The following is a 57,671-nucleotide window of genomic DNA, read 5'->3' on the forward strand; positions in this document are numbered from 1 at the left end:
CATTGGAAATCAGGTTGCTCAAAATCCGATGTAACATATTAGGATCAAGCTGAACGACGAAAGATTCATCTGGTAGTGACAGGTGTATCGATTTTTCTGAAATTAATAGCTGTAGCGGTGTGATCGTTTCTGCTATGGCTTTTTGAATGTCGACGCGCTGTAACTGTATGGTATTAGGTTGTTGAAGTCGGTTGTAATCCAGTAACTGCTCAATAAGTTGTTGTAAGCTAATACTACTGCTTTGCATGAGAGACACTACGCGCTTTTGTTGTGTATTTAGCGGGCCAGGGACTTCTTCTGCTAACAGGTCTGCCCCTTCACGCAGCGTGGTTAATGGTGTTTTTAATTCATGAGAAATGTGCTGAATAAACTCGTCTTTGAGTTGCTCCAGTTGATGCAAATGTTTATTTAACCAGAGTACCTGATTATTGAGCTGAACGATCTCCATTGGACCATGGATAGGTTCTTCGGGTACTTTTTCCCTACGCCCAATGGCTTTAATACGGCTAATAAGTTCAGCGATTGGACGGGTAATCAGAGATGAAAAAAACAGCATTAATATCAATGTGGTTAACACTAATAAACCTGTTTGCCACCAGAGGGCTTGCCGTGTTTCGCGGGCCTGCTCTTGTAGGTTTGTCAGCTCCAGAGCGACTTGCTGGTGGCTTTGTTCTGCTAAATCTCGAGTGAGTTGAGGGAGCGAATTAATAATCTCATTAAAGGGGTCTGTCTGTACTTCACTAAAAAGTCGCTGAAAACGTTGCTGGTACTGACTTTTTTCAGTCAGGAACATTTGAATGGATAATTGATTATTGAAGCTCTCAATTTGCTCATTGAGTCTTTCTATGAGGGGGGGCGATTTTAAAATTTTATATTGAGTAGCTGAACGCACGATATCTTCAGCTAAGCGTTCAAGTACGTTGTTTTGCTGGCTCAATTCAAGTGCTGTTTGAGTTTGCTGGTAGCTTTGTTGAAGTTGACGCTCTAAAACGTTACTGGTTTTGTACAGCATATAACCGATCGGGGTAATAATCAGGAGAAAGGCAATAAATACCAGTTGTTTTAATGACATTGCCTGCCAGGCTTTTCGCGTCATAATACCTGATTCTCTTTGATTACGATTAGTGGATATTCCTTATTTTTATCGATGGGTTTTAGGATAAGGATGACCAGATATAGATTATCGCATCCATATCCGATCAAAATCCTTTTTTTATCATATTAAATACACTGGAGTGATGCGAAGGTCATTAATACCTTAAATTGATTGGCATTCATTCTTTTAGGCTCTCTCAGCTCCTTTATGCTTAAGAAGCCATTCTTATTCAGATCCATTTGGATAAACTTATCTGATATTTCAGTATCACTCATGGCTTCCATGTAATTCAGGCGCCCATCAGAGTTTTGATCTAAATCCTGCATGATAGTTTCCGCATCCCAGTGGCTACGAGAGCTGGTGTTTGGTGATGGCGTTTTTTCTACTTGTGCAGAAGCAGGTATTGCTATTGAGATGGATATTAATAAGGTGATGACTAAGCGCATGCTGATCTCCGGCTAGCAGGAAAATGTAATGCTGCTTAATCAATATTTGTGCCGCTTTTTTAAAAACTTAATATTATCAATGAATTGCGAGCATTATATTGCTCAAATAAATTAAAGATAGAGGTTTAATTTATAAAAATGTCTCTTTTTAGAGTCTAATGTTTTTTATATGTGTAAATCTGTTGTAAAACAATGAGTTAGGTTGTCTCTGTTAAGCGACGTCAATAATGTTATTACGCCTCAATAAATTATTTAGCGCTTAACGACAGGAAGTGCTGAAAGTAAGTAGCTGGTAATACCTGAATAGATAGTAATATCTGGGCGGGTGGTACTCATTACCCGCAATCCCCAAATACCCGTCATGAGCATTTTTGCCAGGCTGTCACAGTCTGCATCTGCTTCTATTTCACCCTGCAAGCGAGCCTGCTCTAATCGAAGATAAAAATAATGTTCAATGCTGCTGAGGTATTCGGTTACTTTTGTGCGAATTTCATCGTCTTCAGTGGCCATCTCAAGTAGGGTGTTTACCATCAGGCACCCCTTACCGATCGTATCGCATTCTATGTCCTGGCATAATTGCGAGAAAAAGTGAGTGATGGATTCAACGGCAGAATCGGATTGTTCCATGCATTCGCTGATGCGTGTTAAGCTGCGATTCGCATAATTATCGATAACCTCAAGAAAGAGACTGCGCTTGCTATTGAAGGCGCCGTACAACGATCCCGGTTTAAGGTTAGTCGCACGGACAAGATCAGTGATGGAAGTAGCGGTATATCCTGTACGCCAGAAAACTTCCATAGCTTTATTAAGTACATCGCTTCGATCAAATTCTGCTAGCCTTGCCATCCTTATGCTTCCCTTCGTGATTTGTGGATATACGCCACATTTTTATTCTTACTGTCTAGTTATGGTACATAGAAAAGGTTACGTCAACTATGCAACTAATAAATAAATATATGCTGCTTTGTATAGTTTTTTCTCTTTTCTTAACGGGTTGTGTTAACTCCCTAAGGATCTGGCCTGATACTGCTGAAGAGGCGTTTGTCAGGGGTATTGTTAGCAGAGACGCCGGAAGGTATGTGATAACCCCTTGTTTTAGCCTGGAAAGACGTCGCTTACAGGATACGAATGGGCAGTTAGGTAAGCTATATTACGAACAATCGCCAGATTTTGAATTGCCGGTTTATATGGAAATGAAAGCGGCACAGGGGACTGATCTTGTATGGCATGTGAGTGATGTTACCGTTGCGGGTGGTGGTATGGATGCATGTCAGATCAATCTTGCTAATATCCGCTTTCGCGCCCAGGGGAGTGACCCCCGATGGATGGCAGATGTTTTATCTGACATTATTCGAGTGCAATCGTTTGAGCATTTACGGACATTAAATTTTTCTATTGAGAGACAGGAAAGCGCTCAAAGTGTTTGGAGAGGGACGTTAAAAAATGTGGGGGACCAATCACATATTTTTAGATTAGCTATTCGTGACCAGCCCTGTAGAGACGCTAACAACATCTGGTATCGTTGGACATCCGAGTTGTCATTGGATGGCAATATTTTTCACGGTTGTGCTCGAGAAGGCAATCTAACTAACCGCGCATTATTAGGGCGTTATAGTAATGAACTGAATGATAATGAAGTTTTTGCTGTTCTGGATTTACGTCAGAATAATAGTGCAAAAATGCTGCTGGATTATCGAAACGGGCAGCCACTCATAGTGATGAGTGGGCGCTGGGAATGGAGTGACAATAATAAGTTGGCGCTCTATTTCACGGATCAGGATGGCCGTGAACAAGAATCTATCTTGTTATTAAGGCGTACACGTTCTGGAAGTTTTATACAGGAGGGGTTTTCCGCTGAGTTTGGCCGTACGGGCTTTGAGCTTAAACGTTCTGAATAACAGTTTGTTAAGATGACTTTTTCAAGAGGCACTCTCTTGCTTCATTAACCTGAGCAGCCAAAAAGCTATTACCTCCATGATCGGGGTGTAATTTTTGCATCAGTTGACGGTGTGCCTGAATAATATCCTCCTTAGTACATCCGTCCTCTAACCCGAGGACTTTTAGTGCATCCTGGCGTGTTAACTGATGATGTTTCTGGGAACCCGGTTGTTGATTGCCGCCGACTTGGTTACCGAACATTCTGCGTACAAATGCAGCCACTTTAAATCCAGCGCTGTATTTTTTGTAAAGAAGAATAGCGCCAGCCAGTAATGCCCCTATCCAGGGAAGACGGCCAGTGACTGTCAGAATAACGATGATGGCCACTAACAAAAGAATCAACAGTTTAAAGAGAGCGAACCCTCGCCGATGTGCAGGTATGGCTCTTATCCATAGCATACCTGCCAATAGTAGGGTACCCAGAATGATAATAACAACAGGACTCATAGCAAACTCAACGATTAGAACGTCAATACAGAATATAGCGACTTCCCGTTTTAGGGAAGTGCTAACCGTTTATACTGACTTCTCTTCTAAAGCCTGCTGTTCTAAAATCAGCTATTCCATAATCTATAGCTATAAAATCGATTGATCCAAGGCGCTTACTTTAGGCTGTTCTGTCTAAGATCTGATGCTCTGAGGCCTTTTTCTTCAAGGTCGCGGGTTGTTCTTTAATTCCCACATAGCGCTGATATTTTTTCTCTTTAACAAACTCCATATCTACCATGACCAGCCCATCAACGCAGTAATTAAAATCGGCATCTACGCCAAAATCCATAAAACACACACCACCTGTGGTGCAAAGCTCGCTGTACTGTTTGTAAAGTGTAGGAACGCAGACCCCCAGATAATCCAGCTGCTCTTTTAATATTCTAAAGTCCGACAGGTAGTCGTTTCCGGAGAACAAAAGACCTAGATTATCAGCATCATCGAGAGAAAGGGTGTAAGACAAATTGGCTTTTGCCAGCTGCTTTTCATCACCAAAATAGTGTGTGTAAAACCACACCAGCATATCTTTAGCAGGTTTTGGGTAACTATTGCTCAGGCTAACAGGGCCAAACATATATCTGACCTCAGGATGCTTTTTCAAGTAAGCACCAATACCGTACCAGAGGTAGTCAAGGCTGCGTCTTCCCCAGTAACGCGGTTGAACAAAACTCCTTCCCAGCTCTATACCCTGCTCGAAATACGGTTGCATCGCTTCACTGTATTGGAACAATGTCTGGCTGTAGAGCGGGCTTCTTTCGTCGTGAATAAGCTTGTGTGCTTCTGCCAGTCGGTAAGCGCCTACTATTTCCAGGTCTTCTTCGTCCCAGAGAATAAGGTGGCGGTAATATTGATCATAACGATCCAGATCTTTCTTTTCGCCCGTGCCCTCACCTACGTGTCGGAATGAGATTTCTCGTAACCTGCCGACTTCCTGCATAACGGCGGAGTCTGGCCGGTAGTCAAACAGGTAGATTTTTTTACCATCCCCGGTTTCCCCTAATAGCTCGGCTTCTTTCAGTTCTTGTTTCAGCACACGTCTGTCTTGAGGGTGGGCGATAGTTTTTTCCGTGATAAAGAGCGGGCTTTTTCGTTTGGCGATGCGATATAGGTGTTTACGCAGTAATTTAGTCTTTTCTGCTCTTGAGACAGGCAATGCATCGATATGGCTATAAGGAATGGCTTGGCCAATGTGTATCGGAATGGTCATCGATTTTTTATTAAACATCTCCCGCGCCAATAAAAGAGCCGATAAGGATTTGTTGATATATGACATACCGTAAAATAAAGATGAGTTTTTACCACCGAGATAAACCGGCAAAATTGGCGCATTAGCTTTACGCGCGAAGCGTAAAAATCCGCTGTTCCATTTTCCATCTTTAATGCCAGTCATACCGGCACGTGAAACTTCACCCGCAGGAAAGACGATGACGGCCTCTTCATCTTGTAGTGAGGTTGTTATGCGTTCAATGTCTTGTTTGCGAGTGCTTTTACCCAGATTATCAACAGGTAAAAACAGAGAATTTAATTGTGCAACGTTGCTCAGTACATCATTGGCAATAATTCGGACATCGCGGCGTACTTCGCCAACCAACTTTAAAAGCGCTAATCCATCCAGTGCACCCAGCGGGTGATTAGCCACGATGACAACACGGCCAGACGAAGGAATGTTCATCCGATCATTATGGCTGAGGCTATAACTGAAGTTGAAGTAGTCCAGTACTTTGTCTACAAACTCGAAACCTGTCGCTCCGTGGTTCTCTACTAAAAATTCATTGATCTCATTTTCATGCACCAATCGCCGCAAACAAAAGATAGCGGAGCGACGAAAGGGCGCAGGTTTATCTGAAAAAGCGGGGTACTTGTGGGTTAACACCTGTTCAACATTAATCACGTGGTGATCCTGTAATGCAACTTAGATGGGAATAAAGAATATGGCAGTGATGTGGCAATCAGTTGACGAGAAAGTGACAAAAAGATGACAGCCTGGCTATTCGGGATAACGTTACTGTCAGAAAAAGTATTAATCTAAGTAAGTATTAGGTCAGATGAATATTTGTATATACACTGTGATTACATACAGTTTTTCTGGTTTCTTACGTATGAAAAAAATTATCCATTGTGACTGTGACTGTTTCTTTGCAGCGGTTGAAATGAGGGATAAACCTGAATATAAAAATATTCCATTAGCTATTGGCGGTCGTGCCGATCGTCGTGGTGTTATTGCGACCTGTAACTATCCTGCGCGGCAGTTTGGTGTGCGTTCTGCGATGGCTACCGCCCATGCATTAAAACTTTGCCCGTCATTAACCGTAATACCAGGTGAGATGGAGAAGTATCGCAATGTGTCTGCCCAAATTATGCAGATTTACCGTGAAGTGACCGAGTGCATCGAACCGTTGTCGTTGGATGAGGCCTATCTGGATGTGTCCGGCAGCAATTTGTACAAAGGCAGTGCAACCCGTATAGCTCAAATGCTACGATCCAGGGTATTACAAGAGACGGGTATTACTATTTCCGCAGGTGTTGCGCCCAATAAATTTTTAGCAAAAGTGGCAAGTGACTGGAATAAACCTGATGGACTCTGTGTTATTACGCCAGATCAGGTAGAGAGTTTTGTTGAAAATCTACCGGTAAGAAAACTACATGGTGTGGGCAGTAAAACAGCTGAAAAATTACAATCGATGGGGGTGGATACCTGTGGTGATTTAAAGACGCTGGCACTCAGTCAATTAACGGAAAATTTTGGCCGTTTTGGTCAGCGCTTATATGAGTTAAGTCGAGGTGTTGATGATCGTGATGTCGTTACACATCGGGTGCGGAAATCGATTAGTGTAGAGCATACGTTTGCCGCTGACCTTTTATCACTTGATGAGTGTTTATCTCATATTCCTGAGCTTTATCGGGAGCTGCAGCAGCGATTTAGTCGTTATCAAGATGAACGTTCAATTCAGGGCTTGTTTGTTAAGCTTAAATTTAGTGACTTTACACAAACAACGATCGAACATCGTACGATGGATCATAATGTATTGTTCTTCTCTGATTTAATGACGCGGGGGTATAAACGCGGTAATAAACCGGTGAGATTGTTAGGTTTAGGTTTTAGGTTGAAGGATCTCCCGTTAACTGAGCCGCTTTTACAAGGTCCTTTCTTACCCGGTCCGTTGTTGCAAGGTGCTATGTTACAAAACGGTATGTTACAAAGCGGTATGTTGCAAAGCGCTATGTTAAAAGCCCCTCGGTTAAAAGGTTTCCCATTAAAAAACACCTTTTACAAAAATAAGGAATCAGAAGGGTTTCAGCAACTATCATTTTGGTATTAACTTCTAATTATTGATTTTATTATTGCCTTAGTAGAATCGCAGGCTTAAGTATGTGCTACACGCACTTAAATTGAGTCTCCAGGGTTTATCAGGAGATATATGGAGTTAAGCGAGCTGGTTCAGCGTGTTAATGATTACCCGGTTAATGCTGACTTTCGGGATGATGCAATAGGGCTTCGTTGTTGTGAGCTTGCTCTTGATGCACTTACCTCTGGCAATTACGGCGTTGGTGCGGTTTTGATGGATGGGGCGGGTAATATCCTGATAGAGGAAAAAAATCAGGTTTTTGAAGAAAAGTTTTGCTCTGCAGGCCATGCTGAAATGCGTGTGATTGATCAGTATGAAGAGATATTTCGGTCTCAGTATCCAGCGTATCAGCTTAAATTAGTCGTTTCACTAGAACCTTGTCCCATGTGCCTTTCTCGTTTAATACTGAGTGGCATTGGTGTTGTTAAATATATGGCATCTGATTCTGCTGGTGGTATGGTGCATAACATAAAGGGAATGCCGCCTGCATGGCAGAATCTGGCATTTACGCAATCTTTTTATCATGCTCATATTAGTTCGCAGTTACGTCAGCTAGCCCAGGATTTGTCGCAGCATAATATTGACCAGTTAAGGACTCGTCTGCTGAATCAGCGTATCTGATGTTGAAAATGAAACCTGACAATAATGTATCCGGTTATTTTTTTGTCATAAGTTTTTTAGAGGTTCGTCGCCATCGTATGGTGTGCTAATAGGAGTCTTTCCTGACACTGGTCAGCATATCTGTTAAAATTGGTCACTTTTTTAAGTGCTTTCTCAGCATGAGCCCTCTGCTCATGCTGGACCGGTGCTTTTGCTCAGTGCTTTCTTCCGGGCTTTTTCTGTCAGGTATTGTCTCTCGGACAATATCTCTCGGGTATCGTCATGTGGAGTTTGGCAGAAACTAAAATCGGGGCCATGAATGTTTCAACTGCTCGTTTCTAAATCTCAAAGTATGAAAAATGATGTGCTATCGGGTCTGACGGTGTCGCTTGCGTTAGTACCAGAAGCGGTTGCATTCGCTTTTGTTGCGGGTGTTGAGCCGTTGGTGGGACTCTATGCCGCTTTTATGGTGGGTTTAATAACGGCCGCTATTGGTGGCCGTCCGGGTATGATTTCCGGTGCAACGGGTGCATTAGCCGTCGTTATGGTGAGCTTGGTGGCGCAGCACGGTGTTGAGTATCTGTTTGCTACCGTGGTGTTGATGGGCATATTTCAGGTGTTGGCGGGTGTGTTCCGCCTCGGTAAATTTATCCGCTTGGTACCGCATCCCGTGATGTTAGGCTTCGTCAATGGTTTGGCTATTGTTATATTTTTGGCACAGATGAAGCAATTTCAATTCTCGGATGAGAGTGGCCAGCTGCAATGGCTACAAGGGAATGAGATGGGCATGATGCTGGGGCTAGTTGCCCTGACGATGGCGATAATCCATTTTTTGCCGAAATTTACACGCGCTATACCGTCGCCTTTAGCGGCGATTCTGGTGGTGACTGTGTTGGTTATCTCGTTGAACCTGGATACGCGTACGGTTCAGGATGCGCTGATTAACCTGACGGGTGATGCACAAGCAACGATTGCCGGTGGTTTGCCTGCTTTCAGTATTCCGAGTGTCCCTTTCACATTAGAAACATTTTATATCATTCTTCCTTATGCCATTATTCTGGCCGCCATTGGCCTGATTGAATCGTTATTAACGCTCACCTTGATTGATGAAGTAACCGAAACACGTGGTCGGGGTAACAAAGAGTGCATGGGGCAGGGCGTTGCTAATGTCGTGACCGGTTTCTTTGGTGGGATGGGTGGTTGCGCCATGATTGGCCAGAGTATGATTAATATTAATGCGGGTGGGCGTGGGCGCGCATCCGGTATCTCAGCGGCCTTGTTTCTGTTGACCTTTATTTTGGTGGGTTCAAGCCTGATCGAAATTATTCCTGTGGCGGCGTTGGTGGGTGTGATGTTTATCGTCGTTATTGCCACGTTTGAGTGGGCCAGTTTACGGTTGTGGGGTAAGGTGCCTAAAGCTGACTTGCTGGTCGTGCTAACGGTCACCGTCGTCACTGTGATGACTGATTTAGCGATTGCCGTGGTGGTGGGTGTGATTATGTCTGCACTGATGTTCGCCTGGAAGCACGCTAAGCATGTTGAGTTCGAAACCTGGTCTGAAGACGAAGGCAAAACCAAGGTTTACCTTTCTCATGGTCCGTTGTTCTTCGCATCGGCACAGAGTTTCCGGGATAACTTTACGCCAAAAAGTGATCCTGATGACGTGATCATCGATTTTAAGGGTTCTCGTGTGATGGATCATTCGGGCATTGAAGCTATTGATGCGGTCGCTGAGCGCTACCTTGCTGCCGGTAAATCGTTACATCTGCGTCACTTGAATCAGGAGTGTATCGACTTACTGGAAAAAGCGGGCAGCCTGGTCGAAGTCAATCTGATAGAAGATCCGCACTATAAAATCGCAGATGATCGACTGGCTTAATAGCGAGCCGATCTCTTCTTACCAAAACGCTTGTTAAGCCCTTTTAACAAGCGTTTAACAAGCGTCTAATCAGTGTTACAGGTATTTACTAGAGTAGTTTCGCAGTAAGCGCCTGTCCTTCAAATTCAATACCCTGCCAGCCATCACGCATAAAGTTACGTATATTCGTATGGTCTTCGCCTTGTGGCGTTTTCAGCACATCCTGATAAAACCGACCAAAGCACTCTAATGTTTGTTCTTTACTCAACTGCGTTAGTTGGGCAAAGGCAAAAATCTTACAGGAGCCTTCGTTCTGTCCTGCCGGATTGCTGATGTTAGTGTCCCCTAAGCCATTCGAGAATGGGGTAGGGGTGTAATCAAAAAGAGTATTGATGATAGCCATAGTATCTTCAAATTCTACCTGCCCAGTCGCGTTAAGCTGAGCAATAAAGCTTTCGAGTGTCATAGCGTTTCCAAAAATGTATGAATAAAGTGTGCCGGGTGTTTTAGCATGAATCACGTTGAGGATCATTGCAAAAGTGCATAAAAAAAGCGGCCAAGTGGCCGCTGGAAATCGTATTCTCTCAGTTAGTGCTGGAGAATCTGACTGAGGAAAAGCTGAGTACGTTCGTGTTGTGGATTATTGAAGAATTCGTGAGGTTCATTTTCTTCAATAATTTGCCCCGCATCCATGAATATAACGCGGTCGGCAACGGTTTTGGCAAAGCCCATTTCGTGCGTAACACATAACATGGTCATACCGCCTTCATCTGCCAGTTCGATCATAACGTCGAGTACTTCTTTGATCATCTCCGGATCAAGTGCAGACGTAGGTTCATCGAACAGCATGACATCGGGATTCATACACAGTGAACGGGCAATGGCCACACGTTGCTGTTGTCCACCGGAAAGCTGACCAGGATATTTCAGCGCCTGCTCAGGAATCCTTACGCGTTCCAGGAATTCCATGGCAGTGGCTTCGGCTACCGCGCGAGGCTGTTTCTTTACCCAGATCGGTGCTAAGCAGCAATTTTCCAATATGGTCAGATGCGGAAAGAGATTGAAGTGCTGAAATACCATGCCTACTTCTTTACGAATGGCTTCAATATTTTTCAGGTCGTTCGACAATTCCGTACCATTGACAATGATATCACCCTGTTGGTGCTCTTCTAGTCGGTTAATACAACGAATCATCGTTGATTTTCCTGAACCCGAAGGGCCACAGATAACGATACGTTCGCCTTTTTTTACTTGTAGATTAATGTTTTTCAGAACGTGAAAGTCACCATACCACTTGTTGACGTCACGTAGTTCAACCATTAATTTTTCTGAAATGTTACGTTCTTCTTGTTTGCTCATAAAATAATTCTCCACCTGTCTGGCGCGTGTTAGTAGCCGGTTTTAAGGCGCTTCTCAAGATTTTGGCTATAACGCGACATACCAAAACAGAAAATCCAGAAAACAAAGGCAACAAAAATATAGCCTTCAGTTGAATAGCCGAGCCAATCAGTATCACTATTGGCTGATTGAACAATCGCCAGGATATCGAACAGACCAATGATCAATACCAGACTGGTATCCTTAAACAGCGCGATGAAGGTATTCACTATGCCCGGAATCATTAGCTTAAGTGCTTGCGGCATTATGATCAGTAACATCGATTTCCAGTAGGTCAGACCTAATGCATCAGCCGCTTCGTATTGGCCTTTAGGGATGGCTTGTAAACCACCACGAATTACTTCGGCCATATAAGCAGACTGGAACAGAATGATCCCGATCAATGCACGCAGCAGCTTATCGAATGTGATCTCTTCAGATACAAACAGTGGTAACATCACCGACGCCATGAAGAGCACGGTAATAAGCGGTACACCTCGCCAAAACTCGATGTAAATGACTGAAAAAGCTTTTACGATAGGCATCTCTGAGCGTCGACCGAGTGCTAGCAGAATACCAAATGGCATCGCTGCAACAATACCGATAACGGCAAGCACCAAGGTTAGGCTCAGCCCCCCCCATTTGTGCGTATCAACGACTTCTAACCCAAAACTACCGCCATACAGCAGATAAAATCCGATGATAGGGTAAATAAAGAGTGTAAAGAATGCTACGTAGCCTTTATAAGGTGTTTTTTCAATCACCATCCATGTAACAGCGGCGGCAAATAGGAACAAGGTAGCATTGATTCGCCAGTAACCAGTCTCTGGATAGAAACCGTACATAAACTGGTCCATGCGGTTGGTAATGAACGCCCAGCATGCGCCACCACTGGTGCAAGCGGCCGGTGAGTCACCAAACCAATCAGAGTCGATAAATGCCCACTGCAGCGCAGGACCGAGTAGGGTGATTAGAAAATAGCCGATCAACAGCGTTGCGATAGAGTTTTTCACATTACTGAATAGATTTCTTTTTAGCCAGCCCAGCAATCCTGTCGTACTTGAGGGTGCTGGTAGCATAGGCTGTAATTCATATTTCATAGTTCATCTCCACCTATCGCTCAATCAAGGCTTTACGGCTGTTATACCAGTTCATAAAGATCGAGGTCAGAATGCTCAGGGTCAGGTAAACGGCCATGGTCATAAAGATCACTTCAATCGCCTGACCTGTCTGGTTAAGCGTTGTGCCGGCAAAAACTGACACCAGATCGGGATACCCAATGGCCGTAGCAAGAGATGAGTTTTTAGTCAGATTCAAGTACTGGCTGGTGAGAGGTGGGATGATGACACGCAGTGCTTGGGGAAGAATAATAAAACGTAATGTTTTGCTACGGGGTAGCCCCAGAGCAGTCGCGGCTTCCAGTTGTCCGTGGGGTACAGATAAGATACCGCCACGCACGATTTCGGCAATAAAAGCGGCGGTGTAGATGGTTAGCGCCAGCCAAAGAGCCATGAACTCAGGAATAATGGTAATACCACCTACGAAATTGAAACCTGTTAACACAGGGTGGTCAACGGTCATCGGCATTCCCATCAAAAAGAATGCAATCAGGGGTAAGCCGAAAATCAGACCTAACCCGGCATATAGCATAGGGAAGTCTTGTCCGGTAACTTCTTGTCTTTTATTGGCCCAGCGTTTAAGTAGCCAGGTAGCACCTAATCCAGCGAAAAACATAACCCACACAACATTAAAACCTTCGCCGCCCACAGGTTGCGGTAGATAAAGCCCGCGAACATTGAGGAAGCTACCTAAAAACTCAAGGCTTTGTCTTGGGCTCGGTAGCGTGCGCAGGACGGTGAAATACCAGAAGAAGATTTGTAATAACAGCGGGATATTACGAAATATCTCAATATATACGGTACATACCTTGGATATTAACCAGTTTTTGGATAGACGGCCAACACCCAGAAAAAAGCCAAGCACAGTGGCGGCTATAATACCTAAAACGGATACCAGAACAGTATTTAGTAAGCCTACAAAAAATGTACGACCATAGGTGTCTGTTTCTGTATAGGGAATCAATGACTGCAAAATACCGAAGCCCGCTTCTACGTCAAGGAAAGCAAACCCTGTCGTAATACCGCGTTGTTCAAGGTTACTCAGCGTATTATTGATAATAGATAACAGAAAAGCTGCAAGCCCCAAGACAAGTAAAATCTGGAACATTAAGGCACGTTTGTCAGGATCATTCCAAAAACGACTACTGCCTGATTTTATTGCAGAACTCTCTGAGGTTGGTCGATCAGATAGCGACATCGAACTCTCCACGTAACAATAGTAAGGAGCCTCTGAAAAACAGAGGCTCCCGACTCACATCATATTAAGAAAGGTACAGATCAATGATCCATCCCTTATCGCTATGATTAACGCATAGGCGGAGCGTATTGCAGGCCGCCATCAGACCATAACGCGTTGATACCACGGCTTACTTGTAGAGGGGAGTCTTTACCTACGTTACGATCAAAGACTTCTCCATAGTTACCCACCTGTTTGATGATTTGGTATGCCCAATCATCATTCAGATTCAAGCCCGTACCTTTAGGTCCTTCCAGACCCAGCAAACGTCGGACATTGGGGTTTGCTGACTTCAGCATTTCATCTGTATTAGCGGACGTAACACCCATCTCTTCAGCATTCAACATGGCGTTGTGTGTCCACTTAACGACGTTAAACCATTCGTCATCACCCTGACGAACCACAGGTCCGAGAGGTTCTTTAGAGATAACTTCTGGCAATACCATTGCCGCTTCCGGATCGACTAACTTAATGCGTAAAGCATACAGTTGAGACTGGTCAGATGTGATTGCATCACAGCGGCCTGCTTCAAAACCTTTAACTGTTTGGTCAGATGTATCGAATACAACAGGGGAGTAGCTCATGCCATTCATACGGAAGTAATCGGCTAAATTCAATTCGGTAGTTGTACCGGCCTGAATACAGAAAGCAGCACCGTCGAGTTCTTTTGCGCTTTTAACTCCCAGTTTTTTTGAAACCATAAAACCCTGGCCGTCGTAATAGTTTACACCAGCAAAGTTAAGGCCTAATTGAGTGTCACGTGTTTGAGTCCAGGTAGTGTTGCGCGATAATATGTCAATTTCACCGGACTGAAGCGCTGTAAAACGCTCTTTTGCTGTAAGTGGGATGAATTTAACTTTTGTTGCGTCACCTAGTGTTGCTGCGGCTACGGCACGACATACATCGACATCTAACCCTGCCCACTGACCTTTTTCGTCTGGATTTGAAAAACCGGCAAGTCCAGTCGTTACGCCACACTGAACAACGCCACGTTCTTTGACTATGTTCAAAGTACCTTCAGCCATCGCTTGACCGGAAAAACTGGCAGCTAGGACAGCGGCTGTCATTAGAGTTTTTTTCATCATTGGTGTAATCCTCCTAGGATCAGGGAAGTTATTTTTTTAATGGTCTGATGTGTGTTGCATTTGAATGCAACACGTTGGGGGGAGTAATGCAAAGGTCGTACCTATTTTTATTATTGTAGGTTTCAGTGTAGCTTATTTTTTCAAATTTCCCTTTTTAAAGGGCTTTGTCTTAACCAGTAAACAATATTTCCAAAAATAGACATTGGTTACAACCCTTAAAATACGTAGGGGTTAATACTTATTCTTGGGTATTGCGTATTATATTGGCTATTCAGGTCGTTCGTAGATGAACGATTTCAGTGCATCTGCACCCTATAAGCGCACACTTATTATTATGAAATGTAGTCAAGGAAAGGATATATGTAAACAAAAACAGGTGAAAAAAAAGGCCCGAATGGGCCTTTTTAATGATCAAATCAGGATTGTTTGATTATTACTTGATGCGCATGCCAGGTTGCGCGCCAGTATGAGGTTCGAGAATCCAGATGTCTTCCCCTCCAGGTCCTGCCGCTAGCACCATCCCTTCCGAGACGCCAAATTTCATTTTACGGGGCGCTAAATTAGCCACCATGACAGTTAGCTTTCCTTCCAGATCTTCCGGGGCGTACGCAGACTTTATTCCCGCCAGGACATTACGTTTTTCACCGCCCAGGTCCAGCGTCAGTTGTAACAGCTTTTTAGCGCCATCGACGTGCTCTGCTTTTACGATACGAACGACACGAAGATCAATCTTAGCGAAGTCTTCAAATGAAATGGTCTCAGCGATAGGCTCGCTACTCAAGGGCGTTGTTGCATCAGTAGCTTCAAGAGTGTTTGCAACCGGTTTTTGAGGTGCGGCCGTTGCTTCCATCGTTTGTTTACTTTCTTCGATTAGCGCGGCTATTTTGTCTTCGTCGACACGTTGCATTAACGGTTTGAATTTGTTGACCGTGTGGTTAGTCAGTGGCTGTCTGACTGTGTCCCAGGCTAAGGTGTCGAGATTCAGAAAGACTTTCACATCATCAGCAACCTGAGGTAAAACCGGTGCCAGATACGTGCATATAACCCGGAACAGGTTGATACCCATAGAGCAGCAATCCTGGACTTCCTGTTGTTTACCTTCCTGTTTGGCCAGAACCCAGGGTTCTGCCGTATCAATATATTGGTTGGCTTTATCCGCAATAATCATGATCTCACGCATGGCTCTGCTGAACTCACGTTTCTCGTAAGCATCGGCAATGCTGTCACCCGCAATAACGGCCTCTTGGTAGAGCTCGGGTGCTGACAGTTCAGCAGATAACTTACCGTCGAATAACTTATGAATAAAGCCTGCACAGCGAGAAGCGATGTTGACCACTTTGTTGACCAGATCTGCATTGACTCGCAGACGGAAGTCTTCAAGATTCAGGTCAATATCATCGATACCAGAACTCAGTTTAGCTGCGAAATAATAGCGCAAGTATTCAGGGCGTAAATGATTTAAATAGGTCTCTGCCATGATGAACGTGCCACGAGACTTAGACATTTTCTGGCCGTCAACGGTCAGAAAGCCATGACAGAAAACGCCATTCGGCTTACGGAAGCCCGCACCTTCAAGCATGGCAGGCCAAAACAGGGTATGGAAATAGGCGATGTCTTTACCAATAAAGTGGTAAAGCTCGGTCGTCGATGCTTTATTCCAGTATTCATCGAAGTCCAGATCGCTTTTGTCACACAAGTTTTTAAAGCTGGCCATGTAGCCTATCGGCGCATCTAGCCAGACATAGAAATATTTGCCGGGGGCATCAGGAATTTCAAAACCCCAGTAAGGTGCGTCACGAGAGATATCCCAGTTTTTTAAGCCTGATTCAAACCAGTCGTTGAGTTTGTGAACCATCTGTACTTGGACATGCTTATCGACCCAGGTGCGAAGAAATTGTTCGAAGTCGCCGAGGTTGAAGAAATAGTGTTCGGATTCTTTCTCGATCGGTTTGGCGCCAGAAATAGCGGAGTATGCATTTTTCAGTTCAACCGGACTGTAGGTGGCACCACATTTTTCGCATGAATCGCCATACTGGTCCAGAGCACCGCATTTTGGACAATCACCTTTAACGAAGCGATCCGGCAGAAACATCTGTTTTTCGGGATCATAAGCCTGCGTAATGGTTTTCTTAGATATATGTCCGTTTTCGCGTAAGCGCGTATAGACCAGAGAAGCAAAGTGTTTATTTTCTTCGGAATGGGTCGAGTAGTAGTTGTCGAACCCTACCATAAACCCAGAAAAATCACGTTGATGGTCCTGACTCACCTGTTGAATAAGAGTCTCAGGTGATATGCCCAGCTGGTCGGCTTTGAGCATAATTGGCGTGCCATGCGCATCATCTGCACAGACATAAGTGCAATGATGACCGCGTTGTTTCTGGAATCGTGTCCAGATGTCGGTCTGAATATATTCAACCAAATGGCCAAGATGAATAGGACCATTGGCATACGGAAGTGCGCTTGTGACGAGTATTTTTCGCTGAGTATCTGGCATGGTTTCTAAAGACATTGCTATGTGGGTGAATATAAAAAAGAATAGTCTACGGTGTTAAGTGAGGTTAATGAACCTAATTTATATAAAAAGTGGACACTTTGCAGAAGCTTGGCTAAACCTTATAGCATTAAGTAGTTAATATTCGGTTAATTAAGGTATGTCTATAGATGCAAAAGTGAAGCTTCCTCTGCATGACAGAAACATACTGGTCTGTCGCTCTGCTTATCTCAATGATAAACAGATTGATACTGTCGCTGATCTTAATCATTGGTCGGTTAGTCGTGTCGATTCCGCTGACGAGATGCTTGAGCGAATTCAGGATTGTCATTATGACATTATAATAGTGGGTATTTCTGAGAGCCCGGAGTTAATGTTGGGCGCATTAACTCAGGTTATTCGTAAAAGCCCTGAGGCGGTGCGGATCGCAGTGACGGGTGATTTATCTTCAGCCTTCGCCGCACGGGTTTCTGAGGTTGCACATTCTTCCTTACCCGAAAGTTGCACTGATGTGCAGCTCTCTCTGGCGATTGAGCAAGCATTAAAAGTGACGGGTTTGATTAAAAAACCGGAAATCAAAGCGTTTATTGGGCGTATTGAGCGCCTGCCTTCTTTGCCTGATATTTATGAAGCGCTGAGCAATGCATTGCTTTCCGGTCAATCTAGTGCGCGTGAAATTTCCCAGATTATTGAGCGTGATCCTGTCATGTCAGCTAAAGTGCTGCAATTAGTTAATTCGGCGTTTTTTGGTTTAGAGCGTCAAATTTATCGATTAAATGAGGCCGTAACCATTTTAGGTGTCCGGTCTATAAGGGATCTGACACTGGCTTCGCATATTTTTGAAGCTTTTCCTCAAAGCAATGCGTGGGCTAGTTTTTCATTCTCGCAAATACATAGTCGTTCTATGTTGGTGGCAAGATTAGCTCAGGATATTTGCCGCTCAGTGAAAGTAGATAAACACGTGCAGGGACAGGCTTTTCTGGCGGGTCTGCTGCATGATTTCGGTATGGTTATGCTGGCTTCGCATGACCCGGAAAAATATCGGCATATTATGAATAAAGCCGCAGAGCTATCTCAGCCACTCTATGTTGTTGAAAAAATGAATCTGGGCGTTTCTCATGCTGAAATAGGTGCTTATCTTCTTGGCTTGTGGAATTTGCCCCCAAAGGTGGTAGAAGCTGTATTGTTTCACCATTTTCCAGGAAGTAGCCCTTCCAATAAATTCCAGCCATTAACCGCTGTGCATATTGCGGATGCGTTATTACCGTCGGTAAATAGCATTAATGGTTGTGCTATTTCTAGCCAGTTATCGTTTAAATACATTGAGCGATTAGGTTTTAAGGACCATTTAAGTCAATGGGAAATTATGGCCAGTAAATATGCGGTCAAAATGTCCGATTAGCAGTGAGTGTTTATTTCTAGTGAATCCAAAGAGGCATTACGCCTCTTTTTTGTTTTAGATTGACCTATAAGCAAGGGCTGATAAAATGCGTCGCTCTGTTTTTACTCCCCCTTCCTTTGTTTAGAGTTTAGAGGTTTTTATGGCACTATCTGATATTCAGCCCGAACGCTATGATGGACTACTGGCCGACAAGGTTGCAGGTGTGCGCGATAGTTTTGTTGATTTTGAATTGCCTGAAGTAGAAGTTTTTGCGTCACCGAAGACGCATTACCGGTTACGGGCAGAGTTTCGCGTGTGGCATGACAATGATGATCTTTATTATGTGATGTTCGAACCAGGTGATAACCGCAACCCGATCCGAGTGGATGAGTGTGAGATGGTTGCGCCGCGTATTCGGGAAGTGATGTTCGATCTGCTTGATGTCATTCGGGAAAATCCCCTGCTGCGCTTTAAATTGTTTCAGGTTGATTTTCTCAGCACCCTGTCTGGTGAGTTGCTGGTTAGCTTGCTTTACCATCGTCAGATTGATGAGATTTGGGTGCAAGAAGTACAAAGTTTACGAGAGCGTTTTAATATTGATATTGTGGGTCGCTCACGCAAGAAGAAGATGATTGTAGAACGGGATTTTGTCATCGAGAAGCTCGATATTAATGGCAGGATTTACGAGTACAAACAGGTAGAAAATAGTTTTACCCAGCCTAATGGTAAAGTCTGTCGCGATATGATTCATTGGGTGCTGGATGTGACTCAAAATGCTGGCGGTGATCTTGTCGAGTTTTACTGCGGCAGTGGAACTTTCACAATACCGCTAGCGCAGAATTTTGGTCGTGTGGTCGCTACCGAAATATCCAAAACATCGGTGCGCGCCGCTGAATACAATATCGAAGTGAACGGCATTACTAATCTTGATGTGCTGCGGATGCCTTCTGAAGATTTGACGTTGGTGCTTCAGGGTAAAAAGCAGACCCGTAAAGTAGAGGGGCTGAATCTGGAAGCGTGTCAGTTTTCAACAGTGTTAGTTGATCCGCCACGTTCGGGTTTGGATGACGAAACGGTTACGCAGGTAGCGCAGTATGAGCATATTGTTTACATCAGTTGTAACCCGGTCACGCTACATGAAAATTTAAAATCAATTACTCAGACACATAAGATTGAACGCTTCGCGGTATTTGATCAGTTTCCTTATACTCACCATATCGAATGCGGTGTTTATCTGACACGTATTTAGCACACGATAGCAGCGCGGCATTAGACCGTCATCATTGCTGTATTTTTATGAATCAGGGGCTGTCGATCAGGTATGCAGTGATCTGAATTGTAATTCTAGTAACGGTGACGGCCGCCATCGGAGGTTATATGTTAAGTCTGCTGAAAGTAAAAGGCTTTGTCGCATTTGTTGCGGTTGCTTTCATCAATGCATTCATCGATTTAGGTCATAAAATCATCGTCCAGAATACCTTGTTTAAAGTCTATGATGGACCTGAGCAAGTTGTTTTGACAGCTGTAGTCAATGGGCTGATTTTACTGCCTTTTATTTTGCTTTTATCGCCTGCCGGTTACCTCTCCGATCGTTTTTCCAAGCCGCAGGTGATGCGTTGGTCGGCACGGGTTGCTGTTCTGATTACACTATTAATTACCTTGAGTTATTACCAAGGTTGGTTTGAAGTGGCATTTGCCATGACCCTGCTTCTTGCTCTGCAAAGTGCGCTGTATTCGCCGGCTAAATATGGTTTTATTCGTGACTTAGTAGGCACGGATAAACTGAGTGAAGGCAATGGTTGGGTGCAGTCAGCTACCATGATAGCGATTTTATCGGGCATCGTGGTTTTTTCATTATTATTCGAAACTCTGCTTTCAGGCATAGATATTTCCAGATACGGCCCTGCTGAAATTCTTCAGTCGATTGCTCCACTGGGTTGGGTTTTAGTGATCGCGTCAGTGATAGAAGCACTGCTAACACAGCAGCTCCCGAATCAGCATAACGCTCATTCTGAAGTCGCTTTTAACTGGTCTGCTTATGCTAAAGCGCAGTTGTTAAAGCACAACTTGAGCGCTATTTGGCAGGATAAAACGGTTATTCTCTCTATCTTTGGTTTGTCCATTTTCTGGACGATTAGTCAGGTGATGCTGGCGGTCTATCCTTCTTTTGCTGAAACTGCCTTGGGTGAGGTCAATACGTTTGTGATTCAGGGCGCCATGGCGTTGGCGGGTATCGGTATTATGCTGGGTTCCGTGCTAGCCGCTAAGTTCTCTCGTCATCATATTAATAAACGTTTGATTCCAGTGGGTGCGATGGGAGTAACGCTCGGTCTTTTCTTGTTGCCGCTCCTTGATTCTTTGATGTGGGCAGCCGCTGATTTTTTCTTAATAGGGGCGAGTGGTGCATTGATGATTATTCCATTAAATGCACTGATTCAGTTACATGCGCCTGATGAGCATAGGGGTAAAGTGTTAGCGGGAAATAATTTTATACAAAATATATCGATGCTGTGTGGACTTATTTTAACGGTGATTTTTTCATTGCTGCAATGGAGTGAGTCATGGTTGCTCTATGGTCTTACACTCATGGCATTTGTCGGAACTCTGTTGGCGATACGAATGCTCCCCGGTGGTTTGCAATCCCTGAAAATCAAGGCATAATAACCGACAATATTACTAGGTTATAGACGGTTTGACCGTCTTTCAGTGGAGTTAAGCATGCAAGCACCTGCAAAAGCATCAGGTTTGCCTGGCGTAAAACACATCATCGCTATCGCCTCCGGTAAAGGAGGTGTAGGTAAGTCGACAACAACGGTCAATCTTGCATTAGCTCTGGTTGCTGAAGGCGCAAAGGTTGGGATTCTTGATGCGGATATTTATGGGCCGAGTCAAGGAATGATGCTGGGAATACCTTCAGGCACCCGCCCAGAACCCGTGGGCGATAAAGGCATGAAACCTGTTTATATTCATGGTATTCAGGCGATGTCTATCAGTTTACTGATTGACGAAAATACCCCAATGGTGTGGCGTGGCCCTATGGCCAGTGGCGCGTTGCAGCAACTTGTTACGCAAACGCAATGGGAGAATCTGGATTATCTGCTGATCGACATGCCACCAGGTACCGGCGATATTCAACTGACGCTGGCGCAGAAAGTCGCTGTTGATGGTGCCGTTATTGTGACAACACCGCAGGATATCGCTTTGCTGGATGCTAAAAGAGGCATTGAAATGTTCCGTAAAGTCGACATTCCCGTACTGGGTGTTGTCGAAAATATGAGCACACATATTTGTAGTCAGTGTGGGCATGAAGAACACATTTTTGGAGCAGGTGGCGGGCAGCGAATTGCACGTGACTATGATACAGAGCTGCTTGGGTCATTGCCGCTGACGCTAAAGATTTGTCAACAAGCGGACTCGGGTCAGCCGACCGTTGTTGCCGAACCAGAAAGTGATGTGACGATGGTTTATCGTGATATTGCAAAACAGTTGATGGTTAAGATGGATGATAAGGCGGGAAGTGCTAAAAAAGTACCGCAGATTAATATCATCGAAGATTAAGCGGGCCGGTTTTTACTGGTCGGATTTTAAGTTACCTGTCATGTTTTAAGTGGCTTGTAGTGTTTTCAATAGTCAGGTGTAAATAAGCAGATATAAATACAAAGCATTAATTAACAGAGTATAACCGCATTTTTCGTAGATAAATGCGGTTTTTTCATCTAAAAAACTCTATAATTACGCGCTTTTAATTTTTACTTCGTGGAAGGTGTAATGGGCATTAAATCAGATAGCTGGATTCGCCGTATGGCGCAGGAACATGAGATGATCTCTCCGTTCGAACCTCATCAGGTCCGGACTACCGATAAAGGAGCAATCGTTTCTTATGGTACCTCAAGCTATGGCTATGATGTTCGTTGTGCTGACGAGTTTAAAATATTCACGAATATTAATTCTACCATTGTCGATCCTAAGGATTTTGATCCTGATAGTTTTGTTGATGTACAGTCTGATGTTTGTATTATTCCACCTAATTCCTTTGCGTTAGCAAGGACGGTTGAATACTTCAAAATCCCACGTGATGTACTGACAATATGCCTGGGGAAAAGTACCTATGCGCGTTGCGGTATCATAGTTAATGTGACGCCACTTGAACCTGAGTGGGAAGGTCACGTTACGCTGGAATTTTCGAATACAACTCCATTGCCTGCAAAAATTTATGCCAATGAAGGAATTGCTCAAATGCTATTCCTGGGTGCTGATGAAGTCTGCGAAACGTCATATCGTGATCGTAAGGGTAAATATCAGGGCCAGACTGGCGTTGTTGTGCCACGTACCTAATGCAGCAGCATCACAATAAAAGAATACAAGATTTCTGGCACCAGTTGGAACTGACGATTGATCAGTTGTTGACGAGTCGGCAGGATAATCAGTTTGATGCCGATAGCTTGCTCTCAGAGTACCGCGATACATTGCAGAAGATTGATGAAAATCTAACGTTTCATTTTGAGCGGGATGAGGATGACGGGCCAGTAGAGATGATCTTTGGCTGTGATGGTTATCCTGAATCTATCCATTCGGTTTTGAGTCTGGTCGGTGCAGCCCCGGATCTGAGTGGCATACGCTTTACCGCATTTAATCATCGCTATGATCCGATACCCCGCTTTATTAATGTGGCGGATGAAGTGTGTGAGCTGTCCGATTACTGGTATTCGCTAAGCTCTATTGAAAATAAGCTTCACCTTGCGATTTATATGCATGATGTTTCTTTTATGCTGGATATGGATCCGAGAGTCGAAGCGGTGATGATTTTTCTGGATGCATTGATTGGTGAATATGAACTCATGACGCGTGTATGGTCACTCGATTGGATTGAGCTGCCGCCAGATCCTGTTGATTATAGCCTGAGACCGTTATCTGAATTACGGGAAGGGTTTGATGAGCTTAAACATGCCATTTCGCCTATCGGGATTACGATTCATTAGTATTCGTTATCATCCTTGAGCCATACCTTTCAATAATACTTTTTACAAACACGATCAACCGGCTGAGAGACTTACATGAGTCAACTACTGACTGATATCCTTGAAGATGTGCGTAAGGAATACCTGCAACGCATGGACGCTAATAATTTTTCTCAGCCCTTTTTGACCGCTGAAAAGTTATGCCATGAAAAACTTTATCTGGCTACTGATCTGCTGGCAGACATTGTGAATGAAGATCCTACTTTATTGGCGACGCGGGCGAGTGATTTAATTGCAGACTCGCGTGAGCGTGATAACCCTGCGGTGGGTGCTATTATATCCAGCAATATAGTGATGGCAGCATTAGAGAGTTTATTAGGCTTAGCGGTTGCCAATGGTTGGCTGGATGTTGATGATGACGGCCATATTCTGGTTGAAGATGCTGAGCTTGATCCGAGTCGCAATTATCCAGTGACGGCAGACTACAGTCGCTCTGATGCCGCCACAAAAAATCTTTCAAAAAGAGGGCCGAGTCTATTAACGACAATATTTCAGGCCGCAGAAAATGAGTTTCTTGAGTTGCTGGAAACTGAAGTCCATGAAGCCTATCAACTAGCGTTACAGGTGTCAGGTAACTACGCTATTTTTGCGCCGGAAGATATCGCACCGTTAATCGTTGAAAACCCTCTGCTGTTAGGTTTGCGCCCTGATGATATGGTTGATGAAGAGTTGTTTGAGGGAGATCCGCCCGCAGGTATTATCATTAGCGGACACTTGACGCATATTTTGTTGGACCAGCTATTAGAGCTGGCAGAAAGCAAAGGGGCCTTAGGGAAAGACGGTGCGGGCCATATTATTCTTCCTGAAGGTGATGGCGACAATCCCATTGTCCATTAAGAAACTGTTCATTAAAAAATAGTTCATTAAAAAAGCCCGCAAATGCGGGCTTTTTTATGAGCTGCTCAGGTCTTCAGAGCAGATTAACCTTCGCTAACAAGCCATTGATCAAGGCTGCTCAGGTCTTCAGGGCTGAGTGTTCCAATCTGCTGTTTGAACGTAAACAGGTTAAGAACATAATCAAACCGCGCGCTTGCATAGTCGCGTTTAGCCGCATAAAGAGCCTGTTCAGCAGCCAATACATCGACTACGTTGCGTGTGCCTACATTGAAACCTTCGCTCGTCGCATCCAATGCGGCTTGGCTGGAAACAATGCTTTGCAGGCGCGCCGCAACACTTTGTACATTCGTTCGAATGTTACGCAACAAGCTGCGAGTCGATTGCGTAACACTGCGCGTTGTATCTTCGTGTGTTTGCAGGGTTGCATCAAGCTGAGCATAAGCCTCACGAGCTTTCGAACTCGTGGCTCCGCCCTGAAAAAGAGGCAGGCTAAACGTCAGTCCTACGATATTGCTATCATTCCATGTATTGCTGCTGCTCGTACCTTTGTCACGGTCATAGGTTGCATTCAAATCTACCGTAGGATAATGACCTGATGTTGCGATCTGAGCATTTTTCTGCACGACTTCAATGTCTGTTTTTGTTAATTGTAAGCTGATGTTCCCAGCGAGCGCTTTTTTTAGCCATGCTTCGGGATTGCTCGGCTGCAATTCCTGGATTGGATAGGTTTCACTCAGTAGTTCTATGTTAGTAATGGTTTCGCCTGTCAGGCGTTCCAGTGCTTCATAGCTATTATCCAATGCGCCTTCTGCTTCAATCAGGCTGACACGTGCGTTGTCATAAGAGGCTTGTGATTCTTGAACATCAGTAATGGCAATCAGACCGACTTCAAACTGCGCATTCACTTGATCAAGACGTCGTTTGATCGCACGCTCTTGTGATTCGGCGGTTTCCAGATTGCTCTTGCCGCGTAAGACGTTAAGGTAGGTTTCTACCGAACGCAGAATGAGATTTTGTTGTGCCTGATCAAGGCGAAAAATCGCCTGATCATCCAATGTTTTTCCCTGCTGATAAGTAAACCACTTAGCGGCAGAAAAAACCGGCTGAACCAGGCTGACCGAATAACCATGGTTGTTAAACGACGCCGCATCACTGTCGGTATAGGTGGTATTAGCTGACGCATTAATGCTGGGCAACAATCCTGCACGTGCTTGAGGCAGGGCTTCTTTGTTGACACGGTAAATCGCTTCAGCGATCTTTAATTGCGGGTCATTTAAGCGTGCTTTCTGATAAACGTCTTCCAGTGAGCCTGCCGTTGCACTGAAGGCCGTGCTGCACAGGCTGGCAACAATGATAGAGCGAATGGTTGATGATATAAATTTCATTAAGCTAGTCCTTACTGTATCGATTCGGCATATTCTTGTTCAACGGTATTTGGGCGGCGTTTACCCAGGAAATTATAAACGGTCGGGATGACAAACAACGTCATTAACGTACCGAAAAGCATTCCCCCCACAATAATCCAGCCTATCTGTTGGCGCGATTCTGCACCCGCGCCTGTCGCCCATGCTAAAGGCAGTGTGCCCAGTACCATTGCGCCGGTTGTCATCAAAATGGGACGTAAGCGCAAGGTTGCGGATTTCATAACAGCATCACGGACTTGGTAGCCTTGTTCCTGCAATTGATTAGCAAATTCTACAATCAGGATACCATGTTTCGCAATCAGGCCAATCAGGGTAATGATACCTATTTGACTATAAATACTGATAGACCCTCCGGAGTAATATAATGCAAAAAGTGCACCACAAATAGCGGGAGGAACTGACAGTAAAATGATGAACGGATTTTTAAAGCTTTCAAACTGAGCCGCCAGAATTAAGAATATAAAGACCAGTGCCAGAATGAAGGTGGTTTGTAATCCTCCACTTGAGTCTTTGAACTCGCGTGACTGTCCGCCATAGTCATAGCTGGCTTCGGGTGCAACTTCTTGCAGTGTCGTCTCAAGGAAGGTGAGTGCTTCACCAATACTGAAACCAGGCGCTAGCATTGCCTGTAGTTTTACCGCTTTAACTTTATCGAAGTGATTCAGTTCGCGAGGCGCTACTGTTTCACGGATAGTGGTCACATTTGACATCTGAACCATGTCACCGCTGTCACTGCGTACGTATAGTCCGGAGAGGTCGCTAGGGTTATTGCGTTGCGGTTTCTCGACCTGAATAATCACATCATATTGATCACCATCTTTCTTAAAGCGGGTGACGTTGCGGCCGGCAATGTAGCTCTCCAGTGTGCGCCCAATACGTTCAACCGGCACGCCGATTTCAGAGGCTTTATTACGGTCTATATCAATCTGTAACTCAGGTTTGTTGAGTTTAAGGTCAGTATCAGGCTGGACGAACATCGGATTTTTATAAACTTCTGCCATCAGCTTATCGGTAATTATCTTCAAATCAGCGTAGGTGCCGTTAGATTTGATCATAAATTCAACCGGGCGGGAGATAATACTTTGACCGAGTGACGGCATATTCATGGCAAATGACATGTTGCCGGTCACGCCGCCATACAATTTAGGCGTGAGTTCAGCCGCTATGGCTTGTTGTTTGCGGTCGCGTTCGTCCCATGGTTGCAAGCCTATAAATGACAATGAGTTTGTTTCAGAAGGGAAACCCACCACGGTGAAGTAACGCGTCTGTTCCGGCACGCCGGAAATGATGCGCTCAACCGCTTTAGAGTAGCGATTAACATAATCAACAGATGAGCCATCCGGGTTGATTGAGAATGTCATGATTGTGCCGCGATCTTCTACCGGGGCGAGCTCTTTCGGTAGCTGATCATAGAAGTACCATGCGCCATAAGTGCTGCCTACCATGATGACCACTGCAACGAAGCTGTAGCGCAGTAACGCGCCCAGTAAGCGCTGGTAACCGTTGGTGATGGCGTTCAATAAGCGTTCTATCAGGTTAAATACAAAAGAATGTTTCTTGTCATGTTTTAGCATGCGAGAACTCATCATAGGCGATAAGCTCAAGGCTATAAAACCTGAAATTAACACAGCACCGGCCAGTGTCATTGAAAACTCGGTAAAGAGTTTTCCTGTCCGGCCCGGTGTCATGGCGACAGGTACATATACGGCAACCAATGTGAGTGTGGTCGCGACAATGGCAAAACCTACCTCGCGGCTACCGACAAAGGCGGCTTTAATGGGAGACATGCCTTCTTCTACATGTCTGAAGATATTTTCCAGCATGATAATGGCATCATCGACTACCAACCCAATCGCCAGCACCATGGCGAGCAAGGTCAATGTATTCACCGAGTAATCGAGCGCATACATGACCGAGAAAGCACCGATCAACGATAAAGGTATAGTTACTATCGGGATTAACGTAGCGCGCAGATTTCTGAGGAAAAAGAAGATAACAATCACCACCAGAATACCGGCTTCGAGCAGTGTTTTGAAAACGGAATCAATGGATGCCTGGATAAATATGGAGGAATCGTAGGCGATATTAACTTGCATGCCTTCGGGTAGAATCTGTTTGATGCGTTCCATTTCGACTTTTACACCGTTGGATACATCCAGTGGGTTAGCCGTTGATTGTTTAACCACACCCATAGCGACGGCATTCTTGCCATTGAAGCGGCCAATAATGCGCTCAGATTCAGGCGCAATCTCGACGCGGGCCACATCGCGAATGCGAATAGGGTAGCTGTCATCATTACGAACGATAACGGACTCAAACTGGGCAATAGTATTCAGGTCGCTATTGGTCAGTACACTGAATTCGCGTTCAGTGCTTTCTATACGACCTGCAGGCACTTCAAGGTTCTGCGCGCGCAGTGCTGTCTCTATATCGCCCGGTGTCAGGCTGTAGGAGGTTAAACGGTCCGGGTCTAGCCATAGGCGCATTGAGTAGCGGCGTTCACCCGCAATGCGAACATTGGCAACGCCCTGAACCGTTTGTAACGGGTCTTTGACGCGGCGGTCTGCAAAATCAGATACTTCCATAGGCGAGTGACGGTCAGAGGAAAATGCCAGCCAGATAATGGGTTGTGCATCCGCTTCTGATTTTGCCACGATAGGCTCATCAATATCATCAGGTAGCGCGCCACGCACGCGTCCCACACGGTCGCGAACATCGCTCGCTGCCGCATCGGGGTCTCGATCCAGTTTGAAGTTGATCGTAATCTGACTCTTCTCAGATCGGCTGATCGAGGTCATAAAATCTATGCCTTCGATGCCCGATAGAGAGTCTTCTATTATTTGCGTGACCTGTGTCTCAATAATCGTTGCGCTGGCACCGGCATAATTAGTTTCTACGGTGATCACGGGTACGTCAATTTTTGGATATTCCCTAACGGTTAGGCGATCGTAAGAAATAATACCCACTAATAAGATTAGCAGGCTCATAACAATCGCCAGTACGGGTCGCCTTATGCTTATATCAGATAAAACCATGAGCTATTAGCCTTCCTGTTGAGCCGTGTTTTGAGGTTTAGGGAATAGTGGTGTAATGGGCATGCCAGGACGTAGTTTCATGTGTCCGGCCGTGACTATTACATCGCCTGCTTGTAAGCCGGTTAGAATCTGAACTTGTCCACTCTGGCGTACACCTAAAGTGACGGGTACCATTGCTACGGTGTTATTTTCATCCATACGCATCACTAAAAAAGTGTTGTTGTTTGGAATGATGGCTTCTTCGGGAACTAACAGTGCATTATCGTCTGCACCCAGCGAGACATTGATAGTCGCGAATAAACCCGGGCGCAATTGCCCTGTTTCATTATCAATACGCGCTTTAACCTTAACGCTATGGCTACGCGAATCGATGGTGGGGGATATTGCATAGATCTCGCCAGAAAAAGGGCTGTCTGGATAGGCAGCAACCAATAATGATACGGTCTGGCCGTTTTTAATTTGGCCCAATACTGTTTCGGGTAAACTGAATTCGACTTTCATCTGGCCAATGTCAGACAATTGCACAAGATCCTGCCCAGCTGATACGTAATCACCGGGGCCTACATTACGCAAGCCGATAACACCGTTGAAAGGGGCTTTAATCGTCATCTTACGCAGTAGCGTGCGGGCTACTTCAAGCTGCGCTTCGTCTACACGCAACTGCGCAAGGGCAGAGTCCCGATCATTTTCAGAACCAACGCGCCGCGTCAGGAGTTTTTCGGCACGTTTGTATTCATTCAGGCTTAAGCTAACCCGCGCTTGCGCTTGCGCGACTTCTGCGTGGTAAGAGTCTGCATTCAGTTCAAACAGAACGTCACCTTTGTTGGCGGGTTGACTCTCCTTGAACAGGATTTTGTTAATCAGGCCGTTTTGCTCGGGGCGAATGATCACACTTTCGCGTGCTTCCAGTGTGCCGACGGCTTTTAGTGTATGAGTTAATGTGGATGTTTCGACTTTAACCACTTCAGCAGGAAGCCCACGAGGTTTTTCGTCTTCGGCTGCCAGCAAAGGAGTGGAGGACATTAAGAGTATGAGTGTGGGGACTAGCCACTGTTTTTTAAGTGTGATCATCGATTATTTCTCTTTGGGTGGCAGTAAAATATGGTTCCAGTACAGATCAACCAATTCATGTAACGGAGCGGTCGAGCTGTTAACTTTCATGCGCAGTAATGCGCCTTGCCAGCTATCCCAGAAAAGACGGGCGAGCTGTTTGGGTGTTAAATCATCCCGGACACTGCCGTCTGACTGGCATTGTTTGAAGTCTTGCTCAATGGCCTCCAGTACATAGGCTGTTGAATGACGGATAGCTTCTTTAAAAGCGTGAGATGCATTGCCCAGCTCTCCGGAAAGGTTGGCGATCAGGCAGCCATAATTATCATCTTCAGATTCAAATTTATTAATTTCTTTCTCAAGCTGTATGCGCATTTTTTGAAATTGAAGACCTTCTATTTTCGCGTATTCTGATTCCCAGCGTTTACATTCAATAGAGTGATAGTGTTCAATTATTTCGACTGCAAAATTTTCTTTATTGCCGAAAAAATTATAGAAAGAACCTTTAGACACTTGGCAGGCCTGCAGAATGGCGGCTAAGCCAGTACCGTGATAGCCCTGCTGCTTAAAGAGTTCCATGCCTTTTTCAAGAAGGTTTTCCCGGTTGTGTGCGGTGTGTCTGCCTTGTGCCATAATATTTAACTAGACCGATCGTTCTAAATTTAAAAATCATTATAAATTAATCGTAACGAGGTTCAAGTGAACAGAAGGGTAAAGATTGTTGTTTTTTTGACAACAGACCGTTGAATGGCGGTTGATACTTGGCAGACTCGAAAACGCCGGAAGAATCCGGCGTTTGATTGACTGTTAAAATAGCAGTGAATTTAGCTATTGAGCGCTGTTTTTATGCGGCTAATGGCGTCTTTCAAGATATCCATACCGGTGGCAAATGAAAGGCGCATATTGCCTGGAGCGCCGAAAGCAGAGCCAGGTACCAAGGCTACGCCTGCATCGTTAAGCAGAAACTCGGCCAGTTCAATGTCATCATTAAAACGCGCGTCGTTATCAATGATTTTCTGGAAACTCGGAAATGCATAAAAAGTCCCGTCCGCCGGGATGCACTCAACGCCTTCAATCTCATTCAGTGCGGCTACCACATATTCGTGACGCTGCCTGAATGCAATAACCATCTTCTCTACGCACACATTACCCCCTTCAAGGGCTGCTTGAGCAGCGACTTGTGAGATAGAAGTCGGATTAGAAGTGCTCTGTGACTGTACCTTTTTCATAGCGTTAATCAGCTTGAAAGGACCTGCCGCATAACCGATTCGCCAGCCTGTCATTGAATAGGCTTTGGACACGCCGTTCAGCACAATAGTGCGATCATACAGGTCAGGACATGCATTCAGAATATTGCAGAATGGCAAATCATTAAAACGAATGTGCTCATACATATCATCGGTAGCGACTAATATATTCGGGAATTTTCTCAGTACTGCGCCTAATGCTTCAAGCTCTGCCAGCGTATAAGCCACACCTGTCGGGTTCGATGGGCTATTAAGCACCACTAAACGGGTGCGGTGAGTAATAGCTTCTTCCAGCTGGGCGGGTGTGATTTTGAAGCGCTGCTCCTGCGTCGTTGTGATGATCACAGGTTTGCCGTCAGCCACCAAAACCATATCAGGGTAAGAAACCCAGTAAGGTGCGGGAATAATGACTTCATCGTCTTTGTTCAGCAATGCCAGAGATAAGTTAAAAAAGCTCTGCTTGCCGCCACACGAGACTAAAATCTGGTTAGCTTCGTAGTGCAGACCGTTATCATTTTTAAATTTGTTAATAATTGCTTTTTTCAGACCTGCGGTGCCATCGACAGCGGTGTACTTCGTGAAGCCATTATGCAGCGCTTCAATAGCCGCCTCTTTAATATGCTCAGGGGTGTCGAAATCGGGTTCGCCAGCGCCAAGACCAATAATATCTTTGCCTGATGCACGCAGTTCTGCAGCGCGGTTGGTTACAGCTAATGTAGGAGAAGGTTTAATGCTGTTAACGCGGTCTGAAAGTTGGACGTCCACTTCATAATCCTCTATGAAAAATTTAAGGAAAGTCGCTCAATTAAGCTGAAAAATTATACAGGAATGTTCAAGCAGTACACTATATTATAAAATTCGTAACATTCCGTCCCTCCGCTTTTATCCATCCGAGATCAATAATTAAGACGTTATCGTATCGAGTGCGTATACTAACGCGTTCGATTCTTTGACTGATGTGATCCACGAGATAGTAGGTAATATGAAACAGCGCTTCAGAGTTAACTCACCTTTCGAACCTGCAGGCGATCAGCCTGAGGCCATCAAAGGATTGGTGGAGGGGCTTAATGACGGCCTGGTTGCGCAAACGTTGCTGGGTGTGACCGGGTCAGGTAAAACTTTCACCATCGCCAACGTGATTGCTCAAGTGCAACGTCCTACGATTGTTTTAGCGCACAATAAAACATTGGCTGCGCAGCTCTATGGCGAATTCAGAGAGTTTTTCCCCGATAATGCTGTTGAGTATTTTGTTTCGTATTATGACTATTATCAGCCGGAAGCGTATGTGCCTTCATCGGATACCTTTATTGATAAAGATGCGTCGATTAATGAGCATATCGAGCAGATGCGTCTATCGGCCACAAAAGCGCTGCTAGAGCGTGAAGATGTCATTATCGTAGCAACGGTGTCGGCAATTTATGGTTTGGGCGATCCTAAATCTTACCTGTCAATGATGCTGCATCTGGACAGGGGTGATGTGGCTGATCAGCGCCATATACTGCGTCGATTGGCTGAGATGCAATATAAAAGAAACGATGTGGAGCTGCATCGGGGTACCTATCGCGTACGTGGCGATGTGATTGACATTTTTCCGGCTGAATCGGAAAAAGAAGCGCTACGTATCGAGCTGTTTGATGATGAAATTGAAAACCTGAGTTATTTTGATCCGTTAACCGGTGAAGTGTTACGCAGAGTACCGCGCGCGACGGTTTATCCCAAATCGCACTATGTTACCCCTCGTGAAATTTTAGAGGGAGCGGTTGAAAAAATTAAAGTAGAGCTGCACGAGCGTCTCGAGTATCTGCGTGAAATCGACAAGTTAGTAGAACTGAAACGCCTTGAACAGCGCACTATGTATGATATGGAAATGATCATGGAGCTGGGTTATTGCTCGGGGATTGAAAACTACTCGCGCTATCTTTCAGGCAGAGAAGAAGGGGGGGCGCCGCCGACATTGTTTGATTACCTTCCCGCTAATGCGCTCGTGGTAATTGATGAATCGCACGTTACCATTCCACAGTTAGGTGCCATGTATAAAGGCGACCGTTCACGTAAAGAGACCTTGGTTGAATATGGTTTTCGTTTACCGTCGGCATTAGATAACCGGCCGCTGCGTTTTGATGAGTGGGAGAAGCTGGCACCGCAAATGATTTTTGTATCAGCGACACCCAGCCGTTATGAAGCCGCGAATGCCGGTCAAATAGTAGAGCAATTGGTGCGGCCAACAGGCTTGGTTGATCCTATCGTTGAAATTCGTCCGGCCTCCACGCAGGTAGATGATCTGCTGGAGGAGATCAATCGGGTGGTCGTCGATAACTGTCGGGTTATTGTCACCGTGCTAACCAAGCGAATGGCAGAGGACCTGACCGAATATCTGGCCGAGCATAATGTCAGAGTACGTTATATTCATTCCGATATTGATACAGTTGAGCGGGTAGAAATTATTCGTGACCTGCGTATCGGTGAGTTTGATGTGCTGGTGGGGATTAACTTGCTCAGGGAAGGTATAGATATGCCGGAAGTCGGGCTGGTAACGATTCTGGATGCTGATAAAGAAGGCTTTCTGCGTTCTGATACGGCGCTGATACAGACAATAGGCCGCGCGGCGCGGCATATTAAAGGACGGGCGATTCTCTATGCTGATCGCATTACCGGCTCAATGGAGCGAGCGATTGCAGAAACAGATCGACGTCGTGAAAAGCAAACGGCTCATAATAAGCTTCACGGTATTATACCGAAGGGAATCACTAAATCAGTGGCGGATATTATGGAAGGTGCTTCGACTATACCCGGACGTAAAGCCGCACGTACCGCGAAAAAAGTAGCGGATAAAGCCGGAGATTACCAATTTGATCCAGCTACAATGACTTCAAAGCAGTTACTTAAAGCGATGAATCAACTCGAAGATAAAATGTATGAGGCGTCGAAGAATCTGGAGTTTGAACTAGCCGGGCATTACCGTGATCAATTAGAACAGCTCAAGCACGCCGTCATCTGACTTTTGTCAGCCATAACTATTACATGACCGTACCCGTTTTAAACGCTGAGATGATAGCGGGTGCGGATGAATGGCTTGTGTAGATAGTGATTAAGAATGAATAGGGGGGCCTAGTTCCGGAAAATCTTTGGCGAATAGGTTGATCCACTCATCTGCGGCATCTTCAGGTGTTAATACACGTCCCTCCATTTTCTCCATTTCTTTACGGTATTGCTCTATATGGCAGATCTGCTCAATCATTCTGACCGCATAAGCGGTATCAGGGTCATCAAAAACCAGACCAGTACGAAAGCGGCCATTTTTTTCGGGAATACACCAGGTTGCATGACCTGAAGCCCTAAAACCAGGATCTTTAACAGATATTTCAATGGTTAACGTCGTACCGATAGCATAGAAATTATCTGTTGAGACGCTAATGCCAATTTTCCCGGAGCGATTGGCTGTATTCGAAGATATAGTGGCTTGTGAGCAGAGAGATATCTGAGCAGGGATGTCATGTGGATGACGGATGTAGCCTTGCATTAGATTTAGATTAGAAGCCATCTTGTCGCACCTTTACACAAACTTTCGAAAAAAGTGTTTAAAACATTATCGTTTAATCGGCTAATTTTTGTACAACTTTATTATAAAAATATTCTACATCACCTTAACAGAAGATGAGTAAGTAACTATAGTCTACATCACAGGGTTAATACGTAGTAAGCCTCCTGATTACTACCTAAAGTTGGATTAATAGGTGGAACAAAAAAATAAGGTAAGGCAAGATCTGTTTAGTTTTAAACAAAATGCGTATCTCATGCCCCTTAAACTCAAAATATTGACCTTGGCTCTGTTACCGCTTCTGTTGGTAACGATCATTATTACATTGATTAATATTAAACAATCACAGTCACTCTCTGAGCTTGAAATTCAAACTTTCGAAGAGAATTTGCTGGCGTCCAAGCGTAACGAATTAAAAAACTATGTCAGTTTGGCGCTTACCGCTGTTTCTCAAGTTACGAGCAGTCCCTGGAAGCGGGATTTTGAAGCCAAGGAAGAGGTGAAGCGTATTCTGAATGGTTTGACTTACGGCGAAGATGGGTACTTTTTTGTATACGATGGGCAGGGTGTTAATTTAGTACATCCTGCGCAGCCTGAATTAGTCGGTCAAAACCTCATCAATATGCAAGATGAAAATGGTACTTTCGTGTTTCGGGATCTGCTGGCTGTTGCCAAACAAGGGGGTGGATTCCACCGATATGTTTGGCGAAAACCCTCCAAAGGCGATAATGAAGATAAGCTCAGCTATGTTGTCCTTTTGCCTGAATGGGGCTGGATGCTGGGCACCGGCTTATATGTCGACGATATTGCAAAAGAGGTTGCCCGGGCTCGTCAGGAAGTTACAGAGAATATCCGTAATACCTTCTTTACTGTGCTGGTAATAATGGCCGTGACCACCATCATTATAGTGATGATTGGTATCGCCATTAATGTACATGAGAGCCGACTTGCCGATGCCCGGTTACGCCATTTAGCCCACAAATCAGTGCAGTTTCAGGTAAGCCAGCGACGGCGATTTGCCAGGGAGTTACATGACGGCATTAATCAGTTAATGGTGTCTGTAAAGTTCAGGGTTGAGCTGGCCATCAATAAGATGAAAAAAGGCGATTGCAGCGCGGCGGTTGATTTAGAAAAAGGCATGGATGTATTGAATCAGGCAATACAGGAGGTGCGTCTTATCTCCCATGACCTTCGCCCAAGTTTGCTTGATGATATGGGGCTAACGTCGGCTTTGAGAAGCTTGTTGCATGAATATGAAGCACGCACCGGCATTATTGTTGAAACCGAGCTGAATTTCCCGGAAGAACGCTTGCCTGATGATATCGAGATCACCCTCTACCGAGTGATTCAGGAAGCACTCACCAATGTAGATAAACATTCCGGTGCGGATGAAGTGCGGCTAAAAACCTGGGTACAAGGACGCTATGCCTGGGTCACGTTAAAAGATAACGGCGAAGGGTTTGATGTCGTTAATCAAGTTCAGTCCAATGGAATTGGGTTGCGTAATATGCATGACAGAATCGAATTATTAAGCGGAGAATTTGTACTAACGTCTGATATAGGTCATGGTACACAGCTGCGCGTTAAACTACCTTTAGTGTGACAAATTGATGGACAATAAGATGATACGGGTTTTGTTAGTAGATGATCACCCACTCGTGCTGGATGGTATAAATGCCTGTTTATCCGGGGAACCTAATATTGAAGTGGTGGGCCAGGCAAACAACGGCCTGGAGGCACTGGAATTAGCTGAAGCGCTGTCACCTGATGTTGTTTTAATGGATGTGTCAATGCCCGTCATGAATGGGCTTGAAGCGACCAAAGAGCTAAAGTTACGATTTCCGGATTTTCGGGTACTTATATTATCGATGCATGAAAACCGTGAATATATTTTACAGCTTATTCAATCGGGCGCGGCGGGTTATGTTTTAAAGGATGTATCATCGAAAGAACTGGTTAAAGCAATTGAAGTTGTACACCAGGGAGGGACTTATTTCAGTTCACGTGCCTCGGATGCCCTGATCAGACCGTTTGACTCAGGCCGACGAAATACAGGTGTGAGCGACAGTCGACCAAGCCTGACAAAGCGAGAAGAAACTGTTCTTAAACTGCTGGCAGAAGGTGGCAGCAACAAAGATATCGCCCGCCAATTGGATATTTCGGTCAGAACAGTAGAGACACATAGACAGAACATAAAACAAAAACTGAACATACAGACAGCAGCCGGTTTGGCTAAATATGCGATTGAAAATAATCTGGTATAACCGCTGTTTTCATGAAGTAACCGAACTTTTTAATTTATTCATCACTCTTTCCGCGCCTTGATAATTGTTATATATCAATAGAAATTCAGTTTGCTCATAAACCTGTTCTATTTTCATATTCATATATTAGAATCAACGGATAATACAGCTGTCATCCTGCTGTTATGGAGAGTATTTGAAATGGCTAGTCTTCGTTTTTCAATGAAACTATTCGCTATCGTTGTTTTGTGTTCTTTAGTGGTTACAGGTGCGTGGATTTATTATCAACGTCATCTTGAGCCGGTAATGCCTGATTTTATTGCGTCTGGAAATGGCCGGATCGAAGCGGTTGAATATGATATAGCCACTAAATATCCGGGGCGACTGGAGAAAGTGTTGGTTAATGAGGGGGATATGGTCGAACAAGATCAATTGCTCGCTAAAATGAATACGGACTCGATAAAAGCTCAACTGAGAGAAGCGCAAGCGGGTTTGCGTGAAGCAAAGGACGGTCGGGACTATGCGCTCGCTATGGTGACGGTTAGACAAAGTGAGTTGGTCTATGCTCAGAGAGAACAAACCCGTGCCGCTAAATTAGCGAGTTCAGGTCATGTGTCTCAGGAAAAGCTCGATCAATCTAACACTCAGTATGTGACAGCAGCAGCCATACTCAAAGCAGCTCATATTCAGGTCACCCGTGCGCAATCGGGTATTGAAGCGGCTGAAGCAGCTGTTGCTCGCCTACAAGCTGAGTTGGATGAGACAAACCTTTCTACTCCCATTAAGGGTCGTGTGCTATACAAGCTGGCTCAGGTTGGTGAGGTTTTAGGATCGGGTGGGAATGTGTTTACCATTCTCGACCTGACCGATGTATCTATGTCTGTTTTTGTACCTACAGAGCAAGCAGGCAAGATACAGGTGGGTAGTGAAGCACGCATTATTCTCGATGCTATTCCTCAATATGTTATTCCTGCGACGATCTCATTTGTGGCAGCCAGAACTCAGTTCACACCAAAAGCAGTTGAAACCCGATCCGAACGTGAAAAACTGATGTTCAGAGTAAAAGTTACAATAGACCCCAAGCTCTTGAGAGAGCATATAGAAGCGGTTAAAACAGGTGTGCCTGGTGAAGCTTATATCTTGCTAGACCAAAAACAGTCTTGGCCAGAGAGTCTGCTGGTTAATTTGCCATAATGGTTAACTCCGGGAAGTGTGTTGCTGTCTTGTCAGGCGTATCTCACCAGTATGGTGAGACTTATGCTCTAAAGCAGGTTGATCTGGAAATTCCATCTGGCTGTATGGTTGGCTTGATAGGGCCAGACGGAGTGGGTAAATCTACTTTGTTAGCGTTAGTGGCGGGTGCCAGACAGATTCAGGAAGGCGCTATTCGTGTGTTTGACGGTGATATTTCGGCCGCTCACTATAGGAATGAAATAGCGCCGCGGATTGCCTTTATGCCACAAGGCTTGGGCAAGAATCTATATGCGACCTTGTCAGTTTTTGAAAATATTGACTTCTTTGGTCGTTTGTTTGGTCTGCCTTCTAAGCAGCGACATCAGCAAATTGATGAGCTCTTATCTGCAACGGGTTTGGCTGCTTTTCGTGACAGGCCTGCCGGAAAGCTATCCGGCGGTATGAAACAAAAACTAGGGCTATGTTGCGCGTTGATCCATGCCCCGGATTTATTGATACTGGATGAGCCAACAACGGGTGTAGACCCATTATCCCGCCGCCAATTCTGGGAGTTGATTGGGCATATTCGCCAGCGTCGGGCGGGAATGAGCGTGATTGTTGCCACCGCTTATATGGATGAAGCGGAGTTGTTCGATTGGATTATCCCCATGAACATGGGGAAGGTGCTTGATACTGGCAGCGTAGCCGATATCAAACAACGCACCAATACCGATAATCTCGAGTCTGCTTTTATCAATTTGTTGCCTGAAAGTACTCGCAATGAGCATCAGGTGTTATCTATCCCTCCGTTAAATATTAAAGATAAGAAAATCGCTATTACGGCACGGGGTTTGACTAAAAAGTTTGGCGATTTTACAGCGGTAGATAACATTAATTTAGAAATTACTCAGGGTGAAATATTCGGATTTTTAGGCTCAAACGGCTGCGGTAAAAGCACAACAATGAAAATGTTGACGGGTTTATTGCCTGTCAGCAGCGGAGAAGGGTTATTGTTTGATCGGGCAGTAGATCCCAATTCGATGGCGATTCGCCACCGGGTAGGGTATATGTCCCAAGGCTTTTCGTTATATGGAGAGCTAACCGTACTACAAAACCTGGAACTCCATGCCAAGTTGTTCCATATGCCCGCAGACTATGCAAAAGAGCGTATCAGTAGTTTGCTGGACCGGTTTGCATTGAGCGCTTATCAAGACGTTAATTCTATGGAATTGCCTTTAGGTATTCGACAGCGCTTATCGTTAGCGGTAGCGGTTGTTCATGAGCCTGAGTTGTTAATTCTTGATGAACCCACGTCCGGTGTTGACCCTGTCGCGCGTGATAGTTTTTGGGCGTTGCTAATCGATCTTTCACGTAATCATGGCGTTACTATCTTTATTTCTACCCACTTTATGAATGAGGCGGAGCGATGTGACCGTATCTCACTGATGCATGCTGGAAAGATATTAGTGACGGATACCCCAGATGCCATCAGTAAAACTCGCCATGCCAAGACACTTGAAGACGCATTTATTGCTTATCTCGAAGAAGCACAAGGAGGAAAAGAAGAAACTCCCCCAGAGCAGAAGCTCGTCGATAATGCATATCCTATTCCCGTTAATCATGCCTTTAGCTTACGCCGCTTATTTGGTTTTAGTTATCGTGAAGCATTAGAAGTATTACGCGATCCGATTCGTCTGGCATTTGCTTTATTGGGCTCAGCTATACTCATGCTGGTACTGGGATACGGTATATCGCTGGACGTTGATGATCTGACGTTTGCTGTGTTAGATCAGGACCAGACCCCACAAAGTCGTAACTATATTCAGAATATTTCGGCTTCCCGGTATTTTATAGAGCGTGCGGCGATCGGTACGACCGATGAACTTGATCAACGGATGCGAAATGGCGAGTTAAGTTTTAGTGTTGTCATACCCCCGGGCTTTGGCGTGGACCTGAAACGTGGACGTGTGCCTGAAATAGCGGTTTGGGTAGATGGAGCGATGCCGTTTCGAGCGGAAACGATTGGTGGTTATATGCAAGGCATGCATACTGCTTATTTGACAGACCTGACATTAAAATCCCTGGGTTATGTTCCCACGGTTCTGCCTGTCAGCATGGCGTCACGTTACCGTTTTAATCAGGACTTTAAGAGTATTTATGCCTTAGCTCCCAGTGTGATCCCGTTACTGCTGATGTTTATTCCGGCTATTTTGACGGCTTTATCGGTAGTCCGGGAAAAGGAAATGGGCTCTATTGTTAATTTATATGTTAGCCCGGCCACGCGGCTGGAATTTCTGTTAGGTAAACAGCTTCCCTATATTCTTATTAGCATGGTGAGTTTTGTCATACTTCTGTTTGTGACAGTCTATATTTTCCAGGTGCCGATTAAAGGCGATCTTTACGCTTTGTACCTCGCCGCTTTTATTTACATTATTGCTACCACCGGCATTGGTTTATTTATGTCAACATTTACGCAAACGCAAATTGCGGCGCTTGCTGGCACGGCCATTGTTACCCTACTTGTTACCGTCAGTTTTTCGGGCTTAACCAGCCCGGTATCTTCTTTGGAAGGGGTAGGACGTCTGATGGGTGAGAGTTGGCCGGCAACATATTTTATTATCATTATTCGGGGCATAGTAACAAAAGGCTTAGGCTTCACCGAATTGGTCTCACATTTTCAACACTTATTAGCTTTTGCCCCGCTATTTACTTTAGTGAGTGTGATGTTATTAAGGAAGCAGGGAAAATGAAGTTTCGCGCTTTAGACATGAATATCCTGCAGTTAAGCATCAAGGAATTCCGCAGCTTATGGCATGATAAAATCTTGCTGATACTGATAATCTGGGCGTTTAGTGGTGGTATTTATGTGGCCTCAACAGCGTCATCACAGGAGCTGAACAATGCTCCCATCGCTATCGTTGATGAAGATGGTTCACCGCTTTCCAAGACTATTGGCAATGCTTTTAATGAGCCCTATTTTAATAAACCGGCCTATATTGATTTCAGTGAAGTGGAGCCTGCTTTAAATTCGGGGCAATACACGTTTGTGGTCATTATACCTTCTGGATTCCAAAGTGATCTGATGGCTGAAAAGCAGCCGACTCTTCAGATAAATATCGATGCAACCCAGATGTCTCAGGCAGGGATTGGTGATGTATATATCCAGAACATTATCGGTGGAGAAATTAATCAATTCGTCACTGGCAAACTAGACGCGTATGAACTGCCGGTAAAATTGATAGTCCGCAATAAGTACAATCCAAATCTCACCAGTAGCTGGTTTGGCAGCATCATGGAAATTATCAATAATGTCACGATGTTATCCATCATCCTTTCCGGGGCCGCTGTAATAAGAGAGCGGGAACACGGCACACTGGAGCATTTGCTCGTTATGCCCGTTAAACCGCTGGAAATTGTGCTCTCCAAAGTACTTGCCAACGGTCTTGTTGTGCTTGTTGCTGCCACTCTTTCTTTAGTTTTCATCGTGCAATATGTATTACACGTGCCTATTAAGGGCTCTGTTTATCTCTTCGTCTTAGGTGCCGGGCTTCATTTGTTTGCTACCACGTCAATGGGTATCTTTTTAGGGACTATAGCGAGGACGATGCCGCAATTAGGCTTATTGTTTATCCTGACAGTGCTACCCCTGCAAATGCTATCTGGCGGTATTACGCCTTATGAGAGCATGCCGCAGATCATACAAAATATTATGCTAATAGCGCCGACTACTCACTTTGTTAATTTATCACAAGCGATTCTTTATCGCGGGGGAGGTTTCAGCATTATTTGGAGTCAACTACTGGTACTGGTTTTGATAGGCAGCGTCTTTTTATTGAGTGCCGTTAGTCGCTTTAGAGCGTCGGTAGCCAATGCTTAAATAGGTTTATTTGGCTGGTTTTTTAACGTTCATGTTTTATCGGTAATTTTTATAGGTGTTTATTTATAGTGGCTTTATTAGCTCACTGAAAAAGCAAGAGTGGGTAGTATTCGTCCAGTAACGTATGATGTTGTAATTAAACCACTATTTAGATCCGATATTTAGATTTTAAAGTTGCACGGGCGTCATTTTTTTGGTCTAATACTCCCGCTTCATAGCAATAGGACTATAGCTCAGTTGGTTAGAGCGCTACCTTGACATGGTAGAGGTCGGCGATTCGAATTCGCCTAGTCCTACCAAATTCTACAACGAAAACAGCTGCTTACGGATCATCCCGGGCGGCTTTTTTTGTATCTGATTTCCCGTGTGACCAATATGTGACCAATATATTTGTACTCATAGAGGTCTGTTATGGATGTCAGGGTGTATTTTTTTGTGTTGGTTACCCAAGTGCGGTAGTTCACGCACAGTAGAGCGCGTGCTCCAGAGCGATTATGTAATCCTCTATTATCTGCTCAGTTACTTCATGCGGCATGTTTAGCTTTAAGCTGAATGCTTGTATATCTTCAATACTCAAGCCGTTAAGGCTATTACAGCGCCTTGCTGGTGGTTGTCTTGTTGCGTTGCCATATATCCTCCTTGAATGCTTTAAGGCTTCCTGCCTCTGTTCCGTATCCGATAAAAGAAAATCTAGTGTCTATTATCTGAATGTATGAGATAGGGATTGCTATTACTTGTTGCGTAACAACTCAGAGCGAGCGTATCTGCAACCAGAACCAGCCCTTAAGGGAGCATAACGGTTACACTACAAGCGCTGAGTTCGCCAAATACAGATCCTACTATGATATAAAAAAATCAGTATTTAGCAGCATGACGAACTGTTAGGAATAATGGAGGCAAAAGAATTTAGAAAAGGTGGCATATCATGCGTTACTGGTGGATTAATCAAAACTAAACATACAAAAGTGAAGTATCCGGTGGCTTCCTTTGGTCCCCAAAAACCAAGTCGAACGGTCACCGTAACCAGTTCTACCAGAATATGTGTGAAGTAGTTCCAGAAGATGTCGTATTCTCATTTTGTGATACACGGATCAAAGCTCTTGAGCTTGCTATGGAGGCAGCGCAATCAGCCCCCAAGCCAGATTTTGGTTTAGTAGGGGATGCTACGGAGATGAGCGTTTTGTAGCACCTGCTTCCACAGCGGGGGACCAAGGGAGTAGTAAACCATCATGAGGTTGCTTGGTGCCAAAGCTGACATCATTATCGATCACACCGCTGGCAAGGAAACGCTTCTCATCCGGCTTTAATAATTTGGTTCCAGCCTATGTGTTCTTTCCATAAACCGCTAGCGACCCAAGGCTTATAGTAATTAATAAGGTAACTGCGATATAGTTCTATCCGATGGGTAACAGGAGTACCCGCATCGTAGACTGTAATTTTGATTAACCTGTGTGCTTATAAAAGTAAAGTCAGGCGGATTTGTAGGATGTATATCATTAATGCTTTTTCCTCTCTGGCAGCTCTTGCCTTAGCATGCTTGTTTTGGTGTCTACAGATTCTGCGCTACATTAATTTCACTGCCTCTGGCTACTCATGTACTTTATAAAGTAGCTATGTTTGCAAGTTTCTAACCTTTAATGGGTGTAAAAACAAGTTGTTAGCTGCGATTGGCAGGTATCGTCATTCTAAATTTCTATTGTTAGGGCAATTATGAGCATTCAGTTATTAGAAGAAATTGAAGATTGGAAGTTAGAAGCTAAATTGGAAGATAGTGAGCGATATTTCTACCACACCAGAGTGGTTTCTCGTATATTGAAGGGACAAAAGCTATACATTGTAGGCAGAAAAGGAACTGGGAAAACTGCAATAAGTGAGCATTTAGCTACCTTGAAAACATCTGGGTTACTGCCAGTAAAACTAACCTTTAAAAACTTCCCGTTTAACAAATTGTATGAACTTCAGGATAAGGGTTTTACGCAACCAAACCAATACATTACCCTGTGGAAATATGTAATTTATTCAACGACATGTAAACTTATGGCCGATAATCCCTCTATTGAATTAGAAACACGCCAAAAGCTTAAAAAAATATTTAATGATGATATTGAAAACGCGTTACCTAGCGCGGTTGAGCGATGGACAGGGCTTGCATTTGACTTAAAGATTCTTGGTAGCGGCATAGGTTTTGGTAATACCAAGGAAACTATTGAAAATACCAATTCGGATTGGACACGTCGTGTAGATATTTTAGAAAAGTTTCTTTATCAGAAAATAGGGAGTGATAAATATATCATCATGTTTGACGAACTAGATGAGGATTATAAGGATATTATCGAGCCAGAAAAGTATAAACAATATACGGAGCTGTTAACTAGTTTGTTTAAAGCTGTTCAGGATGTAAGAGCTAAATTCTCAAAACATAAATTCTTTCCGATTATATTTATTCGAGACGATATATATGAAGTAATGCAAGATCCGGATAAAACAAAATGGCTTGACTATAAGATTGACCTTGATTGGGATGAAGCGTCAATAAAAAACATGTTAGCGTTTAGGCTGTCGAGAGCTGTAAATGAGCATGACCAAGTAAAGGAATTTAACGATATTTGGCAACAGTTGTTTGAGCCTGGTGGGGTGAAGTATGGTGATAGACAACGTAAAAGCATGCAACCCTTTGAGTATATTACTAGAAGCTCGCTTTTGAGGCCGAGAGACTACGTACGGTATTTACAAGTTTGCGCTGAATATTCACTAGAACATGGCCATGATAAAATTAAACCACCAACAGTGGCTCATTCAGATACTGCATTTTCAAATTATTTACGAAGCGAACTTGAAGATGAGCTTCATGGTGTGATTCCGGATATTCATAGAATTCTAGATATATTTACAACACTAAGAAAGCAAACTCTGCGGATTGACGAGTTCAAGCAAGCTTTTGATGAGGCCGTTTCACAAGACTTGATTAAAACAAAAGATTTTCAGTTTGTCTTACAAATGTTATTTCATTTTAGCCTTATTGGGAATCAGCCTTCACAAAAGAGTCATCAAGTTTTTCGTTATAAAAATAAAGAAGCTCGATTTAATATGAAGGAAAACATAATATTGCATAGGGGGTTGTTTCGTTCGCTTCAAATTTTATAAACAGGTAATGATCGCTCACGATAGGGCCTGGTCAAACTAAAATGAACGTCTTGACTAGGCCTGATTTAACAGCCAGTGTTTGATTAAGTAAGAATTATTCACCATATTTAAGTAATAAACTATTAATTAACGCTACGGATAATGGGGTTTTCGAGCGCAGCGTAGAAAATTGTTCGAGTTAATGCGATAGTTAGGAACATTTTTATAGCTCAAGTTCGTGTTCTATTTTAACTTTTTTCTTCTCAATTAAATCCGAGACAAAATCATGGTAATCTTTGAATTTGTCACCTTCTATCATGGCCCTAAATCTTGCCGCCGCAGTAAAGCTATTGCTACCTTCTTGTGTTCTGTACAGTTCTTTTAATTGCTGAAGGTGTTCTGATAAAGCCATTACGTGAGTTGATGAATATCCAGTTTCAATTCTTTCATTTATTATTTTTTGCAGATCATCGTGCGTAGCTTCAGTTGTACTCGTTCCTCTACGTACATACACAGTATTATCTGTTAATCCATCACCTGCTTTTAAACATAAAAAAGGAATAGACTGTGCAATATATTCAACTAGTAATACTTGGAATTTTTTCCCTTTTAATGCCCCGTACTCTGACTCCTCATAAGTAAATGAAAAAACATCCCATGAAACGTCAGTTGGTAAATGTTTCGCAACTCCTTTACTAATTTTTTCTTTATCTTGAAATTCATCAAGCCCTACTGATGTAGCGGTGCCATCCTCATTTTCTTTTACACCAACAATAATTGCGCCGCCGCCAGAATTTGATAGCGCCAAAATGTGCTTTGATAATTTTGGAAATGGAACCCATATTTCTTTAAAATCGAGATAGTCTGTTTCTCCAATATTATCTTTAAGGAGCGTACGTAGTGATTCCCTAGTTGGTTTCTCAAAGAATTGTGCGAATCCTTCGTGTTGTTGTTTGGATAGGCTCATAATTTTCCTGATCGATTTTTAGCGCACCATATTGCTAATAGGGCTCTATTGAATATTTGGGATTTCATTCTCTGTGGTGTTAACTGCTGCGTGTCTATAAAAGTAATACAGTCGAACGGATCATTAAATTCTAGTGGATTAGAAAATTTGATAGTCGATTCGGTGATTATTTTGAGAGCGCCATCTGGGTCAAAGGGTAGATATTTGTAACGGTAGATATAGTTTTCCACAAAGCGCTCCTTATCTGATGCTCGCAATTAGTTTAGAGCTTCGTTAACAAGCGTATCGGTCAGCAGCAGTTGAGTTTGCTGGTTGTGTTGTAGGCGCTCTTTTAGCTGGTCGCAGAGGGTGAATAGTTCGTTGATTTTGACGACTATGCGGTGTTGTTCTTCCTTGGGTGGGACACAGAGCAAAAAGGTTTTAATACTCTCTTGAGTAATGCTAGCCTGGTTGGCAGTCCCTTGTGCTTCATGGACTAAATAACTTTTGAATATTGGAGAGTTAATACATGCAAATAGATACACCGGGGCCAGCTCTTTCCAAGGCCTTATCCTGACTGCATTTTGATTTAGTAAAGAATTATCAAACAACTTATTGATTAGGAATGATCTCCCTACAGCAGATATAGGGGCTGAAAACCAACTACCGACAGTCGTCATAACAATATCACCTTCGTGAAGAAGGTATTGAGCGAATACCAAAGCACTATCAGGGGCAATGTATACAGAGTTTTGAATATGATTTTCAGTGAGGTTCTGAATTTTTGTAATCATCAAACCACACTCTAAATAGTCTTTAGATTTGAAAGCATACCCTTTCTGATATTGAACTAAGTCTCCCATTCTAGACCAAGCCCAACCATTAGGTGGGTTGAAACCGACCTCCTCATCATTTATTTCAGTAAGGGGCTTCTGCTTTTTAATTTTCCCTTCCTTGATGAGCTTTGCCCTATCAGTAGCAACCTTCTTGAGTAATTCGCTGGCGGGTTCGTCGTTGGGGTTTTGTGGGACGAGTTTGCCCATGACGGCCAATTGCAGGATGGTTTGTTTGAGCTGGTCGATACTGGCTTCGGTGGTGAACAGGGTGTCAAAGTGTTGGCTCAGGCGTGTCCAGCTGTCGGCTAGTTCGTTGGCATTTTGGCTTTGAGTGAGAGTGCCTAGCAGAGTGTCCACCAGCAGCTGATGGGCGTCGAGTTGCTGTTCGGTTTGTTGCTCTAGCTGGTCGCATAGGGCCATTAGTTCATCTACTTTGGCGACTATGCGGTGTTGTTCATCTAAAGGAGGCAGAGGCATAGGTAGATGATTAATAGCTTTCAATCCTAAGTTTTTGATAGTCGAGCCAGTTGCATTAGCGCGAGCATAATCAGAAAAATATGGAGCCATTATTAGTTTTTTTATAAATGTTTTAGATAGCTCTGTTGCTAGATTGAAATAACATGCGCTTTTTCCAAGCATGATGGCTTCTCCAGCATAAAAAGCAATATTTCCAAGTGTGCCGTTTATTGAAACTAATACTGTTCGGGAGTTTAGGTGTTTTTTGTACTTTTGATATTCTGCTTCATTTACTCGTTTTGTTTCTGGCTTAATAACGATCATCCCGTCTTTCAAGTTATTACCATTAACAAAGTAATATTCGCCTTTATCATCGTAGTTCGGCGTGCCATGCAACCCATCACCTAGTAGCGTGGTGAGGCCCTGTAGCCGCACCCATTTCCATCCCTTCGGCAGTTCAAACGGTTTTTCTTCATCGCTGATTGGTGGCAATGTTTTTTGTTTTTTGATCTTTTTATCTTTAATCAGCTGATCCCGTTCGGCTACAATCCGTTTCAGCAAAACTTCCGCCGGCTCATCGTCTGGGTCTTGTTCTACCAGCTTACCGCGCACCGCTAATTCTAATATCAGCTCACGCAGCTTTTTAATGCCATAGAGACTTTTCTTGCGACTGTTGCCACGACCGGCGCTGCTTTTGTTTTCGATGGCGCTGGTCCAGAGGTCGATATGTTCGGTTAGCAGCTGTTGTATGTTACGGGTCATGGTTATTATTCCCCCGCCTTGCCAGCAAAGGCATTGCTCAGTATCGCTTTAATCTGGTCGCGTAGTTGGTCAATGTCGGTTTGTTGCTGGTGGTAATCGGCTAACAGTTCGTCCGGGTTGTGAATGATCTGTTCTTCCTGATGTGGGTTTTTAATGTCCAGGTTGTAGTTGCGCTGGATAATCTCATCAATGCTGACTTTCCACGCCTGTTCATTTTCCTGGCGATTTTGGCGTCGTGCTTTTTGTGCCATGGTATCGCCTTCGCCCCACCAGTCGCGGCAGCTGTTCAGATCTTCTAGCTTCATCGGTTTGGTTTTGTTAAAGGCTTTTATGCCTGCTGGCAAAGGTAGTTCGTAATACCAGACGTCTTTTGTCGGTTCGCCTTTTTCAAAGAAGAGGATATTGGTTTTAATGCTGGTGTAGGGAGCAAACACCGAATTAGGCAAGCGTACCAGGGTGTGAAGGTTACATTCGTCGAGCAGTAGCTTTTTGATTTTGGTTTTTACGCCTTCACCAAACAGGGTGCCATCGGGCAACACGACAGCGGCACGGCCTTTTGTTTTTAATACTTCGATAATCAGCTGTAAAAACAGATCGGCTGTTTCGCGGGTTTGATATTCGGACGGAAAGTTCTTCTCGATACCGTCTTCTTCGGTGCCACCAAACGGAGGGTTGGTGACGATAACATCCACCTGATCTTCGATATCCCAGCTTGAAAGCGGTTTATTCAGGGTGTTGGCATGGCGGATCTGTACCGGTACTTCAATGCCATGAAGCAGCATGTTGGTGGTACAGAGCAGGTGTGGCAGTTGTTTCTTTTCAACGCCGCGGATCTGCTGTTGCAGTGTCTGATGGTCGTTAGCTGTTTTTACATAGTGATCTTTAACATGATCAAACGAGCAGGCTAAAAAGCCACCGGTACCGCAGGCTGGATCAAAGATAGATTCGCCCAGTTGTGGGTCCATCATCTGAACGATAAAACGGGTGACGGCACGCGGCGTATAAAATTCACCGGCGTTACCGGCGCTTTGCAGATCACGCAGGATTTGCTCGTAGATATCGCCAAACAGGTGGCGCTCACTGGCGTCGGTAAAGTCGATTTCATTAAGCTTATTGATCACCTGGCGCAGCAGTGTGCCGTTTTTCATGTAGTTGAAAGCATCGCTGAAGGCTTCTTTCGCGACAAATCCGCGTGGATTGGTAGCGATGGGGGCGACTAGGTTTTTAAGATCAGGGAAGAGTTCATCATTCACAAAGTCGAGCAGTTCATCGCCGGTGATACCTTGTCCATCGGCGGCCCAGTTGCGCCATAGGTACTTTTCAGGAATCGGGACTTTGTAGTTATCCTGCTCAAACTCCAGCATCTCTTCCTGAGCATCAAAAACTTTCAAAAACAGCAACCAGGATAGCTGGCCAAGACGTTGAGCGTCACCATCAACACCGGCATCTTTACGCATAATGTCTTGGATCGATTTTACAGCGGAACTAACGGACATAGGATTCTCTTATAAAACAGGGCAAACAGACCGTTAATGGTCTGCCTGCTAACAATGAGGTCGATCGGGTCGAGAGTCAGGCCGAGTGAGGAAAGTCGCGGTATAACTCGGCTTCCAGTTCGGTAATGGCTTGGTGGTACTGCGGCTTGCCACCGAAGCCGTTTTTAATGATTTGTAGGGTGTTACCGAGTTGATCCAGCGGTTTAACCTTGAGCACATCCATGCTTTCGATCTCTTGAATGCCAGCATCGGCATATTTATCCAGGAGCGCTTCGAGTACTTTTTGGGCGGTATCTGAGTACTTGGTAAAGTAGTTACGCTTTTTGACGTTATCCACGCGCTCTTTACGGGTGAGCGGTGGTTGATCAAATACCATGTGGCAGATAAGGTCGAAGGGGTCCATCGTATTATTGATGTCGCCCAGCAAGGCTTCCCAGATCACACCGTTCTCGGCCAGCTCGTCGATGACAGCCTGTTTGCGATCAGCCGCTTGCCACTTACGCGTAAACGCGTCCAGTGATGCAAATTGCTGTTTCACGGCTTTGCGGGTGTAGTCTTTAAAGGATTCGGTCACCAGCTTGCCATCGGTATCGTAATATTGGACCCGTTCGGCGAGTTTTTTTACCGTCACACCGGACACCCGGTATTTTACATAATCTGAACCCAATTCGCCGCCAGTGGTTTCACCGTCTTGAATCCATTCGGATATGTCGGCTGTATAGTCGCCGTGTTCGTCGGCAATATCGTTTTGTTCTGATGGCTCGTCAGCATCCTGGCGGGTCGATTCGCCGCTGTTCAGCTCGTCAATAAAGGTGGTGTCGTCTTCATCGGTGATGCGCTCTGGCTTAACCACTAAGATTTTCTCAGGTACGCCATCAAAGCGCTCATCGGCAAATAGCTCGGTTGCCTTTTTAAAGTCGAGAATGGTAAACCATAGCTTGTTGTAACGGTCATCAATACGCGTGCCACGCCCGATAATCTGCTTGAATTTGGTCATGGACTGGATGTTCTGATCCAGCACCACCAGCTTGCAGGTTTTGGCATCCACGCCAGTGCTCATCAGCTCAGATGTGGTGGCAATCACGGGGTAGGCTTTTTTAGGATTGATAAAGTTATCCAGCTGCGCTTTGCCGAGTTCATCATCACCGGTGATCTTCATCACATATTTTTCGTTCTTGGCTACCTGCTCCGGGTTGAGATTCACCAAAGCGCGACGCATACGTTCGGCATGATCGATATCGTTACAAAAGACAATGGTTTTAGCCATCGGGTCGGTGCGCCTGAGGTAAGCGGTGATCGTTTCGGCCACCAGCTGGGTACGCTCATCCACCACCAGCGTACGATCAAAATCTTTAAGGTTGTAGATGCGATCTTTTATCACTTCGCCATTGTTATCGACCTGGCCTTTGGTGGGGCGCCAACCCTGAACATCGATGTCGATATCGACACGCACCACCTTGTAAGGGGCTAGAAAACCATCTTCAATGCCTTCTTTCAGCGAATAGGTATACACAGGATCACCGAAGTAATCGGTATTGGATACTGTCTCACTCTCTTTAGGGGTGGCGGTTAACCCTATTTGGGTGGCGCTGCTGAAGTACTCCAGTATCTCGCGCCACGCGCTATCTTCTGATGCGCTGCCACGATGGCACTCGTCGATGACAATCAGATCAAAGAAGTCTCTATCAACCTGCTTATACGCCTTTTGCTGTTCTTCCGGGCCGGTGAGCGCTTGGTAAAGGGCAAGGTGGATTTCATAGGCCGGGTCGACCGTACGGCCGGTGATTTTGGTCATAGCCTGGCCGAAAGGCTGAAAGTCGTTTAAGCGGGTTTGATCAATAAGAATGTTACGGTCGGCCAAAAAGAGAATGCGCTTCTTCTGCCGTGCTTTCCATAAGCGCCAAATGATTTGAAAGGCGGTGTAGGTTTTACCGGTTCCCGTGGCCATGACTAACAAGATACGGTTTTGCCCTGACGATATGCCTTCTATGGTTTTGTTAATGGCTTGTAGCTGGTAATAACGAGGCGCTTTATCGCTGCCATCATCGTAGTAGTCTTGAGTTATGATAGGCAGTTGCGCATCGGTGTAGCCTTTCCAGGCACAATACTTGTGCCAAAGCTGCGCGGGGGTTGGGAAGTCTTCGAGGCGAATCTCTGTTTCGAGTGCCTGAAGATTTGTTTTATCGTGAAAGACAAAACCATCACCGTTACTAGCAAAGATAAAGGGCACATCCAACAAACGGGCATAATCTAAGCCCTGTTGCATCCCTTTGCCGATCTCGTGTTTGTTGGCTTTGGCTTCGATGACTGCCAGCGGCATATTAAGCTTATGATAGAGGACAATATCGGCTGATTTAACGGTTTTACGAACGCCCAGCTGACCACGGACAATCACCTTACCATCACGAAGTTTTACTTCCTGACGAATCTGAGTCATTGAGTTCCAACCGGCTGATTCCAAAGAAGGTAGGATAAACTTACTGATGATATCGGCTTCGGTTAGCTGCTTTTTATCCATACTGAACGTCCTGTGATTATGTCTTCCCTATATAGCGAATTAATATAGCACAGGATGTTTAGATAGATGCTGTTTGTGAGCTCAGCGCTAATAAGGGGGGGCTGCTGGTTATACATCACAAAGGCGGTGCTTCAAGGAGGATATATGGCACTCTTTGCAAATACCGTAAGTAAATAGGTGAGCGCATTCTTAGCATCCTGTATTGCAGACAATTACCCTGTTTAAGGGTATTAACATCCAAACCACCAATGGGGGCCAGGAGTGACATGTCACAAACTCTAATAATGGGAGGTTAAACCTGTCATGGACTTAGAGTTGGTGAGCACTTACAGGAATCATTTTTTAAATAAGTAGTACAACCAAAGAGCCACCAGCAAAAAGGCAATATTGGGATTTGCCAGAGCGCCGGCTACTATAATAATTAATACAAGATCAGACATTAGTCGCGTCCTAACCAAATGCTTTTTTTGTTGTCTTGGATGACAATATGTTAACGCTGGTCCCTGTGACCACCGATAATGGGCTTATGCTGATTGCAAGCTGTAGGTGCTTAGTGTGGAACAAGTTTTTTAATGCGTGAATATAACCGTCTATCATCTGTTCTGTGACATCGTGCGGCATATTTAGCTTTAAGCCAAAGGTTTGTATGTCTTGAATGCTCCAGCCGTTGAGAGCCATTACAGCGCCTTGCTGGTGGTTGTCTTGTTGCGTTGCCATATATCCTCCTTGTATGCTTTAAGGCTTCCTGCCTGTGTTCAGTATCCGATAAAAGAAAACCTCGTGTCTATTATCTGTATGTATGAGGTAGAGGCATGATGTTCTCAGTGTCAATAAGATTTAAAATAAGACACAAAAAATACAGAGCAGGAAAAAATAGTGATCACTCATTGATCTTTAAAGCAGCTGCTTTAAGATCATGGTAAAGGAATGAATAACAACAAGAGCATGGAAGCGTCTTTTGTCGTCGATCGACACTACTCCATTATATCTTCAAGTTATTGATTTATAAATTTATGCGCCTCCAGTCCTAATATGTGTCCCTTTGTTAAGGGGGCAAAGCGTTATGAAGCCCTGATCTTTATTATTAGCTGTTGGAACATTTATCGGAAGCCTTCGTGCAAAAGATTCCTTCAATGCTGCGTAGGTGCTGGTGCGGATAAAATTGTCCGGCTGTTTGTCGATGAGCCAAAGATGCGGATGCTTGGGAAAATGTTCTAACGAGGTAAACAGCATGATGTTATGGAAGGGGACTTTTGGTATTAGGCTGATAACTTCATAAATATAAAGGAATATATTGTGCTTAAAAAAATATGGTTTATTGGAATTATCTTAGCCATTGCTTCGAGTGTTTGCCATGCGGAGTACAAGGCATACGATATTGATGGGAAATATCGTGCTGTATTTGGAGGCGTACCAATATATGAAGCAGAGCTTGGTGCTGGTTCAGGCAAGCACAGAAGCTACAGTTATACTGACGAAAACTCATTGATTATTTATACTGCCACCTATCAAATCGGCAAAACAAATTTCACAAATGCAACCTTGGCGAAAGCTATAAAAAACTATGTTCACGGTCAGTCACTTGCTGTTGGCGGTAGTGTATTGTCTTATATGCAAAAAACCATCAATGGAAACCAGTCCGCGATATTTGAAATTCAATATAAAATGCAAGGCGTAATAATTAACAAATACGCAGTTGTTTCCTATAAAAACGGACATTTTTATCAATGGGCAATTCAGGAATTACCAGTACACAGTAAGTTAGATGGTAATCATATTTTTAATACTCATCTGAAAAGTTTTTTGGTTCACTGAATTTGACTCAAACCATACAGGTTACTTAAGTACGTTCTGCTCACAAAAAGACATGTCCTTCAGCGGAAGGTTTAGGTGAGCAAGGAATAGAACCTACAGTTCCTTGCAATTACGGGGGGTAGGATTTAAAACAAGGAGGGGTTATGGCAGCGATATTTTTTGACTTATTAATTGCACACTTGATAGCAAACAAACAAAACAGCCTTTGGGTTCAAGTGCCATTAGTAATAGTTGGCGGGATAACAGCATCATGCTTGGGAGCGTATATCCTGTATTTATTGCCTGATGATCTTTTCATGGAAACAGCAAGGCAATCCGCAGTCAGGGCAATATCAGGACTTCTTCCGCACATGCTTATAACAACGGTTTTCTTTATTATCTTTAAAACAAGAAAATCAAAAATAAATAATGCGGCGTCAACGGATGACGTGCGCAGTTAATCCAGCAATAACAAGGAAATGTTATGAAGAAGATAGTTTTAGTGGGTTTGTTTTTTAGCTTTCCTGTGAGCGCAGGATGGTTTGATCAAGATCCAGCTAATTATGATGAATGTGTGCTTAGTATGATGGGAGATAAAGATAAAGTCCTGATCTATCACGCACGAAAAGCTTGCGAAAAAAGATTTCCATTTGTTCGAGAGCTAAAAAATGATGAAGCTGATGTCTCCTGGGGTGCAACCGACACAGGGCTCATTTTGGCGCCAGAATCAAAATGGTCTGATTATAGAATAAAACAAGTAACAGCTGATTTCTCTACTACTCCATGTGGGGTAGAAAAGCCTTGGGGCAATATCACAAAAACTCTATCCGTTTCTTTTATTTCTGACGGCTCCTACGGAGAAATTGAAACGCAAGAACGTAATTTTAAGTGTATGAGTAATAAAATAATATACGGGATCGTGAAGCCTTTCTAGTTTTAAGATTAAGCAAGAGGGTTTGTGATGTTTGAAGAGCATAAAGGAAAATACGACAGCGAGCTGCCAAAACGTGACTGGTTCGGGGATATAATGTTGTGGGGATTTGGTGGAACGGTTATCGGTGTTGTGCTAATAGCAATATTTGATAGCCCTTTACTGCGACAGATATCATCCGTCCCTATGTTTATATTTTCGGCTTTATGCCTTGGGGTTGTTGTGTTGTTTTTATTGAAAACACTAATCGATGTTTGGTCTTGGGTATAGCAGATTGACATAGCAACGGATGGCTAGATGGCCGCTGAAGAAATAGTGATAGGGGAAAGCTTGCTAATGATTTCGGATAAAAAATGGGAGAAATCGTTTGGGTGGTTCGGGTAGTGGGAGACGATTAGGGGCGGGCAATAAAGCGACAACGGATACAGTAAACCGGATTGATATACGCTTTATGCGCAAGCAGGGGTTTTTAGTGCCCGGGGTTACAGGTTCGTTGAATTGGCTCCGAGGTAGTCGGCCTTGTGGGAGCATATCGTTTCACAGTTACGAAGATGAACTGGTTTTGCAGTACAGGATCAATGGAATAGGGGAGCCTTATTCTGTTAAACAGATGGTAGCGCTGACACGCACCGCTTGTCATTTTGGTGGAGACCGGTTGTGGTTTAGCTGTCCTTCCTGTCATAAGCGTGTAGGGCTTCTATACGGGTTACATGTCGAGTTTAAGTGTAGGCACTGCTACAAACTTTCTTATACTTCACAGCAGCAGGGGTATATGGACCGAGTGATTAATCAAAAGCACGCGCTAGGGCAACGCATATTTGAGGATTACAGCAACGGTCGCGGATACATCAAGCGTAAAGGATTGCACTGGGCGACGTTCGAAAAGCTTCATGCGCGTTATCAGGCGCTTGAGCAGGTATGGTGTAAGTCTGCGCTTAATTATATTAATTCTTGAATAAGCGGTATGTTCTGCGCTGTTCCCCATAGGGTTTCCTTAGGGGTATTTGACTGCTATGTGGCCTTGTTTTGCGCGCACTGCTCGTTCCATAACTATAGTGTTGCATTAGTGTCTTTTTGGCGTGTGATTCGCTTTTCAACCATAACAAAACTTAACAGATCAGGCATTGCAAAAATCATTGTGTGTCTGGCTGGAAGTTCTCTGCTAGGGCTTGGTTGCTGTACTCTTCTAACCATTCATCAGTGCTTTGGTTCTCTAACCTACTAACGCTATGATTCATCTCCTTTACTTCTTTACTCTTAATTACTTTATTCTTTATTACGCGCTTTTTAGTACACGTACTATAAACAGGCTCAAGCCCTTGTGATGCGTGGCTTTGAACTATTTCCTTGTCAGGTCTTCTTGTCAGGCTGTTGTCAGGTAATTGACCGGTGCTTGTCAGGCGATTGTCAGGTAATTGACAGGTATTTTGTATCTCTTCAATGCTAATGTTTAGCGGTTTAAATGAATGCTTACTGAGTTTTCCATTTACAACTTCACCGGTAAAAACAATCTCTTTCAGCTTTCCCATACAGTCGTGATAACCGGAAGGGCGCTTAGGTTTATTTAAACCAGTTGAGCTCCAGAATTGTAGAAAGGCTCTGCTTTTTCCAGCATTGAACCGACCATTCGGAAGTGCTTCGCCTTTCTTGCCTGAATTTGTGCTTCTCTCGCGCTTTAGGCTGACATTGTAAGAAATAAAGCTGCTTATGCCGGTCACAATGTTATTAAAATTCAACGTCAGCCCACCAGCTCCGTGAGCTCCTTTGTAATAGCCGGTTGTATAGGCCGCAAAGATATAACCCTCTTTAGCTGTTGCGGTTAGGATTTCTTGAATTACCCACTCGCGGTTTTCTTTTAGCCATTTGTCGCTAGTGGCAAGGTCGCCACTCTTAGGACGTAAGACTATGAGACCGTTTTCAACGGCCAGATAATCTGACCGCTGAAGTAGTTGAGGAATGATATCTAACACGGCTACTCCTCGTTATTTAACGAGTCGCTTATATCTGAAAGACCACGGTTTGCTTGTTGGATTAAAAAAGTCTCTTTTAACTCATCGAGACTCGCTCCATCTTTTTGAGCACCTGCGGCCAACCAGTCTTCAAGCGTAGAAAAGAACCCTACGGCTTGCCCTTTGATCGAATCGTCACTTGTTCCAGTCTCAAGCATATAGAGCGCAATTAGTTGAAGAGTGCCGCAAGTTGAGCTTCCGTGCTCTCGAAGGTGTTTCAGGTAGCTATAGGCAAGTGCTTCACCAGTATTGCAGCCTCCCCCATAACCTCCGGTTTTTGGTACGCTCCAGAATGACATGCCGCCAATGTTAGGTGATTTTTTGCTGATAAAGGGTAGGCGGTGTAATGGTATTTTTGCTTCTGGTGAGTACTTCAGCGTTTTGATAGTGGTCATGCTTCTGCTCCCTTGTAGTGCTTTACAAGAGCCTCGGCTGTTTCGCGGCTGTCATCGCTTAAGGTGTAGCGCGTAAAATAAACAGAGCGCCCGTGCCTGTGCTGGTGGGTTACCCTTTTACGGTGGAATACTAAGCCGTGTTTATGGGTTAGGGTGCTTATTGTGGAGTGAAGCGCCGTATCGCCGTATAAACTCGTAGCCTCCAGTGTAATAAGCGATCGTTTCAATAGGTGAGTTAGTGCTATGATCTTCAGCGGTAATGGTTTTGCTTTATTGCTGGTGGCCGCTGTCGGGGCGGCTACTAGTTCCTTTTTCATATCCTTCCCCTTAAGCCGCTGTGTTCGGTTGGTTTTCAAACTGGCTTAACCACACTTCAAGAACGACACGGTCATACACAACCTTACGGCCCATCTTGCGATATGTAGGCGAATTGACACCGGCTAAAATACCAGTAACCCGGGAAAGTTTTAGTGTGGAAGGTTTGAAACCAATGAAGTCAG

The 57,671-nt window shown here is 44.3% G+C and carries 49 protein-coding genes and 1 tRNA gene (2 of these 50 only partly in view); 24 read left to right on the forward strand and 26 right to left on the reverse strand.

Going from position 1 to position 57,671, the window contains the following annotated elements; genetic code table 11:
- From Nant_RS03600 to Nant_RS03610, 3 genes are all read right to left on the reverse strand, one after another.
- Window positions 1-1,096: the 5' portion of a sensor histidine kinase gene (locus Nant_RS03600; protein WP_054340266.1), read on the reverse strand. The gene continues 296 nt to the left of window position 1, outside the view; 1,096 of the gene's 1,392 nt are visible here — the first part of the coding sequence; its start codon is at window positions 1,094-1,096; the stop codon falls past the left edge of the window.
- Window positions 1,097-1,221: 125 nt separating this feature from the next.
- Complete coding sequence (locus tag Nant_RS20945; protein WP_082400057.1) at window positions 1,222-1,542, reverse strand: EF-hand domain-containing protein; 321 nt, start codon at window positions 1,540-1,542, stop codon at window positions 1,222-1,224.
- A gap of 252 nt (window positions 1,543-1,794) precedes the next feature.
- Window positions 1,795-2,388 (reverse strand): TetR/AcrR family transcriptional regulator, encoded by a 594-nt coding sequence (locus tag Nant_RS03610; protein ID WP_054340268.1) that lies wholly within the window; start codon window positions 2,386-2,388, stop codon window positions 1,795-1,797.
- A gap of 233 nt (window positions 2,389-2,621) precedes the next feature.
- Here Nant_RS03610 and Nant_RS03615 point away from each other — a divergent pair, with 233 nt between their 5' ends.
- Window positions 2,622-3,440 carry a hypothetical protein gene (locus Nant_RS03615; RefSeq protein WP_054340269.1) on the forward strand — a complete coding sequence of 273 codons (819 nt, stop codon included), beginning with the start codon at window positions 2,622-2,624 and terminating at the stop codon, window positions 3,438-3,440.
- 7 nt (window positions 3,441-3,447) lie between these two features.
- On the opposite strand, the gene Nant_RS03620 is transcribed toward Nant_RS03615, so the two are convergent.
- A complete protein-coding gene (locus Nant_RS03620) occupies window positions 3,448-3,927 on the reverse strand; it encodes a J domain-containing protein (RefSeq protein ID WP_054340270.1) in 480 nt (159 codons plus the stop codon).
- Between the two features lie 160 nt (window positions 3,928-4,087).
- Window positions 4,088-5,860 carry a bifunctional ornithine lipid synthase OlsF gene (olsF, locus tag Nant_RS03625; RefSeq protein ID WP_054340271.1) on the reverse strand — a complete coding sequence of 591 codons (1,773 nt, stop codon included), beginning with the start codon at window positions 5,858-5,860 and terminating at the stop codon, window positions 4,088-4,090.
- 208 nt (window positions 5,861-6,068) lie between these two features.
- Here olsF and dinB point away from each other — a divergent pair, with 208 nt between their 5' ends.
- The 3 genes from dinB (at window position 6,069) to Nant_RS03640 (ending at window position 9,795) form a co-directional block, all read left to right on the forward strand.
- Window positions 6,069-7,289 (forward strand): DNA polymerase IV, encoded by a 1,221-nt coding sequence (dinB, locus tag Nant_RS03630; RefSeq protein ID WP_076496034.1) that lies wholly within the window; start codon window positions 6,069-6,071, stop codon window positions 7,287-7,289.
- A gap of 99 nt (window positions 7,290-7,388) precedes the next feature.
- The gene (locus tag Nant_RS03635) at window positions 7,389-7,937 is read left to right on the forward strand and encodes a nucleoside deaminase (RefSeq protein WP_054340272.1); all 549 of its coding nucleotides are present in this window, start codon (window positions 7,389-7,391) and stop codon (window positions 7,935-7,937) included.
- Between the two features lie 298 nt (window positions 7,938-8,235).
- Complete coding sequence (locus Nant_RS03640; RefSeq protein WP_054340273.1) at window positions 8,236-9,795, forward strand: SulP family inorganic anion transporter; 1,560 nt, start codon at window positions 8,236-8,238, stop codon at window positions 9,793-9,795.
- Window positions 9,796-9,883: 88 nt separating this feature from the next.
- Here Nant_RS03640 and Nant_RS03645 read toward each other — a convergent pair whose 3' ends face one another.
- The 6 genes from Nant_RS03645 to metG all read right to left on the reverse strand — a co-directional run bounded on the left by Nant_RS03645 (window position 9,884) and on the right by metG (window position 17,085).
- On the reverse strand, window positions 9,884-10,240 hold the full coding sequence (locus tag Nant_RS03645; protein WP_054340346.1) for a HopJ type III effector protein: 357 nt from the start codon (window positions 10,238-10,240) through the stop codon (window positions 9,884-9,886).
- Window positions 10,241-10,362: 122 nt separating this feature from the next.
- Window positions 10,363-11,133 (reverse strand): amino acid ABC transporter ATP-binding protein, encoded by a 771-nt coding sequence (locus tag Nant_RS03650; protein ID WP_054340274.1) that lies wholly within the window; start codon window positions 11,131-11,133, stop codon window positions 10,363-10,365.
- 29 nt (window positions 11,134-11,162) lie between these two features.
- Window positions 11,163-12,251, reverse strand: a complete 1,089-nt coding sequence (locus tag Nant_RS03655; RefSeq protein ID WP_054340275.1) for an amino acid ABC transporter permease — start codon at window positions 12,249-12,251, stop codon at window positions 11,163-11,165.
- A gap of 13 nt (window positions 12,252-12,264) precedes the next feature.
- Entirely contained in the window at window positions 12,265-13,467 is a 1,203-nt protein-coding gene (locus Nant_RS03660; protein ID WP_054340276.1) for an amino acid ABC transporter permease, read from the reverse strand.
- A 107-nt stretch (window positions 13,468-13,574) separates the two neighbouring features.
- Window positions 13,575-14,588, reverse strand: coding sequence for an amino acid ABC transporter substrate-binding protein (locus Nant_RS03665; RefSeq protein ID WP_202904943.1), 1,014 nt, complete (start codon window positions 14,586-14,588; stop codon window positions 13,575-13,577).
- A gap of 436 nt (window positions 14,589-15,024) precedes the next feature.
- Entirely contained in the window at window positions 15,025-17,085 is a 2,061-nt protein-coding gene (gene metG, locus Nant_RS03670; RefSeq protein WP_054340347.1) for a methionine--tRNA ligase, read from the reverse strand.
- A 157-nt stretch (window positions 17,086-17,242) separates the two neighbouring features.
- On the opposite strand from metG, the gene Nant_RS03675 reads away from it, so the two are divergent.
- The 7 genes from Nant_RS03675 (at window position 17,243) to Nant_RS03705 (ending at window position 24,318) form a co-directional block, all read left to right on the forward strand.
- Window positions 17,243-18,484: a response regulator gene (locus Nant_RS03675; protein WP_054340278.1), complete on the forward strand. Its 1,242-nt coding sequence runs from the start codon at window positions 17,243-17,245 to the stop codon at window positions 18,482-18,484.
- Window positions 18,485-18,623: 139 nt separating this feature from the next.
- Window positions 18,624-19,712 carry a tRNA (uridine(54)-C5)-methyltransferase TrmA gene (gene trmA, locus Nant_RS03680; RefSeq protein WP_054340279.1) on the forward strand — a complete coding sequence of 363 codons (1,089 nt, stop codon included), beginning with the start codon at window positions 18,624-18,626 and terminating at the stop codon, window positions 19,710-19,712.
- Between the two features lie 128 nt (window positions 19,713-19,840).
- A complete protein-coding gene (locus tag Nant_RS03685) occupies window positions 19,841-21,124 on the forward strand; it encodes an MFS transporter (RefSeq protein WP_054340280.1) in 1,284 nt (427 codons plus the stop codon).
- Window positions 21,125-21,181: 57 nt separating this feature from the next.
- On the forward strand, window positions 21,182-22,021 hold the full coding sequence (apbC, locus tag Nant_RS03690) for an iron-sulfur cluster carrier protein ApbC (RefSeq protein ID WP_076496035.1): 840 nt from the start codon (window positions 21,182-21,184) through the stop codon (window positions 22,019-22,021).
- Between the two features lie 210 nt (window positions 22,022-22,231).
- Window positions 22,232-22,798, forward strand: coding sequence for a dCTP deaminase (dcd, locus tag Nant_RS03695; RefSeq protein ID WP_054340281.1), 567 nt, complete (start codon window positions 22,232-22,234; stop codon window positions 22,796-22,798).
- Window positions 22,798-23,442, forward strand: coding sequence for a hypothetical protein (locus tag Nant_RS03700; RefSeq protein WP_054340282.1), 645 nt, complete (start codon window positions 22,798-22,800; stop codon window positions 23,440-23,442). Before dcd ends, Nant_RS03700 begins: the two co-directional genes overlap by 1 nt.
- Window positions 23,443-23,517: 75 nt before the next feature.
- Entirely contained in the window at window positions 23,518-24,318 is an 801-nt protein-coding gene (locus Nant_RS03705) for a hypothetical protein (RefSeq protein WP_054340283.1), read from the forward strand.
- An 83-nt stretch (window positions 24,319-24,401) separates the two neighbouring features.
- On the opposite strand, the gene Nant_RS03710 is transcribed toward Nant_RS03705, so the two are convergent.
- The 5 genes from Nant_RS03710 to Nant_RS03730 all read right to left on the reverse strand — a co-directional run bounded on the left by Nant_RS03710 (window position 24,402) and on the right by Nant_RS03730 (window position 31,839).
- A complete protein-coding gene (locus tag Nant_RS03710; RefSeq protein ID WP_054340284.1) occupies window positions 24,402-25,703 on the reverse strand; it encodes a TolC family outer membrane protein in 1,302 nt (433 codons plus the stop codon).
- 11 nt (window positions 25,704-25,714) lie between these two features.
- Window positions 25,715-28,777, reverse strand: a complete 3,063-nt coding sequence (locus Nant_RS03715; protein WP_054340285.1) for an efflux RND transporter permease subunit — start codon at window positions 28,775-28,777, stop codon at window positions 25,715-25,717.
- Between the two features lie 6 nt (window positions 28,778-28,783).
- Entirely contained in the window at window positions 28,784-29,848 is a 1,065-nt protein-coding gene (locus Nant_RS03720) for an efflux RND transporter periplasmic adaptor subunit (RefSeq protein ID WP_054340286.1), read from the reverse strand.
- Window positions 29,849-29,851: 3 nt separating this feature from the next.
- Complete coding sequence (locus Nant_RS03725) at window positions 29,852-30,460, reverse strand: TetR/AcrR family transcriptional regulator (RefSeq protein WP_054340287.1); 609 nt, start codon at window positions 30,458-30,460, stop codon at window positions 29,852-29,854.
- Between the two features lie 191 nt (window positions 30,461-30,651).
- The gene (locus Nant_RS03730; protein WP_054340288.1) at window positions 30,652-31,839 is read right to left on the reverse strand and encodes a pyridoxal phosphate-dependent aminotransferase; all 1,188 of its coding nucleotides are present in this window, start codon (window positions 31,837-31,839) and stop codon (window positions 30,652-30,654) included.
- Between the two features lie 217 nt (window positions 31,840-32,056).
- On the opposite strand from Nant_RS03730, the gene uvrB reads away from it, so the two are divergent.
- On the forward strand, window positions 32,057-34,072 hold the full coding sequence (uvrB, locus tag Nant_RS03735; RefSeq protein ID WP_054340289.1) for an excinuclease ABC subunit UvrB: 2,016 nt from the start codon (window positions 32,057-32,059) through the stop codon (window positions 34,070-34,072).
- Between the two features lie 90 nt (window positions 34,073-34,162).
- Here uvrB and Nant_RS03740 read toward each other — a convergent pair whose 3' ends face one another.
- Window positions 34,163-34,615, reverse strand: coding sequence for a hypothetical protein (locus tag Nant_RS03740; protein WP_054340290.1), 453 nt, complete (start codon window positions 34,613-34,615; stop codon window positions 34,163-34,165).
- 253 nt (window positions 34,616-34,868) lie between these two features.
- Between Nant_RS03740 and Nant_RS03745 the strand changes: the two genes are divergently transcribed.
- The 7 genes from Nant_RS03745 (at window position 34,869) to Nant_RS03775 (ending at window position 45,049) form a co-directional block, all read left to right on the forward strand.
- The gene (locus tag Nant_RS03745; RefSeq protein WP_054340348.1) at window positions 34,869-36,215 is read left to right on the forward strand and encodes a cache domain-containing protein; all 1,347 of its coding nucleotides are present in this window, start codon (window positions 34,869-34,871) and stop codon (window positions 36,213-36,215) included.
- A 7-nt stretch (window positions 36,216-36,222) separates the two neighbouring features.
- The gene (locus Nant_RS03750) at window positions 36,223-36,876 is read left to right on the forward strand and encodes a response regulator (protein ID WP_054340291.1); all 654 of its coding nucleotides are present in this window, start codon (window positions 36,223-36,225) and stop codon (window positions 36,874-36,876) included.
- 180 nt (window positions 36,877-37,056) lie between these two features.
- The gene (locus tag Nant_RS03755; protein WP_054340292.1) at window positions 37,057-38,049 is read left to right on the forward strand and encodes an HlyD family secretion protein; all 993 of its coding nucleotides are present in this window, start codon (window positions 37,057-37,059) and stop codon (window positions 38,047-38,049) included.
- Window positions 38,049-40,778 (forward strand): ribosome-associated ATPase/putative transporter RbbA, encoded by a 2,730-nt coding sequence (rbbA, locus tag Nant_RS03760; RefSeq protein WP_054340293.1) that lies wholly within the window; start codon window positions 38,049-38,051, stop codon window positions 40,776-40,778. The genes Nant_RS03755 and rbbA overlap by 1 nt, the downstream gene beginning before the upstream one ends.
- A complete protein-coding gene (locus Nant_RS03765) occupies window positions 40,775-41,905 on the forward strand; it encodes an ABC transporter permease (RefSeq protein ID WP_054340294.1) in 1,131 nt (376 codons plus the stop codon). Before rbbA ends, Nant_RS03765 begins: the two co-directional genes overlap by 4 nt.
- Before the next feature lie 222 nt (window positions 41,906-42,127).
- Window positions 42,128-42,204: transfer RNA gene (locus Nant_RS03770), tRNA-Val, on the forward strand.
- Between the two features lie 1,411 nt (window positions 42,205-43,615).
- Complete coding sequence (locus tag Nant_RS03775; protein WP_054340295.1) at window positions 43,616-45,049, forward strand: P-loop ATPase, Sll1717 family; 1,434 nt, start codon at window positions 43,616-43,618, stop codon at window positions 45,047-45,049.
- 202 nt (window positions 45,050-45,251) lie between these two features.
- On the opposite strand, the gene Nant_RS03780 is transcribed toward Nant_RS03775, so the two are convergent.
- The 5 genes from Nant_RS03780 to Nant_RS03805 form a co-directional block, all read right to left on the reverse strand.
- Window positions 45,252-45,995 (reverse strand): AlbA family DNA-binding domain-containing protein, encoded by a 744-nt coding sequence (locus Nant_RS03780; protein WP_054340296.1) that lies wholly within the window; start codon window positions 45,993-45,995, stop codon window positions 45,252-45,254.
- Window positions 45,996-46,252: 257 nt separating this feature from the next.
- Window positions 46,253-48,028 carry a restriction endonuclease subunit S gene (locus Nant_RS03790; RefSeq protein WP_054340298.1) on the reverse strand — a complete coding sequence of 592 codons (1,776 nt, stop codon included), beginning with the start codon at window positions 48,026-48,028 and terminating at the stop codon, window positions 46,253-46,255.
- A gap of 5 nt (window positions 48,029-48,033) precedes the next feature.
- Window positions 48,034-49,524 carry an N-6 DNA methylase gene (locus tag Nant_RS03795; protein WP_054340299.1) on the reverse strand — a complete coding sequence of 497 codons (1,491 nt, stop codon included), beginning with the start codon at window positions 49,522-49,524 and terminating at the stop codon, window positions 48,034-48,036.
- A 76-nt stretch (window positions 49,525-49,600) separates the two neighbouring features.
- A complete protein-coding gene (hsdR, locus tag Nant_RS03800) occupies window positions 49,601-52,042 on the reverse strand; it encodes an EcoAI/FtnUII family type I restriction enzme subunit R (RefSeq protein ID WP_054340300.1) in 2,442 nt (813 codons plus the stop codon).
- Window positions 52,043-52,492: 450 nt separating this feature from the next.
- The gene (locus Nant_RS03805) at window positions 52,493-52,759 is read right to left on the reverse strand and encodes a hypothetical protein (protein WP_054340301.1); all 267 of its coding nucleotides are present in this window, start codon (window positions 52,757-52,759) and stop codon (window positions 52,493-52,495) included.
- A gap of 579 nt (window positions 52,760-53,338) precedes the next feature.
- Here Nant_RS03805 and Nant_RS03810 point away from each other — a divergent pair.
- The 5 genes from Nant_RS03810 (at window position 53,339) to Nant_RS21220 (ending at window position 55,722) form a co-directional block, all read left to right on the forward strand.
- A complete protein-coding gene (locus tag Nant_RS03810) occupies window positions 53,339-53,857 on the forward strand; it encodes a hypothetical protein (RefSeq protein ID WP_054340302.1) in 519 nt (172 codons plus the stop codon).
- A gap of 143 nt (window positions 53,858-54,000) precedes the next feature.
- Window positions 54,001-54,297, forward strand: coding sequence for a hypothetical protein (locus Nant_RS03815; protein ID WP_054340303.1), 297 nt, complete (start codon window positions 54,001-54,003; stop codon window positions 54,295-54,297).
- Between the two features lie 23 nt (window positions 54,298-54,320).
- Window positions 54,321-54,770: a hypothetical protein gene (locus tag Nant_RS03820; protein ID WP_054340304.1), complete on the forward strand. Its 450-nt coding sequence runs from the start codon at window positions 54,321-54,323 to the stop codon at window positions 54,768-54,770.
- Window positions 54,771-54,797: 27 nt separating this feature from the next.
- The gene (locus Nant_RS03825) at window positions 54,798-55,037 is read left to right on the forward strand and encodes a hypothetical protein (protein WP_054340305.1); all 240 of its coding nucleotides are present in this window, start codon (window positions 54,798-54,800) and stop codon (window positions 55,035-55,037) included.
- A gap of 97 nt (window positions 55,038-55,134) precedes the next feature.
- A complete protein-coding gene (locus tag Nant_RS21220; protein WP_143773544.1) occupies window positions 55,135-55,722 on the forward strand; it encodes a hypothetical protein in 588 nt (195 codons plus the stop codon).
- Between the two features lie 178 nt (window positions 55,723-55,900).
- Here the strand turns inward: Nant_RS21220 and Nant_RS03835 are convergent, their stop codons facing one another.
- The 4 genes in view from Nant_RS03835 to Nant_RS03850 are tightly spaced (at most 10 nt apart) and all read right to left on the reverse strand, a layout consistent with a single transcriptional unit that may run on beyond the window.
- Window positions 55,901-56,737 (reverse strand): hypothetical protein, encoded by an 837-nt coding sequence (locus Nant_RS03835; protein WP_054340307.1) that lies wholly within the window; start codon window positions 56,735-56,737, stop codon window positions 55,901-55,903.
- 2 nt (window positions 56,738-56,739) lie between these two features.
- Window positions 56,740-57,171, reverse strand: coding sequence for a hypothetical protein (locus Nant_RS03840; RefSeq protein ID WP_054340308.1), 432 nt, complete (start codon window positions 57,169-57,171; stop codon window positions 56,740-56,742).
- Window positions 57,168-57,488 (reverse strand): helix-turn-helix domain-containing protein, encoded by a 321-nt coding sequence (locus Nant_RS03845; protein ID WP_054340309.1) that lies wholly within the window; start codon window positions 57,486-57,488, stop codon window positions 57,168-57,170. The genes Nant_RS03840 and Nant_RS03845 overlap by 4 nt, the downstream gene beginning before the upstream one ends.
- Before the next feature lie 10 nt (window positions 57,489-57,498).
- Window positions 57,499-57,671 carry the 3' portion of a hypothetical protein gene (locus Nant_RS03850; RefSeq protein WP_054340310.1) on the reverse strand. It continues 61 nt past the right edge of the window, so 173 of the gene's 234 nt are visible here — the last part of the coding sequence; its start codon lies beyond the right edge, outside the window; the stop codon is at window positions 57,499-57,501.

This window comes from Neptunomonas antarctica (genome assembly GCF_001305295.1).
In the GTDB taxonomy this organism is placed as follows: domain Bacteria; phylum Pseudomonadota; class Gammaproteobacteria; order Pseudomonadales; family Balneatricaceae; genus Neptunomonas; species Neptunomonas antarctica.

What these genes read in the sequence shown, in the direction of transcription:
- Nant_RS03765 (WP_054340294.1), top strand. Translation starts at nt 40,775, where the DNA reads ATGAAGTTTCGCGCTTTAGACATGAATATCCTGCAGTTAAGCATCAAG.
- rbbA (WP_054340293.1), top strand. Translation starts at nt 38,049, where the DNA reads ATGGTTAACTCCGGGAAGTGTGTTGCTGTCTTGTCAGGCGTATCTCAC.
- Nant_RS03790 (WP_054340298.1), bottom strand. Translation starts at nt 48,028, where the DNA reads ATGACCCGTAACATACAACAGCTGCTAACCGAACATATCGACCTCTGG.
- Nant_RS03715 (WP_054340285.1), bottom strand. Translation starts at nt 28,777, where the DNA reads ATGGTTTTATCTGATATAAGCATAAGGCGACCCGTACTGGCGATTGTT.
- Nant_RS03620 (WP_054340270.1), bottom strand. Translation starts at nt 3,927, where the DNA reads ATGAGTCCTGTTGTTATTATCATTCTGGGTACCCTACTATTGGCAGGT.
- Nant_RS03675 (WP_054340278.1), top strand. Translation starts at nt 17,243, where the DNA reads ATGTCTATAGATGCAAAAGTGAAGCTTCCTCTGCATGACAGAAACATA.
- Nant_RS03725 (WP_054340287.1), bottom strand. Translation starts at nt 30,460, where the DNA reads ATGGCACAAGGCAGACACACCGCACACAACCGGGAAAACCTTCTTGAA.
- hsdR (WP_054340300.1), bottom strand. Translation starts at nt 52,042, where the DNA reads ATGGATAAAAAGCAGCTAACCGAAGCCGATATCATCAGTAAGTTTATC.
- Nant_RS03840 (WP_054340308.1), bottom strand. Translation starts at nt 57,171, where the DNA reads ATGACCACTATCAAAACGCTGAAGTACTCACCAGAAGCAAAAATACCA.
- Nant_RS03775 (WP_054340295.1), top strand. Translation starts at nt 43,616, where the DNA reads ATGAGCATTCAGTTATTAGAAGAAATTGAAGATTGGAAGTTAGAAGCT.
- Nant_RS20945 (WP_082400057.1), bottom strand. Translation starts at nt 1,542, where the DNA reads ATGCGCTTAGTCATCACCTTATTAATATCCATCTCAATAGCAATACCT.
- apbC (WP_076496035.1), top strand. Translation starts at nt 21,182, where the DNA reads ATGCAAGCACCTGCAAAAGCATCAGGTTTGCCTGGCGTAAAACACATC.
- Nant_RS03610 (WP_054340268.1), bottom strand. Translation starts at nt 2,388, where the DNA reads ATGGCAAGGCTAGCAGAATTTGATCGAAGCGATGTACTTAATAAAGCT.
- Nant_RS03805 (WP_054340301.1), bottom strand. Translation starts at nt 52,759, where the DNA reads ATGGCAACGCAACAAGACAACCACCAGCAAGGCGCTGTAATGGCTCTC.
- metG (WP_054340347.1), bottom strand. Translation starts at nt 17,085, where the DNA reads ATGCCAGATACTCAGCGAAAAATACTCGTCACAAGCGCACTTCCGTAT.
- Nant_RS03815 (WP_054340303.1), top strand. Translation starts at nt 54,001, where the DNA reads ATGGCAGCGATATTTTTTGACTTATTAATTGCACACTTGATAGCAAAC.
- Nant_RS03780 (WP_054340296.1), bottom strand. Translation starts at nt 45,995, where the DNA reads ATGAGCCTATCCAAACAACAACACGAAGGATTCGCACAATTCTTTGAG.
- Nant_RS03845 (WP_054340309.1), bottom strand. Translation starts at nt 57,488, where the DNA reads ATGAAAAAGGAACTAGTAGCCGCCCCGACAGCGGCCACCAGCAATAAA.
- Nant_RS03640 (WP_054340273.1), top strand. Translation starts at nt 8,236, where the DNA reads ATGTTTCAACTGCTCGTTTCTAAATCTCAAAGTATGAAAAATGATGTG.
- Nant_RS03650 (WP_054340274.1), bottom strand. Translation starts at nt 11,133, where the DNA reads ATGAGCAAACAAGAAGAACGTAACATTTCAGAAAAATTAATGGTTGAA.
- dinB (WP_076496034.1), top strand. Translation starts at nt 6,069, where the DNA reads ATGAAAAAAATTATCCATTGTGACTGTGACTGTTTCTTTGCAGCGGTT.
- Nant_RS03635 (WP_054340272.1), top strand. Translation starts at nt 7,389, where the DNA reads ATGGAGTTAAGCGAGCTGGTTCAGCGTGTTAATGATTACCCGGTTAAT.
- Nant_RS03660 (WP_054340276.1), bottom strand. Translation starts at nt 13,467, where the DNA reads ATGTCGCTATCTGATCGACCAACCTCAGAGAGTTCTGCAATAAAATCA.
- trmA (WP_054340279.1), top strand. Translation starts at nt 18,624, where the DNA reads ATGGCACTATCTGATATTCAGCCCGAACGCTATGATGGACTACTGGCC.
- dcd (WP_054340281.1), top strand. Translation starts at nt 22,232, where the DNA reads ATGGGCATTAAATCAGATAGCTGGATTCGCCGTATGGCGCAGGAACAT.
- Nant_RS03825 (WP_054340305.1), top strand. Translation starts at nt 54,798, where the DNA reads ATGTTTGAAGAGCATAAAGGAAAATACGACAGCGAGCTGCCAAAACGT.
- Nant_RS03720 (WP_054340286.1), bottom strand. Translation starts at nt 29,848, where the DNA reads ATGATCACACTTAAAAAACAGTGGCTAGTCCCCACACTCATACTCTTA.
- Nant_RS03755 (WP_054340292.1), top strand. Translation starts at nt 37,057, where the DNA reads ATGGCTAGTCTTCGTTTTTCAATGAAACTATTCGCTATCGTTGTTTTG.
- Nant_RS03820 (WP_054340304.1), top strand. Translation starts at nt 54,321, where the DNA reads ATGAAGAAGATAGTTTTAGTGGGTTTGTTTTTTAGCTTTCCTGTGAGC.
- Nant_RS03645 (WP_054340346.1), bottom strand. Translation starts at nt 10,240, where the DNA reads ATGACACTCGAAAGCTTTATTGCTCAGCTTAACGCGACTGGGCAGGTA.
- Nant_RS03700 (WP_054340282.1), top strand. Translation starts at nt 22,798, where the DNA reads ATGCAGCAGCATCACAATAAAAGAATACAAGATTTCTGGCACCAGTTG.
- Nant_RS03795 (WP_054340299.1), bottom strand. Translation starts at nt 49,524, where the DNA reads ATGTCCGTTAGTTCCGCTGTAAAATCGATCCAAGACATTATGCGTAAA.
- Nant_RS03665 (WP_202904943.1), bottom strand. Translation starts at nt 14,588, where the DNA reads ATGAAAAAAACTCTAATGACAGCCGCTGTCCTAGCTGCCAGTTTTTCC.
- Nant_RS03745 (WP_054340348.1), top strand. Translation starts at nt 34,869, where the DNA reads ATGCCCCTTAAACTCAAAATATTGACCTTGGCTCTGTTACCGCTTCTG.
- uvrB (WP_054340289.1), top strand. Translation starts at nt 32,057, where the DNA reads ATGAAACAGCGCTTCAGAGTTAACTCACCTTTCGAACCTGCAGGCGAT.
- Nant_RS03750 (WP_054340291.1), top strand. Translation starts at nt 36,223, where the DNA reads ATGGACAATAAGATGATACGGGTTTTGTTAGTAGATGATCACCCACTC.
- Nant_RS03705 (WP_054340283.1), top strand. Translation starts at nt 23,518, where the DNA reads ATGAGTCAACTACTGACTGATATCCTTGAAGATGTGCGTAAGGAATAC.
- Nant_RS03655 (WP_054340275.1), bottom strand. Translation starts at nt 12,251, where the DNA reads ATGAAATATGAATTACAGCCTATGCTACCAGCACCCTCAAGTACGACA.
- Nant_RS03710 (WP_054340284.1), bottom strand. Translation starts at nt 25,703, where the DNA reads ATGAAATTTATATCATCAACCATTCGCTCTATCATTGTTGCCAGCCTG.
- Nant_RS03685 (WP_054340280.1), top strand. Translation starts at nt 19,841, where the DNA reads ATGTTAAGTCTGCTGAAAGTAAAAGGCTTTGTCGCATTTGTTGCGGTT.
- Nant_RS03740 (WP_054340290.1), bottom strand. Translation starts at nt 34,615, where the DNA reads ATGGCTTCTAATCTAAATCTAATGCAAGGCTACATCCGTCATCCACAT.